The organism is Paenibacillus sp. PastF-3 (assembly GCF_029893135.1).
Lineage (GTDB): Bacteria > Bacillota > Bacilli > Paenibacillales > Paenibacillaceae > Paenibacillus_AQ > Paenibacillus_AQ nitricinens.
Genome location: NZ_JARXWM010000003.1, coordinates 346,029 through 403,699 on the forward strand (window position 1 = coordinate 346,029; position 57,671 = coordinate 403,699).

Sequence of the window (57,671 nt, forward strand, 5' to 3'; positions counted from 1 at the left end):
GATACCTGGGTGCCGATGCCGCTGGACCAGGTCTTGCCGTCCGTACTTTTCTTAGTGAAAATTTTGCAGTTCTGCGTTCCGCAGACTTCAAAAGCGACAATATACTGTCCGTTTGTCATCTTGCTCCAAACCGGCATACCTGGACGCGCTCCGGCGTTAGATGGGTCCCAGGCTACATAAATCTCATTCCCCCAGCTGGCTCCGCCATTGGTGGAAATTTTCTCGGAGAGGATCTGGCTGTAGGAAGGATTCTCAGTTACATGCTTCTCACTCGCATACATGACAGCTACCGAGCCGTCATTTAGTAGCTGCATATGCGGCTCATATACACCCTTATCCGGGTTTCCAAGAGAACCTGCGGTGCCGTTATTCTCGTCGATTGTACTCAAGAAGCTCCAATTCGCGCCTCCATTCACACTCTTATACACTCTGAGCTTATACGATTCCTGCCAGCGGACAGAACGCATCGCCAGCAGAAGGTCGCCATTTGCCAACTGTACAAACTGCCCGTTGTCCAGGTCACGCCCGTCCTCCCATAGAGTGGACATCAGCGACCAGGTGCGGCAGTTGTCTGTACTACGGAAGACCTGTAGCCGGGTGCCGCCCCAGGAGACTTTGGTGTAGCCGTTGTTGTCGTAAATGGCGGCCACCGCCAGCCAATCCCCGTTCGCCAGCTTAATCATCCGAGCATATTCAGCCCCGAAGGTTCCGGGTCTGAGCCCGCGGGCATCGGTGCCCGCATCCGTGAAGGTGTTAATATCGGTAATCGTGGATGATGTGCCCCACACTACCGGGCCATTCGCTGCAAAAGCCGGGATGGCTGTAAGGACCAGAAGCAGACACAGGGAAGCAGACAGCGAGGTGAATAATTTTTTCAACAAATAAGCCCCTCCTCTTGATCTTCAATTATGAAACCTATTGAATACACCCACATGTAAGTGCTTTCAAACAAGATTCTAATCTGCTTCACCTTGTCATTGAACCGATAATTGACCGTTTTTTAGGCAACAAAGTTATGATTATTCTGCTGCTGACAAATTGATCTTCCGGATCACTTCCAGAGGAATTTTCGGCGTCCGGTCCGCTGTTAGCAATCCGTTCACTTCCTGCTGGACATCCGTAATCTGCGTGTAGCAGTATCCGCAAATATAAGGCGTGTCCTTGATTGCCTGCGTAATCTTGCTGAACCGCCCGATGAACGCCTCCTCATTACTTACCTGCTCTCCGTAGCCCCAGCCTTCGTCGGAATTAAAAGCAATACCCCCGAATTCACTGACCATCACCGGCTGGCTGCGGTATTCATAGCCTTTTGCCATCACATATTTCCAGTTGTTGAAAGATAATCCGCCGCCTAGTACGCTGCCGGAGTCAGCATAACGCTCTAGCAAGGCATCTCCGCTCTGCTCATAATCATGCAGGGTGATGATGTCACTGATTGTATGCTCCCAGCCGTCATTCACAATGACCGGACGATTAGGATCAATAGCTTTGGTCAGATGATAAATGGCTTCCGTAAATTTCTGCTGCTGCTTATTCGTGTAGACTTGCGGAATACCCCAGGATTCGTTAAAAGGCACCCAGGTGATAATTGAAGGATGGTTATACTGCTGGCGCACAATCTCTGTCCATTCATTCGTAAAGCTCTCCACTGCCTCATCATTGAACTCGAAAGTCGCCGCCATCTCCGACCAAACCAACAGGCCTTTCACATCACACCAGTAGAGGAACCGGGCATCCTCGATCTTCATATGCTTACGCACGCCGTTATAACCCATAGCCAGAATTGCGTCGATATCGGCAATCAGCGCCTCTTCTGACGGCGGGGTCAAGTGGCTTTCCGGCCAATAGCCCTGATCCAGAATCAGCCGCTGATACATAGGCGTATTGTTAAGCAGCACCTTGCCTTGTTCGATGGAAATTTTGCGGAGGCCGAAGTAGGAATATACCCGGTCAATGACCAGATCATCTTTATATAAAATAAACTCCACTTCGTACAGCGCCGGCGCCGCAGGTGACCATGACTGCAGCTTCCACGGACCATTCGCTTCATGGGTCAGCTCCACATCCAGCTGCAGCCAGGCCCGGTCTACATGCAGCGAGACCTGCTTAAATGTCTTCTGCTGCGTGCTGATCCGGGTCTCCAGGCGGAGATTATCCTCCGCTGCCTGTGTCTGATATTCAAAACGTACTGAGCGGTTATCAAGATCCGGCGTGATTTTGACAGCCTTGAGATAGGAGGGCGATACATACTCTACCCACGCACTTTGCCAGATTCCCGTTGTCTGCACATAGAAGCACTCGAAGTTCTCATCCACCCAGCGCTGCTTGCCCCGCGGCTGTGTACAGCTCTGGCTGTCTTCCGCTTTGACTATCAGCCGGTTGCACACTCCTGCACCAGTGTTCACATAATCGGTAATATCCAGCGAAAAGGCCGCATAACCGCCTTGATGCCCACCGGCGAAGCAGCCATTAACCCATACCTTAGCGGTATAATCGACTGCCTGGAAATTGAGTATCACTCGCTTACCGTTCAAATCAGCAGGAAGCTTCAGTTCCCGCTCATACCATACATAAGGATGGAAGGCGGTCTCGCCGATTCCGCTGGCCTGCGTCTCATAAGTGAAAGGAACCTGTATCTTCAAATCCCCGTGCAGATGCTCATTCCATTTGTCCCGCTCGCCAATGTTGTCATCATCAAACCGGAAATCCCATTCCCCGTTAAGGCTCTGCCAGTCGTTACGGACGAACTGCGGCCGCGGATAATCCTTGATATAGTGCTGGGTTGCCATTAAACTGCACACGCTCCTTATGAACAATATTTTTGTTTTATTACAATAATTATGTATTAATTATTGCAGAATCTTCTGAAATGTCAATCGTAGTACAAAAAAAGAACCTTTGCCTAAGGCATCAGGTTCTTCACATGTTCATCACTTTGCTGTCAGCATCAGTTACTCCTGATTACTGTACGGTATAAAAAATCTTCATCACCAGATCCTGTTCATAATCGCCGAACTTTTTGCCGAACAGATTCATTCCGCCCTTGAATACCGCATTCTCCTTCACACCCACCCGCAGATCCACATGGTTCTGCTTAGTAAGCCTCAGTTGGCTTAGATTGACGGTTGATATCTCTTGGTGGTCAATGGTGCTGCGGGTGTTGTCTACACTCCAGGTCTTGAGCGAGCCGAATTGCGTTCCCGTATCGAGCCACCAGGAAGGATTCAGCTTCCCGCGTCTGCCGCCGAAATCACCGGGCGACGTCCAGGTACCAACCTCCACATTATTGATCCACAGCGTAATATCCGAAGGCCAGTCATTCTCATAATTCGGCGCCTCGGAACAGATTTCCATCGAGAACTGAATCAGGCGGATGGCAGCCCCTTGCGGAATTTCCAGCGGATAGCGGTACTCGAGATAGCCCTTGCGCAGCCAGAGTAGCTGGGCATGAACCTTGTCAGGATGGAAAAAGCCCGCCGGCGAGTCCTCCACAATAATCGGCCCTGTCTCACTAACCATGCCGCAGGTTGGCGCTGCTTCACAAGCTGTGAAGTTACCGATCGGCATCTCAATTTCGTAGCAATAATCGCCTTGATCCGCCTGCGCACGACGTTCCGGTACATTTATGACGATCTTGATATCATCATAGATGCGGCTACAGACCTTCATGGCTCCGCGCGAAGCAGGCAGCAGCTCGGTCTCAATCAGCTTGGCTTGTTCCAGCACCTTCACATTCGAAGCGGCGGTGGATACCGGTATCTCCAGCGCTTCAGCCAGCTCCACTACATTCATTCTTCGGATGTTCAACAACTCCAGCATTCTCAATCTAAGCTCCGTAGACAGCGCATGTGTCACTTTCACCAGATCATCAAGATGTTCCATGGATAATTCCAGAATATCGATCACTCCGCTTTGCTATCTATTTGAACTATAAGATTGAACTTTTGAACTCTTATTTCCCCTTTTTGGCAATGATGTAACTGCGATGGAACGGGAAGAAAGCAAATTCACTATTTCGATTTAAATTCCTGCACAAAATACAACATTCCCCTCATTAAATCGGCTTTAATCAGAAAATATCTGGTTTGAGCAGTGTAATCATAACACAGCGGTCACAATAACTATCACCTGCAGCAGCGTACCGCCTAATAATAAACGCCGGCCGAGCCATTGCTTTTCCCTTACCGATTCGACAAACACTGGCGTATTTCCTTTCGCTGCAGGGCAGGTTCGTAACTTGACGATTGTTATAGGTACATGGCTTAATGCCTTCTTGTCCAAGATATTCAAACAGATTGTTTTTTAGATGTTCTACAGTCTCGAATGAGTTGCTGTACCTCTTGAAGAAAAGCCGCACATGTTATTCGTAATCCTTGTTTGTTCGCTGGCTTCCTGTTCTTTCTTCCAGAACAAAAATGCGACAACGCTTCTGTCTATACCACTGCTTTGTTGTTCTTAATTTGTTTAATTCTAACCATAATAAAAACCCCCTTCTAGAACTTGTTATTATACAAGCACTGAAAAGGAGTATTATGACCTTGAGTCCTGTATACTCGAATGTTATTTCCAGACACACAGAACCCTAGCTTATTATAGAAGCTTTCCTTTAAGAAAAACAAAAAAACCTTGATTTCTCAAGGTTTTCACTGTGATGCCGAGGACGGGGGTCGAACCCGTACGGTACTCACGTACCGCAGGATTTTAAGTCCTGTGCGTCTGCCTGTTCCGCCACCCCGGCATATTATGTGTTGTTGCTCCATACGTTGTTTATGTATTAAGCGACAAGAAATATAATATCACGAATTTCGATAACGTGCAATACTTTTTCGAAAAAATATTTATGCCATAAAAATAACCCGTTCCAGCATATGCCGACACGGGTTATTAAGCATGTCGTTTATCTGCGTTCGTCACTTCTGCTTCTCATTCCGACAAGACCCAAGAGTCCAAACAATCCGAGCCAGCCCCAGTTAGATCCTCTGCTGGTAGTTCCAGTATTCGTAGTTGTGCTGGTTGCCCGATATTTACCGTCTGTTGTAGTGTTGGATAGTGGAGTTACCGTATTTCTGTTGTAGTTATCCCGGGTGTAGTTGTCATTGTAGTTAGTGGTGTTAGGTCTATAATTTTCCCCTGTGCGAATCTTATCTCTCATAATGCTCTCATGCTGATTCATCGTTCCCGTAGTACCGTTCATTAGATTGCCTTCCGTATTCATCATCCGAGTGTTATTCATGGTACCATCCATGCCCGTATTCGCGTTCGGGATACCGCCTAATGCGGCTGACCCGATTGGATTAGCGTAACTAGCTCCCATTATACTCAATGACAGTACAGTGCAGCATGCAAGGCTTGTTATTAGCTTATTCACAACGTTATGCCTCCCTTTATGGTTAGTTATCATTGATAACTTCCCCTTGGGTGGCACTGTCTATACATGATTAGCTTTACTCTTTTACTACGTTCACTGTCTTACTCGATGCGTCATACGTAACCTTTGCTCCAAGCGCCTCAGCTAGAGCACGTACGGGTACATACGTTATGCCGGTATCAAGAACACCATCCGTAAGTTTAGCACCGTTTAAGGTTATTGTTACTTTAACGTCTTTGTTCACCTGCTCATCCTCCCCAGTAATCCTTTTTAAAGCTTCATTGACCTGATCCGTCGTAGGACGTTTACCTGCCCGAAGTTGAGTCGTGGTTAAGCCGAAGGCCATTTGCAGATGTGAATAATCTTTAAAAGACGTCCAGTCTCCTCCCCACTCAAGCCCTAGCTGTTTTCCCACCTGTACAACCTCTTGCCAGTCCGCAATTTTATCTTTATCACCATCACGATTCATATCCCAGGAAAGACTTTTTCCATCCGGCAGCAAAAGCGCAAAGTCAAACGCAAGGCCATAATTATGATAGCTGGTTCCACCCTTGGCGTTGGTAACTATAGGTCCAGGCTTACTTCTCCCCTGCGCATACAAGGCATTTTGTTCAGCAATCGACCGTAACCCCTGAGTAATAACGATGGGCACTCCTCTGGCATAGCTTTGCTGAATCAAAGCCTTCGCCCCTGCTGCCAAAACAGGATGAAGCCCAACAAGCCTCGCCGCCGATTTGTCCCTCACTTGATCTAAAGTCAGCATAGAATCACCCCTTGGTATAATCAATGATCCCGCTCCCCCATTCGCTTGTACTAATACCCCTGCTTGCATCAGCAAAAAAGACCCCGGTATCCCCGAGATCTCCCCTGAAAAGCACCTATTCATAGCTTCTCCACCTTGGATCAATTCCACAAAAAAGGGCAAAATATTAGCGAAAGGTGGGAACACATATGGACATTCATAGCGATAGCTATAAAGTTGCTGCCCTGAGCGAGCAGGAAGAAGCACTCGAAATTATTCGAAATGCCGAAGCTTCCATTGCACATCTGACCGGCAACCCAACAGTGACCCTAATTGCTTATGAAAAAAGTGAAGTCAGCGGTTCTCAGCATTAGACGATGTAAACCTCCACGAGGTCATCTACATTGATCCACTTCCATTCCTCCGCCCACTGCAGCTTAAACTCACGCGAGTGGGTGTGAATGGAAGTCACAAAACCACTTATTGTCTTATTCTCAAAAGGATCAAACAGCACAGCAGTGACGCGCACATGACTCCGTAACGATAAGGCCAGTGTACATTCGATCTCCTCCAGCTTCTGCTCATCAAGAATAGGCTTGATGCGGCGCAGCGTCTCCCGTTCATCCCTAATAATTCTTACCTTGTGCTCCGGCAGCATCATGCGACTGCTTTCCCAGAGTCCGTTTTTCTCCAGCTTTTTGCCCATGGTATCCCCTCCCTAATTTCTATACTTATTCCGCTATGCACGAACGTATGTTTGTATTATATCCACACCCTCGCTGAATAATCAACAATCAGGAAAAAGATACCTCTTTTAAATCCTCCTCTTCATCTAAAAGTTGTATAATACTGTATATCTAATTGAGAGTGGCTTTCCACTTGAAAAAAAAACAATGCCCTGCTCATCCTAATTCCTGTATTATTCCTGTGTCTATACCCCCTCGTATATCGAAGCAGTACCCTCTCAGACCTCACAAAAGGAATCGTAGCTGGTTTATTTATAGGATTATCAGTGTTACCTCTACTCAAGCTCAACATCGCATCAAAAAGACGCTGACAGTTGAACTGTTCAGCGTCTAACTTCCGATCTATTCTTGAACTTTCTCTGATTCAGCGGTGGATTGACCATCAGCATCGATGAGTCCTGTTGCTTCTCTTGCTTCATTAAGCTTGGAAATGCCGTATAGCATCGCGACGTCAGCGTTCTGATTCAATTCCTCGAACTTCTCAGCAGTGACCTCTGCGGAATCAGCACCTTGAGAGGCCTGTTCTTTTAGAGAATAAGCACTTTGAAAAGCAATCTTAGACTCATCAAGCAGCTTACGAATGTCTTCGGGCAAGCTAGAGGAAATTTTCACTTTTTCAGCCTGATTGGATAGGTCTGTTGCGGTCTTCTGGAATTCGTTAATCTTCTTCTCCAGCTGCCTGTCCGAAAGGTCTCCTGCTGAATAAGCAGCAATAGCTTCGTTGAACTCCGCTAAAGATGATTTTCCTAATTCATCAAGTTTAGACATATCATTGTAGAAGTTTTGCACGGTTTCCTGCACTTCTTCTTCCGAGGCAGGTGCCGATGAAGTTGAATTATTATTGCTGCAGGCGCTAAGGATGACAGTCAGCATTAGCGTTCCTATTAGTAACACTTTTTTCATTATTTATCCCTCCACTTAACAGAATAATGTCGGTTTGTGTAAAGCGCAAATGAAATTTATGTAAAACGACTATTATGTTATAATTATTTTAATTGTAATCAGGGAAGGAGAGGTATTTATGCCTTATTGCACAACCTGCGGATCAGAATATAAGCAGGGCGCTAAATTTTGTGGAGAATGCGGAACTAGCATGGACGGCACCGCTCCAGTGACCGCCCGCCGTCCATCAGCAAATCCAAATGCTACTCAAGAAGTCGTTCTCTGGAAAGGCAAACCAGCCAGTATCTCTGATCGCCTCAAAGGAATCGTACGCCTAAACACGACTACGTACACCATTACAAGCCAGCGCATTATGGTTAAGACCGGACTTATCGGTAAAAATGTCGAAGAGATCGAATTACTGCGTGTACGCGATTTATCCGTAGCACAATCTATCATGGACCGGATGCTCGGCATCGGTACATTAACTGTATTTTCAGATGATGCCTCAGCGCCTCAGCTTCTTTTCCGAAAAATTCATGATGCTCAAACCGTCAAAGATGTTCTGCGCAAAGCTGTTCGTGACGAGAAGATCGCCAACAACATTAGCTACCGTGAACAAATCTGAGATTTTTTCACATTAAAAAAAGCCCCGGAATCCGGGGCTTTTTTGCTAATATTCGGATGCTCGAATCCGTTCGGATATCGCCTTAAGGAAGATAAAATGCTCCTGCTGGAATAACCCCTTTGGGTTGGCTAGGACTTTCCCACTGCAATACAATCCGCGCGTCTCCCACATTCTCATAGTACTCCACTTTTATTTCATGCAGCTTGCCTGCAATCAGATTCACACTGCCTTTTCGCTCTTGCCCACTCTGATTCACCCAACTGTCAATGATCAGCCCACCATCAATCCACACCCGCACCCCGTCATCAGAGGAGGTGTAAAGGGTATAGGTTTCACTATAGGCTGCAGTAAGCTTACCACTCCACCGTATTGAAAAAGCGTCGATGCGAATGGCTGGATCAGGCGAACCCTGTTTCCACGAAAATTGGATGTTAGCATCCGTTCGCGTCAGCGCAGGAGCGCCGCTAAGGGTCATATTATTGTAATATTGTCCCCATAGTCCACTCTGCAGCACACTATCTCCCATAGCTTCCACAATTGCCGCCTCAGCAGCATACTCTTCCCGTGTGAATACAAAGCTGTCGTTCATAAAGGCTCTAATTACCGCATCGGTATTCTTCTCATAAAGAAGCTTGCCCCAGGTCATCTGATAAGACCATTTGGGCTGTGATTTAGATAGTAGTGCAGGGGACGGTAGCTCTCCATTTTCTCCAATCGCGATCACTTTTCCACGACCCAGATCCCATAGACTATCATAGTGACTTCCCTTAAAATCCCCATCATAGATATCTAGTGCCAGCACATCTACTTTATCACCGCTTGGGTAGTATTCGGCAGGGTCATCACTCCACTGATTTTTGGCATTTGGGCTCCAGACCCACAATAAATTATGCAGCTTATGATAGCTGGTGAAACGGTCAAACATAAGGTTCCACAGTCCCACGTAGTTGCTCTTCTTCCCCCACCAGAACCATCCGCCATTCATTTCATGATACGGCCGCCAGAGCACAGGAACACCTGCATCATTTAGTTTTTTTAAAGAAAGAGCTATCTTATCCAGATCAGCGATCAGTGCATTATACTGAGTGGTACCCGGGGTTATATATTTGTCAAAATCAGCGTTGCTTATGCTCGTAGAAACATTAGTCCAAGCAGGAGCTGTCCCTGGCAACTGAGCGTGATAGCTTATCGTTACGATTCCACCGGAATTATACCAGCGAATAGCACTGCTAACGACCCAATCCCGCTGATTGTCTATTAGTGCTGCCGTCTGATTATTGATTGCGCCCAGCTCATAGCCGTGAAGGGCCGCATATTGCCCGCTAGTATTTTTCAGTTCCCCATTGAACTCATCCGCGCTTTCCAAATAATCATGTTGTCCACTAATCCATCCTTTTCCTTGCAGAAAATAAAGGGTATTCAACAATTTCTGTGCAGAAGGTACCGTTTCCGAATCCGCCGGAGCCATTTGCAATTTACGATACGCCATTTGCCACTGAACATCGCTCACAAACCTCGATGCCGAATCAACCATATTTCGAAGATTGCGCTGTTCCATCCACTCTCACATCCTTTTAACTTTTTTAAGTTATAGTATGGGGATACTAGTGACATGAACTCAGCGAATGGACATGAAGTTGTAAATTAATTTAGGACAGTGTAAGGAACTGCAGAATAAATTCACGGCTCCATAAAAAAAGGAGCCTAACGGCTCCCGAGCAAACTCTCCAATTTACCTCGTATATCTCAGCGGTAGTAATTCAGAAATATCATATTTAGCTAACCGGCCGTCCTCGGATACAATAACTTTGCAGTCCTTCCCGTAATCAGCAATTAACTCACGGCACATCCCGCAGGGAGAAACTACTTTAATTTCTCTTTCCTCGCTGTCCGGATCAGAATGCCTTACCGCAACAATCGCATCAAATTCCTTGTAGCCTTCGGATATCGCTTTTCCAATCACCATCGCTTCTGCACAGACTGTAATTCGTCCCATGCTAGCTTCTACATGTACCGCTGTAAAGATTTCCCCCGTCTTAGTACGGAGCGCCGCCCCTACATGGTGCCTTTCCCATTCATAGCGTCTAGTTATAATATCTTCAGCAGAGGCTATAAGCGTCTGATCTTCAATCGTAATCAAATACTCCATATCCAATACCGTCCTCCTCTTATTTTTCCTAAGTATATTAAATCGCACTGCATTATGATATAAGATATACTATTTTAAGTTCCAAAAAAGGAGGAGCAGATTTGAAAATACAGAAACTACTCACCAGTCTCATCATTGTTGTGTTACTTGCTTTGGGCGGTTATTGGTATGAACAAAACGGAGATCCGGCAGCCCCCTCGTCCACATCCGATTCAGAAGTTGTTCAGCTGATCTTCCCATCAGATCGTTATCCTGAAACCGCTAAGCACATTCAGGACGCGATTGCCAAAGGGGAGTCCGCGACGTGCACGATTAACCGTGAGCAGGCTGAAGACAACCGCAAAGAATCCTTAAAAGGGATCCCCACCAAAAAAGGCTACGACCGCGATGAATGGCCCATGGCCATGTGTAATGAAGGCGGAAAAGGGGCCGATATTGAATACATAACCCCAAAAGATAACCGCGGCGCAGGTAGCTGGGTTGGCAATCAGTTAGAAGATTATGCGGATGGAACCCGCGTAGAATTTATGTTTAAATAATGAGCTAACGAGAACAGCGCTTCAAAAAAAGTAGCCCCATCCGGTATACCGGATGGGGCTACAATGTGCATCAGCTAGCTTAGAATAAGCAAGCTTTAGTGATGATAACCAGCAAGATGAAGAGTACCAGAATAGCTCCTGTTGAAGTCCAAGGGCTACACACCGGACCTACTGCTGCTGGGCTTACTACCGGACCTACGTTACATCCACAACCATGTTCAAATCCCATTTTCAATTCCTCCTAATGATTAATGACTACAGCACAAGATATGTAAAAAGGAGATAAGCCGTTTGGGCGAATTGGCAAACAAATGCTATTCACCTAATGAATTAGGTAGGTGCAGTCGATAAACAGGATATACACAAAGGAGGTGCAATATGGATATAGCCGCGTTATCAGTAGCAATGAGCCAGGCATCCTTAGCTCAAAATGTAGGAATACAAGTCATGAATATTGCCAAAAATCAGGCTGAAACCCAGAGTCAGACGATGGTGGAAATGCTGGGCAAAAGCGTTGCTCCGAATTTAGGAAAAACACTTGATATTAGTGTTTAATTGCATTATGCTAAGGACACACAAGAACATTCGTTCTTATGTGTCCTTATATTTTTACCCTACATAGCCCCTTGGGCTTTTCTTTTGTCTTATTATACGAACATACGATCCTATAATCGATTCTGAATGAGGTGAACGATGTGAATAACATGAAATCCTATTATCAAATGACTGCGCTGGAGAAGTGGACGGAAGATTTATACAAGCGTCTGAACCTTACTCAGCCTTCGCAAATTTCGATTGCTTATATTGCAGAACGGCTTAATATTTGGGTTCATTATTTGGATGTAAGAAGCAAGAGCATCGAAGCATCAGCGGGGATGTACACCATGTTTATTGACAACCGGCTTCCAGCCAGTCTGCAGCGGCTAGAGTTTCTCCATGAGCTCTGTCACCTGCTCCGCCATGGTACGGATCAAATATTGATGCCAGAACATTTCACGCGGGCACAGGAGGATGAATCTGAGCGATTTATTCTTTATGCAGCTATGCCCTACTCCATGATCTCCCGCATGACGTTGCCTGAGCAACGGGAAGATGCAATCAGCTATCTTGCAGCAGAATTTCAAGTACCAAACGAGCTGGCTTTACAGCGGATTGATCAAATTCAAAGACGTGTTTTTCAGGGGCAATTATTGGCCGTGATGGGAAGAAACGAAGAACGATTAACACATATTCAATAATGACTGCGGAGATAATAAGGGAGTCGCAATGAAGGACCATTATTATGGTGGAATTTCTCGCAAGGGGGATCGATATGGAAGCCATTAAAGTAATTGAATTATTGATGACTCATCCAGATTATAACGTAGATGCAGTGCACCCCGAAATTCCGGATTTTGTTGGGATCGAGTCGATTGAAGTGGATCATGAAACGGGAACCTTCTCCATTTTATTGCAAGAACCCAAAGACGACTGAAGCTGATTTGTGTAAGTTCATAATAAAAAGGCAGCAAGTATAGTATACCCAGGCAATTCTTTACCTACGCGGGTTTAACTATCGGCGGGAAATTTGCTGCCTTATTTGTAATAAAACTCTGTTAGGCGGATACAAACTGAATCACACCAATAAGAGTTAGAATGAGGAACATACCCACAACTCCCCAAATAATAAACCATAAAATTCTGAGACCTGGTAGCTTGGGACTAGCATGATTCTCCAATACCTTAATTCGCCGCTCCAGCTCTTGTATTTTTTCTTCTTGTTGCATCATTTTCTTCCTCCCTTCTAATGTGTAAATTACAAGATACAATAGATATGACATACCAGTCACAATACATTATCTTATAATATATACATTTTAGCTAAATGGAGGGAATTAATGAAGAAAAGAACAAAAATAATTCTTATTACCTTCGTTATTGTATATGGAGTCGCTTCTTTAGCGCTTCAGGCCTTCCGAAATCATATGGACAATGAAGTGATTCATTATTTGGTAGCCACGAGAGATTATAAGAATGAAGATCTTTATAAAGTACATACCCAGATTAGTAAGGCTCCCGTCGTAAGTACAACGGTGATTTTTGCAGATGAACCTAACGCAAGATACTTTTATCGAAAAGAGAAGGATCGGATTTATCAATATAGCATGGCTCTTGTAAAAGGGTTTGATCCAAAATATACATATAAACATAGTGAGGAGACCCTCCCCTAAAGGGGAACTTCTATTATAAAGGTGCGATAGCCCCAGCAGTCATGATATGGCTGCTGGGGCTATCGCGCCTTTTTTTTGATTCTAACCCTTGATCTAGACGCTAACAAATTCTCTCAGGAACATAATGTGACCAAATGCCGTCCTAAATGGTGTTAAAGGTAAAGGGGGCATAGAATCATGCAACGATCCATGACCCGGCCGGGAAATCATGTGATAAAGAGTTACGAAATCTACGCAGATATGCTGTTCCGGATTGCTTTGGTCCATTTAGGCAGCCGCCAAGATGCCGAAGAAGCCACTCAGGATACCTTCATCAAACTGATAGAAAAAGCACCAAAGTTCAAAGACGCTGAACATCAGAAAGCATGGCTGATCCGGGTAATCACCAATCATTGTAAAACATTACTAGGCAGAGGCTGGCGCAAGCGCGAGGTCAAACTGGAAAATGCTGAGCCGATTTCGTTAGACACCCCCGAGGATTTGTCTCTGCTGCAGTTAGTTATGGCGATGCCTATGAAGTATAAAACCGTAATCCATCTTTATTATTACGAGGACTATCCCATCCAGGAAATCAGCAAAATTCTGCAGATTAGTCAGTCTGCCGTGAAGATGAGACTTCAGCGGGGACGGCAACTGTTAAAACTGGAGCTGGAAGGAGTGGAATCACAATGAAAGAAGATCAGTTTCGAACATTATACAAGAAAGCGGTGGATTCTATGAAACCAGGTGAAGAGATGAAAAAAGAATTGATCGACAAACTGGAGCAACAGCAGGAGCGGAAGCGTCCGCGCAAGACGGTTTATATCGCGGCAAGTATCATCCTCGCCGCCGGGATCGGCTTAGCTGCATCTAATATATGGCAGAAGTTAAATAACCAGAGTACTCAGGGGCAAATCGCTCAGGTAACTCCAGGTCCAAAGCAACCAGACAATTCTGGCACAAATGCGTCCGGAGGCATTGTCATTCCCAAGCTGGAACTTCCGGATACCAAATCTGGCGTTATGGCAGATATGATCGCTCTAGTCGTATATAAAGATAACATTTATACACAGTCTGCGACTCGAATCAACGCAGCTGATGCTACCGCTCTGCGCGGTGACAAGCTTGGTCGTACTACAGGTGGCATCGATGAATGGAGCGGTAAAGACAAATATATTGAGTTAGCTTCTAACATCGGAGAAACGGATATCTATTCCGTAAAGGGCTATGATTCCGATTTCTTGATTATGTCCTATTCGGAAATCAACGGCGAGGTATTCGCCGAACTGTATGAGCATACAAACGGGATCACTGTAAACAGCGGCGCTGATCTATTTGGCAAGCTAAATATTGAAGGCCGAATTACTTCCGCACAATGGGAAAGCTTCCACAGTTGGAACAACGGACAGCAGCAGTACACACCGCTCGCTGACGACGAGGCGCTTAATGGCTTCTTGAAGGCACTCCAAGCAGCCAAACCGCTGGCAGCAGAGCCTCTTATCGCGCAAGGCATCTACGACAGCGAAGACCGCAAGGTTCTCTATCTCCAGCTGGAAGACAATGCCCGGGTAGAACTGACGCTGTTTGGTCAAGGGCTAGTACATTACGGCCAGGCACCTGTATTCTTCGAAGTCGAGTCCGGGGCATTCCAGCAGCTATGGGATAGTATGAAACCATAAGGATGATGGTCGAAAACCGAGAGTACAGCGATTGCGACAACGATTTGTGACAACTTTTCGGACGCTATACCCATTAGAGAAGTCTAGCTGGATACAAAAAAAGAGACGCTGTTGCAAAACCATTTCATGGCTTTGCAGCAGCGCCTTTTTGTGTTAGCTGTATGGTTTGCATTGCACCATGCCAGAATATCAGGTTCTATATAAAAATCCATATATCGCCAAAAAATTTTGTGTAGTAGAATGATTTTGTCGATTATATATGTTTAAGAAGGAGTGATTAGATGGGTGCGAAAAATAAAGTGATAGCTGGTGACTATGAAGGTAAAGTAATAATGTCTACTCTTGGAATTGTAAATTTGCACACTGGTTTTTAAAAAACAATCACAATAGACAAAAACACTGTAGAGGATTATGAGATTATGGACGAAACTCATTCCAAAAGTGCTGTGAGTGCTGTGGGAAGAGGATTAGTGGGAGGATTTCTACTAGGACCTGTTGGTTTGCTCGCTGGCCTTTCAGTAAGAGCAAAGGCGTTCATATCATTGCAGTTCAGTTCAAGGATGGAAAGAAGAGTTTAATAGAGATAGACGAAAAAATTTACAAAGCTTTTTTGAAGAATTGTTTTTAGTGAAAGTACATAGTGTAAAGGGGCCGCCGTTGTAGGTTAATCCTATGATGGCTTTTTTACGGTAACTTACGGTCAGCTTCCAGGTAGTTTTTACTACGCCCATTATCATACGCATAATAGAGCTGGAGGACATTCTTTCTTTTAAGGAGATATAATGCTAAAACAATTAGATAAGAATTTCAAAGTATCTGGTCTACCATCAAAGTACACCTTAGACCAAGCAGGACAGTTACTTCAAAAAAATTACAATGCAATTGAACTAAGTAAAAATGATTTTAAAAATCTACAAAATGATCCAGACGCAAAGTACGACCACATTGCTAAGTGCTATAAAATAGTGGACACAACATTACTTTATTCAATTTACACCCAGGATGAGAAACAGGATTTGTCTGAAATGATCTTATATCTTAATAGTTTGGTTAACGATAATAGAGGATCGTCAGAAAATTCTGAAAGTGAACTTATGTGGAAAGATATACAAGAAGGAAGACGAATCAATATTGTACTAGAAAGTGTAGATAACAACTCTATATCTTCATTTACTATGCAAGGTCTGTCTCAAAAAATTCTGAATGATTTAATTATATTAAAGGGTATTCCAAATGAATATTGTGAACTGGGCAATCCTCATTATGAATATTACCTGAATGTACTGCATAATGAAGGGAAAATATAATGAACATTTCACTGAACTTAATTTCAGTACTAAATTAATCATATATAAAAGATCCCCCGTTAAGGTTGACGGGGATTTTTTATATACGATTATGCCAAACTTCTTTGAAGATTTTCTTCATTACAGTACTCCTATGTATTAAATTACCTGATCTCATTTTCTCCGCTTCATGTATTTCTGTATTGAAAATCTTCATTGTTCATCATTATAAAAACTCCTTGTACTCAGAACTATCTATTTCTTCGCACCCATCGTTTTTCAACTTTGAAGTCCTTCTTAATTACTTTATTGCTATTCATGTAATTATCCCATGACTCCAGTATAATCCTGGGCTCAGACTCAAGGATATCCTTTGCTTTATCAATCTGCCCTGACTTGAAAAAGTTTATAATTTCTATAAGGTCACTTCTACTATGTAATCTTACGGCGTTATAACTAGCAAGCTCTTCACACGCAGAGGTATATTGATTTGAGGATATTACCATGGACTTCTTTGCCTTGTAATATCTCATGGAACTATAGACCTCTTGAACAGTTCCTAACCCTACTGGATAGGAATAACGCTTTGCCTGAACGACATTTCGAACCCCCTCCCCGTCTGTAAACACTAAGTCAGATCCAAAATCTCTGCCTCTTCTCGTTTTATATGTATCACTATAACCCATGGCCAAAAATAAACGATACAGATATTCTATAAAGCCAGTTCCGTCTTCCATTTGGTCTATGTCCTGGATCGTAATCTTAAGTGGATCAATTACTATACTTTGGGAAGGACAGCTCTTCTTCCTTGATAAAACTTTGAATACAAAAACAGCAGTAATGATAGCAAGAATAACCAACAAAATTATCATTTTTGTCAACCAGCAACCCCCATTAATATAAGAACCTCGCCAATGCCGGCGAGGTTCTTCCAAATTGCAATGCCATTATTTCCAAACCCTATAACCTTAATATTAATTATTTGGAACATTATGTATATATGACTGATAAGAAAAAGTCTTAGACTACTGTTGGTTTATTGAACTAACATTTCCCGTTAGTTGAACGATCCGAACACCAAATGAATTTGAGCTTTTGTTGTTAACCAACTACAACATTGCCTGAAATTCCTGTAACCTACTAGAAATTGAGATACTATCAGGAAATATTGCAGAGGCACAATTCAGAATTTGGAAGGCATCTTCCTTATGGCCACCCCACGTTAATGCTTCAGTGATTCGTATAAATTCAAATTCCATTAAATAGTGTTTATCTTGTTCCATCCTCATGATGCGGTGATATTCTTCCATCGCGTTGTCTACTCCATTAGATACAGCTAAAGCTGCAACTTTTTGAGCAATAGATCGCTTGATGTGGGTAATGTTCGAACCAAGCAATAGATCAAGAATTGGATAGAGAGCGCTCCCCAGCCAAACATAGTCGCAATTGGTCATAATAGAAACCGCAATATTTTCATCGGGAAGAAGGAACAGATTGGTCAAAAAACCGGTATCCCATCCTGAATGCGAGATGATACGCAAACCCTTATATTCTCCCAGAAACCAGCCTAATCCAATCTGTGCATTTTCTTGACCGTAACTAGTTGTTGTATGTGGCTTCCACATTTCATCATAGCTGCTGGATTGTAATAATTGATAGCCATTTCCTGCAGTTCCGCGGTTTTGATGCATTAGCAGATATTGGCACATATCTTCAGCATTAGTATATAAGGTAGAACTGGGGCCATGTGCCCTGTTGTACGGAAACACATTGCTAACATAGCCACCATAACCATTGGAAGTACCCAAAACATGAGGTGCAGCTAGATGAGTTTCAATTTCCAGTTTCAGAAAGGAACTGGACCGCATTCCAATTGGTGTAAGAATGTTATTTTTCATATATTCCTCGAAGCTCATTCCGCTAACTTTTGCGATCATGTCTCCCAAAATTTCATATCCGATATTACTATAGGCAAAGTTATCGCCAGGCTCGCTAAGTAACTTATGACGATAAACACCTTTTACATATCTTTCAAGACTTTGCTCATCATATTCAGGACGGTCCCATCCGTAATCTTCTTCATCCGGCATCCCCGAGGTATGGCTCATAAGCTGCCTTATTGAAAGATTGCGAAATCGCTCGTCCTCCATCTTAAAATATGGTAGATAATGGGTGATTGGTGAATCTAGATCTACTTTGCCACGCTCAACTAATTGCATGATGGCAGTAGCAACGAAGGTTTTAGAAACTGAGGCTTGGTGAAATAAGGTACTCCTGATAAGGGGATCACCTGTCGATAGATTCGCTGTTCCATATTCACCAGTAAATAAAATCTGGTTGTCCCTCACTATTCCGACTGCTAAGCCTGGAAACTGTTCATTTTCCACGAAATCTGCTAGCATTTCATGTAACAAACTTCCTATATTCTGATCATTAATCAATTTAACCTCCCCCAAATATTCGGCATCAAACTGTTAAATTCCCTTTAGTAATAGGTTTATTTTACCATAATGCCAATGCTTTTTTTGGTAGAGAATGATTATACTTATTTATGTATCCTGCCCCTTAGCTTAGTGTCCTCGACAGTCTAGTACCTTTTTCCCTTGTTTATCAAGACCTAGATTTTAGGAAAGTCAGATATAATAAAGGGTTCCACATATTAGTCATGACTAATATGTGGAACCCTTTATGCTTAATTATCGTACTCCGTTAGAATTCCTGTGGAACGAATATTTTAAGTCACATTGTTACTCATGTGGCATCTTGTCCATATCCATATCCATATACAACACACTGTTCTAAATGGTGTAATAGATGTAAAGTCTTTGGGTGTTCCATTCTATATATTTACCTGACACTCCCATATCTTTTATGTTTTCAGTCATTTTTACTCCTCCTTAAATGCTGATACCTTCATTGTGTTGAATTCATCAACTCATAGTAATATTTAGAATCATTAGTCTTATTAAGGCTATACCAGGCGTCTAATGTTTTTGGAGAAAACACATCCAAAGCTTTCAAGATGTGTGCAGAAAATTCCAACGGAGCTATTCCAGATGCTGTGATCAGTTTTCCATCAGTTACAGCAGACTCCATTTTGTAATACTTTTCTCCTGTATAAGTGGGACAGATCATTTTAAGGTATTCCAGATCATTGCTTGTATGCCCACGTGAATTCAGCAATCCTGTCTGGGCAAGCCCCATTGTAGCACCACAAATCGCTGCAACCCATATACCTTCCCTTAAACACCTCTCAGCAATTTTTAAGAGGGGGTGGTGAATGGTTTCTGTCCATGTATCTCCACCGGGTAAAATCAATAGATCTGATCTTTCAATGCTGCACTCATCCAATTTGATGTCAGGCAGTATTGTAAGTCCGCCCATTGTAGTTACTGGAGTCTTATCAATTCCCACGGTAACTATTTTTGATGGGGCCAGCCCCTTTTTATAATATCTTCCCGAGTTCAGTTCGGCAGTTAAGTAGCCTATTTCCCAGTCTGCCATTGTGTCAAACACATAAAGATATACCTTATTATTCATTTGCAAGTTCTCCTTATTTTACAATTCATCAAGTGATACCAACCATCCATCGGTAATCAATGATTATCATCATTATAAAATAGCTTCACTGACATCCCCTGTCAGTGAAGCTATTAAAGTTGATAATATTCCATTAACTCCGACACAAGAACAACAAGTTTTTCCTTCAAACTCTGTGGTTCAATTACTTGAATGGATTTCCCGTAGGATAAGAGAAATGAAGGAACATAGGTATGAATTGATGTTACCTCAAGTAAAAAAATTGCTTGATTTGATGTACGCTCTTTCAGATGATGCCCCAAAAACCAATGCAGGCATAAGTCATCCAACGCCTCTGACCTACCTTCGATAATTAAAGCAATTAACCCGTCCTTGCCGACTAAATCAGGTAATAGATTTTGCAAAAAAAATTCCCGAGCCAAAAAAGCTTCGGAACGCTTAAATATGTATTGAGTACGCTTGATTTGTAAAATCCGTTCTATCCGAAAGCTGCGGATCTCATTTCTCAGGTGGCAGAATGCAACAATATACCATTTATTGTTCCAGTAAACCATTCCATAGGGATCTATCACCCTAGTCTTGTGTTGATCATCACGGCCTGTGCGATAATCAATTTCTACAGAGAATTCGTTTGCTACAGCTTGCTCCAATTCCACCAATACTGGCTGAATAGAAGGGTCTCCCATACGGTTTATAACTTCAAATCCGGCTAAATGACGGCTGAGAACACTTTCCTGTTCCTGATTCGAATACATTTTCAATTTGGATGTCGCATTACCTAATGCCTCACTCAAAGGGTATCCGGCTTCTTTTGCAAAAACAGCAGCATGAAGAAGTGCTTTTTTTTCTTCAATATCAAATAGCAGAGGTGCTCTGATAAAATTATTCAGCAAGCTATACCCGCCATTATGACCAGTGTCGGATATTATAGGCACTCCACTGGCACCTAGCGCATCAATATACCGATAGACTGTCCTTATATTTATTTCTAGCTTTTCGGATATTTGTTTTGCGGTCATTTTAACGCCCGAATTCAGCATCCATAGGATTGCCAGCATATTATCGTTTTTTGGCATCACATATACCTCATCTTTTATTAGGATCTCTCTAAATTATTAGCTTTGCGAATCGCTTGCATCCCTTTATTCATCAATCTTTCAGTCTTTCAATCCTCACGTAGCATTTAATGTGTGTCGACTCCCGTAACTTAAACAACAATCTGCAATTTTAACATTGCTGCTTTTACTCTCAACTCAACTTTCTGCTTACCACAACTTGTGATACAGTTCACCGAGTATGATCTTAAACTATGCTGCCAGTTAGCCAAAAAGTGAGACCGCTTGCTTGTTCGGCTAGATGTTTCCGGTTCATTACGACCACATAGATGATTTGCTTCACCGCATCCTTCCCTTTCAACTCCTTGCCTCGCAGCTGCAGCAGTCCACCTATCGAACACTCACGGTTGCAGTAACCATTATCCTAGAAAATATACTGCCAAACTCTCTCATGAGTTCCACGCGATTTCGAAAACTATCACGCCCGATCCATACCTCTCACCCCTTAATAGATTGGTATATTTACTACTGGAACTATAATTGGAACTAACCGTATTAAATGTAAAATTCTTTATGGAGGATGGTTATTATGAATCAAGAAAACTTAACTTGTAAAACTTGTGGAAGTACTACCTTTACTAAAGGTGAAGTGAACGCTGTAGATGCTAGAGTAATCCCGATCGGTAAAACTTTTTCTTTTGGCTCCCCGGTTATATATACATTTTGTAAAAAGTGCGGAGAAGTAGCCTCAATTAGAATTAAAAATCCCGATAAATTTTGAACCTTATAAACTGCCTCTTTAGCATCAAATCTCAGTCGAATGATTATTCCTCACAAACCTAAATATTGTAAATATTAACATTTAATCATAAAATCAAACAAAGGCGGTGTTAACAATGAACTTAGTACAATTTATGTTGTTTGGAATAGGAGCCATTTTCTATCTCTCATTAGGAATCATCATTGTCAAGATATTACTTACAAGAAAATTACCAAGTAATAATTACACTCCATTTGACTACATCACGGCCCATTCTCAATTTGAGTTTCACGATGAGAAAAAAGAAATAGAAGAGAATGCAGACCATGGTGATGATAAGGACAAAAACATCATTTCGTTATCAAAACGAACTTCGCTTCCCTAATGCGCAATATGCGTCGACGGCGTAGCAACTCAGTTTTAACCTCCTGCTAGTGAACCGACTGTACTTGTGCAAAAAGCAAGAGTCAAAAAAATTAGATTCCACCATCAGCGACAGCGACATACACATCCATTATTCTAGTTGGCGATCGGAATAAATCCAAAAGTAGCTGCGGAACGACTGGCGACTGGGTATGACTCCAGCGATGTTCAACGAACGATATTCACACCTTCTCCCGATCATGCAAGAAGAAGCCGTTGACAAATAGAAGCGGAACTGCAAAAATATGCTGAAAAACAACTCGAACCTGTGGATAAATCATTCTCGTTAGCAAATTCGTTAGCAAACTTAAAATCCCGGCCTTTCCCCATCCTATTTTCTTTATATCACTAATCCTACAGACAGCAAAAAAACCTTACAAAGTAAGGGTTTTTGATAAGTGGGCCATGAGGGACTCGAACACCCGACCAATCGGTTATGAGCCGACCGATCTAACCAACTGATATAGAGGAAAGGCATAAATGCCTTAAACTCTATTCAAAAACTCTTGTTTTTATTGGGATTAGCTAATATCGATTAAACTTAATTAAAATGAGTTTGTGACCAAATTTGTGACCACTGTGCCCTGGAGAAATCCGGGGTTTCTTTTATGGATTTTTATATACAGACACAATTTAAGTAGTGATGATAAAAAATGCTACCCTGCAGATCATTGCGATCCGCAGGGCATTATTTGTAGTGTCCTTCGATTTTTATGTTGACTGTCAACTGTGTAATTAGACAACTACGATAGTTACTGTATAGATGCTACTTATATTTCATTGTCACAGATAAAAATGAATGTTCCCTTTAATTATACAGAACATTCGTTCTTACATAAAAGGGGGGAGCCAACATTTTATTAATAATTTACACTAAGGAAATTTTACCGCTTTTTAGATTATGAATGGATCGATGGTTTCTGACATCCTTCGTGCGCTCAAGCTCCGTCTCCCCGTACCTACCTCCAAATCAGATCCGGTAGTGTTAGAATCAACGTTGATGTGGTTGTTGTATCTTCCAGGTAAGAGGATATTGTACATTAAGATTTCTATCGCATTACTTTAATAAGGGCTCCGAGTTCCTCATGTCCGTAGCCAGCATCCAAAGCCTTCTTGAAAAGCCCTTGGGCAAATGCCGGAAATGCATTGTTAATGCCAGCTTCTTGAGCTTGTTCCAAGAGGAGCTCCACTGTCGTCATACACATATTTACAGAACTCTGTGGATTGTCGTATGTTTCTGTTTGAATCACTTCACTCTCATACTTGATGACATCACCGACAACCTGCGAGACATGAGCGATCATGGACCCGAAAGCATCCACGCGAAGGCCATCCGATTCAAGGATACGTGCCGCATGAAAAAAGCCGAGGTACGAACCAAATAGGTATGAAAGAAACGCTAATTCTGTCGAAGATGCTGCGCTAACCTGTTCACCAAGATAAGGCACATTTCCGGCCAGGCATTTAAGAAACGGCTCACTCTGTTGAAAAGCAGTTATGGAGCCTGATGTGAAGATTGTAGCGTCCGGTTTGCCCATCTGTGGCGGTGAAGCTGCTATGGCTCCGTCGAGATATTCCGCATCGTGTTCTCGAGCCCATGCTTCATTGTCACGTGCTTGCTGGGGGCTGCCTGTGCTCAACTGGACAAGAATGCGACCTGCGAGGGCCGGTTTGACCTCCTCTGTATCCAAAATACCGTATGAAGTCTTATAGTCAGAAACACAGATGATCGACACATGGCTTGCACTTATAGCAGATGCCGCACTGGGTGCAAGGATAGCTCCTTCCTTGACGAGCGGCTCCGCCTTTGCGCTCGACCGATTCCATACTGTTACTCGATAGCCATTTTGAAGCAACACTCGTGCAATTGCTGCGCCCATTGATCCCAAACCGATTACTGATACATTACTCATATTGTTTCCTCCATGTCATAAAATTCTTAATTTTAAAACGATTGTAGCGTTTTTTTGTTTATAAACAATCGTTCTCACGAGGGCTCTGAGGTAGCGGTTACGTAGAAATCCGTTGTCGCCATCTCTTTTCCATTTATTATTACGGATAGCCGATGTCTACCTGGATAATGCTTGCGGGTCGTCAAGTCCTTGAAATGATGGGCTCGCACGTATTTCCGCTCCACATTATCGTAGTTGTGTTCTGTTATCTTGAATAGCTTTCTCGATGTCGTACCGTTCGATTTGACAAAATCAATCCCATATTCGACCCGAAGCAGTTGGGCTACAGATGAGTTGGTTCGGATCGAAAATGAAAAGTTAAGACATTGGCCGATCGCCAGCATCTCTTCGTCAAGCGTCAAACCGCGTATCGTCACATCAGGCGAAGTCGTAAAACCAAACAAAGAAAGTACGTCTGGATCTCCTTTTCGAAGTAAACCACGACATCCGTGTTTGACAATCCAATCGGTCTGGAGGTTCTCTCCATACCAAACGCGGGCAAGTTGTTTAATCCGTTCGGGATGATCCTTGGATATATCGTTCAGATTATTAGCAACGCTTTTCTGCACATAGATGGATGAATCTCGCTTGAGTTGTTCCAATATGGGTATAATTGGCGACGGATCAACTTTAAATATGTCCAAGGCCATCGCCCAGGGTAATCGGGGACGGCAGCCCTCGCTGGCTAGCCGTCTGATGTGATGATCAGGATGGATCGCCCACTGAAGCATCTGGTCCATCATTCTAACGGGATCTTGCACAATAAAAGGACGAACGGCTAACTCCGAACTAGAAAAGAGTGTGAACAACTCCAGTGCTGGAATGGAATCCGTCCAATCGTCAAGTCCGTACACTTCTACAAAATCTGGAAATAACAAGTATTCGACTCCTATACATTGAGGAGCGATTTGGATCAAAACCGATAATGCTTCGCTATAGGACGTTGGCAGGGTCAGCCGCAAAGAAGCGCTTATATGCCGGATACGCTGTTTCAATTGTTTTTGTTCCCAGCTAGCATCGTAGATCAAGTTCAAAAACTTCGTTGAATCAAATGCCGGATACTTGAGTTTGACGATGGCTGTAAATTTGTCGAAAAAATCCAGATTATATTTACCCGCAAATGTATCACCCATATTCCATCTCCTTTCTTGGATTATCATCTAAATGTAAATTGAGCATAGGACTGGCCAACTTCCCAAAGTCCCTACATGTTCAAATTAGTCGGGATCAAATGCCGTTGCGTGATTTCCCTCGAATCAATCATTGAGACAAAATTTTGGAAAGCTGGTTCAGACTTGAGTTGCACCATTGCAGCTAATGCCATATCCATATCCGTCCAGTAAATAATGTCCGTCCATTGGATTTCATTTGGTGTATGTAGCAATGTACGTCCTTTAAACCCAGATACTCCAGTTTCCAATACCTCACTTAATGCAGCGGCTGCCTCGCAAAAGCGAAGTTTGTCCGTACCTTCCTTCAACTCGAACAAAACAATTTCCATCACGTATTGTTGATTTTTCTGCTCCATCTTTTTAATCTCACTCCGTCCTCATATTTGAAGATGTTATCGTCACACCTATTGGTCATAGTCAGTACTCGCCACTTGACCCTTACTCACGGAAGGATCAAGAACGGATTCACAGCGACATCCAGGTTATGCTAGCATAAGAGTAGTTATACTTTAGTCTGAATTGCATATCCGAATCCTCCTAGGTGTGTAAACATTGACTTCGAGATTAAGCATACGGAATAATAGTGCCAGGTAATGGCACTATTAAAAAAGTTTTAAATATATGGAGGGAACGGTCCATGAACAAAGCTCAGCGACTCATTCAACTTATCATGCTGGTCAATGAACGGAAGCAGTTTACAATACAGGAGATGGCCGACGAATGTGGCGTTTCACGTCGGACGATGATTCGCGATTTAATGGAGCTGAGTGAACTGGGTGTGCCACTTTATTCCCAAGCAGGTCCCGGGGGCGGTTATCGCGTTCTACGGGAGAAGGTGCTTCCTCCCATTAGCTTTACTGAACATGAGGCAATCGCATTGTTTTTTGCCTGTCAATCGTTACACAATTACAAGTCTCTTCCTTTCAAAAATGAAGTGGATGCCGCATTGCACAAGTTTTTTCACTTCCTGTCAAGTGAGCTAAAGCAAAAGATAGAACGCATGCAACAACGGCTTGTATTCTGGATACCTCCACATGAGATGGAAGTTCTTTTCTTGAAGGAACTGCTCGAGGCTGCATTGGAGCAGTGCGTCGTCACTATCATATACGAAGCTTCTTCGCGCCGAGAAAGGAAGATTCAGCCACTCGGGTTATATACGATGAACGGGTTATGGTACTGCCAAGCTTACTGCTTCTTGGCAGGGGATTATAGGGTGTTTCGAGTAGATCGAGTTAAGGGTTTTTCACACGAGGCCGACCAAAGCATGAGAATGAATATGACAGAGGAGCACATTCAAACTTGGATCATGCGAATGGATGAGAGCGATACGTTGGAGCTTGAGGTGGATTTGACTCCGGAGGGTGTGAGACGATGCCGATCAGACTTATGGTTAACCCAGGGGATTGAGCTGCGTGAGGACGGCTCAGGCACGATTCGCACAATGATGAGCGCATCGTATACACCATGGACGGTACATTTTTTCCTCGGCTTTGGCATGGAGGCGAACGTGAAGCGTCCTCAAGTGGTGCGCGAACAAATACAAAGCAAGCTCCGGGAGCTAACCAGACAATACGAACTTTAGAGGAAGTGCACTCGAGACAAAAAAATATCGGTGCTATCAATAATTTTGTGTAATCTGATTTAGACGGAGCCCCATAAGGGGAACGCCTCCGTCAAGGCAAGTGTAGTCTAATGCGTTCTAGGAAAAAAGATGGACAACTGGAGGCGCATTTGGACCCGGTTATGGAAACGTTTATTAGCGCTATAGCAACTATCTTCATTATTTTTATAAGGTAGAATGACCCTGAAGGACTTTTGGATTTATATTGAAGAAAGCATAGATTTGTTGGGAGAGTTAGTGTAATTTGTAGCAGATGCACTTTCAGTAGAATAAAAAAAGCCTCTATCATCCTGGTAGAGGCTTTTACTGAAACAATGATACATATGTAGTTTTTCTAATAATATTTATGCAAGACAAAAACACCCCTTTACGGGGCATTAAGTATTAAAAATTTCAAAACGTCTTTTTAAAATCCAATTGTATCCTAAATTCAAATTCACTTCTTATATAATAAGAATCTGCAACCTTAACGCTGACTAGGCTCCATTTCTGGACTGGACCCTCACAATCAATTATGCAGCCAGCTAGATCACCACGGCGTTCAAGTATATATCTAAATACCTGTCCCTCATTTTCTTCTCTTTATATATTTCTTAATGAAATAAAACAAAACCAATCCCAGTAACACCAAGCCAAGTATAGCAATCAATAGAATTGCTGGATTCCCCACAGAAAAGTATGTATTTCTATACTGAAAGTTTTCATTATTCATAAGTATAGATTAATTAATTTGGAACATTATGTATATGTACTCTATATCACTGGTAATGAAAATTTTCCTGAACGCAACAAAATCCCGCCTACCACTTAAGGTTGACAGCGTACGTCTTTGAGACTATGTATGATGAAAAAAATCCGCCAGCTTGAGTACTGGCGGATTTAATAAGGTGCAGCCATATTGGGAGGTTTGAAACTTAAATCAAGAAAGTCTTAGAAATAATCACTAACAGGATAAAGAGAACCAGAATAGCTGCAGTAGAAGTAAAGCCTCCACCAAAGCCTTCAGCAAATCCACCCATCATAATTCCTCCTTTGTAATTGAACCCATTTTAGAAAAGACAGGCTTTTGTAATGATGACCAAAAGGATAAAGAGCACTAAGATTGCACCTGTGGATGTAAAGGCTCCACCAACAAAACGTTCAGGTTCACGTTCACCAACGCCGCAACAACGTTCTCCACGTACTTCGCCCATTTGTCAATTCCTCCTTTTTAATTGGATACAAAACTAAGATATGCGGGATTTGTATCGGCGCTTGGGTAAAGAAGAAACGAAAACAGTGAGCCTGTTGCGGAATCCGGCATTTCGTAAAAAACAAAAAAATACCCACCAGCCGAAGCCAGTGGGCAATAATTTTACTCTATTGTACGCCAGTTCAAATAGTCCCGTTGCTGATAGTCCGGCCAAGGCTCCAGACCACAACCGTAGAGTTATATCTAAGTCGGTGAAAGGATATGCTACAATCCCTATTAATAAACCTATAACAAAGCCAATCAAGGGCAACATATTTTTAGGCACATTAACTGAGACCTTCACGAACTGTATTCCTGCCAACACAAAAACGGTGATCACCGAGGCTAACGCCAATACATTAGTTAGGTTTTGATTGTCCATTGATTATTTAACCCCTCTCTTAAACAGACCAAGATTAAAAAACATCTGAATGATATTAAGCTCTAGCTTTGACTTGTCTGCTGATGTGGTTATCGCACCAGCTGCTTTAGCGGCTGTAATAGCCTCTGTATAATTGATGGCATATGTTTCCCTACCCGAGACGTTTAATCGCTTCTCTATTGTCGTTATGCGCTCATCCTGCTTCACTACGATTGCCTCTAACTCCTCAATTAACTAAATCTCAGACCTGCTACTAGCGATGTAGGTGCTGGGCTAAGAGCAACCGTATATGCGGTGCCTGTACCCGCCGTACTTTTTTTTAGAAAGGAGTTTCTATGCAAACCCTTGGCGGAAGAATTAAGAACCTTAGAGAAAAAAAGAACATCAAGCAAAAAGACTTGGCAGAGCTTAGCGGACTCACAATCGTTCAGTTATCACGATATGAAACTGATGATAGAAAGCCAGATCCGGAAGCATTAAAAAATATTGCCGATGCTCTTGATACATCAGTAGATTATCTTCTTGGAAGAACTAACGATCCGTCACCTGTTCGCAAAGAAACTAACATGTCTTTTTATGGTGGTCCGGATAAATATACTCCAGACGAAATAGAAGAAATGGAAGCAGCTCTCTTACGCTATAGAGAGATGAAGAAACGCGCAGCTGAACAATCCAATCAAAAATTATAAGCAAATCCTCCAACCGATGGGGAGTATTCCAGGTGATCATGTGCAAAATGAAGTTAGACGAGGAGTTAATCAAGCAAAGCAAAGCGAAGAAGGTGCAAATTGGTTTTTTGCAGAAATATTCATTATTTCAGTGGTTACTGGCTTCTACTTCTCTTCATGGTGGGTTTTTGGTGGAATATTAATAGGCTCAATCCTACTTGCCGTTAATAAAAAAACTAGACTTGCTTTATTGATTTTATTAACTTTTGGCTGTGGCGCTGTAGGTTGGATCATAGGGTCGTGGTTTGATAGTTCGGGTCTGGAGGCTATCACATCTGGGCCAATCGTTGGATGGAGGATAATTAATCATCTAGTTAAAATTAAACAAAGCCAGCAATGGCTTTTCTTTTCACCACAAAACAGAACATATGTACGTAAATAAGGGGCTAATATATGAATTATTCCAACTATTTCAAAACCCCTCTGGAACAATGGATTGAAGAACAATACCGATCAAACGGTGTTTTTACCCCTAATGATCTTGATATAGACAAGATCGCACTGAGCTTCAAGGTAGATATTGTTTATTACGACAAAACAACTTTTAGCGAGAATGAAGAAAGAGTCATTTTTATAGACAACCGCAATGATCGCACAGAACAGCGCAAGGTTTTTTTTCATGAACTTTGTCATGTAATACGTCACTCTGGCGATCAACGCTGGATGCCAGACTTGTTTCGTGAAGCACAAGAGAATGATGCTGACCGCTTCACGAATCCCCTGTTTCAGGTCTTGACTACCTTCAACAACCCCGTATTCATTCATTGTATGGTCTAGAAGACTTCTCTCACCCCCGAGCCTTAGTCATTGAGCAGCGTCAGGGCTTCAATTGGAACAAGCCACTGAACCTTAATATCGAGCGAAACTATAAACTACATAGTTCGTCATTCCATCGTTCTCGACATGATGCTACCGTTTTGCCTGGAGACCTCTCCCTGCTTCCGAATCGTAAAGGATATGTGACCATCAACTTATCTCGAGTGGCCTGGCGTCATGGCCAGAGCGTAACACGGTTGATTCTGCCTATGGATGCAATTGATGATGCTATAAATTTCTGAAGTAAGGATTTGAAGGGAGTGATGTAATACAGGATGGAATAACAAATCCCATGAAGGAGGACCTCATGAAAGGGAAAGTTTTTAAAAGAGGAAAGACCTGGACTTATGTTGTTGATCTCCCGCCAGATCCAGCAACAGGCCAAAGAAACCAAAAAAAGAAGGGAGGATTCCCTTCACAAAAAGAAGCAGATCGTGCATTGGTTGCACTTCTCGCCAGCGTGCACAAAGGCGACTACGTTCCAGAAAACAATCTGACTATCACAGCCTTTTTCGAGATATGGCTAAAAGAATACGCCCTGCAGAAGTATAAAGCCACGGTTTTCGATGTTGAAGAATCGATTATTAATAGCCGGATTATTCCGGTTATCGGAAGACAAAAGTTGCAGCAAATCAAACCTCTGACCATCAACAGGTTTTATAATGGGCTACTTGAAAAGTATTCCCCTGATTATGTCCGACATATCCATGCTATCCTGCGTAAAGCATTCAGACAGGCTGTGAAGTGGGAGATGATTGCTTCGAACCCCATGGAAAAGGTAGAGGCTCCTAAGCTGCGGCGAAAGGAGATGAAGACCTGGAGTATGGAACAGTGCCTCCACTTTCTTGATACCGCTGAAGGTCATGTTCATTATATTGTTTTTTCCCTGGCCATCCATACTGGCATGCGTAAAGGAGAAGTTCTTGGCCTCCGATGGGGAGACATCGATTGGGAAGGCAAGAGCTTGAAGATTCAGCAAACTGTAAACTGGACACCATCTAAAGGAATTATCTTTCAAGATACCAAAACATCAAGCTCAGCACGAAGAATACCGATAGGTGATATGCTGATTAGTGATCTAAAAGAGCGACTGCAAATTATAGAAAATGAAAAGCAAGAAATCCGGGTTGAGAATTAAAAAGACCATGACCTGGTTTGCTGCTATGGTAACGGAGAGCCGATCAAACCACGGCGGGTCACGGAGACCTTTGCTTTCTTGACAGAAAAATCGGAACTACCAAAAATCAGGTTTCACGATCTCAGACATTCACACGCATCAATGCTACTGAATAACGGTATCAATGCGAAAATCGGAGCAGAACGTCTTGGGCATAGCAGTGTTCAGATCTATCTTGATCGTTATTCCCACCTACTCCCCGATATGCAAAGAGATGCTGCAGACCTGATAGATACGAAGATGAAAATGAGCAAGAAACCAGAGGATCAAACAGCGCCGTGACCAAAATGTGACCATTTCCAATTTTTTCGCTTTTCCAACTCTTCCACTACTACTTACAAGGGAACCTACAGACAGCAAAAAACCCTTACAAAGTAAGGGTTTTTGATAAGTGGGCCCTGAGGGACTCGAACCCCCGACCAATCGGTTATGAGCCGACCGCTCTAACCAACTGAGCTAAGGGCCCGGATCTAAAAATATCCGAATGTACAATTGCTGTTGTAAATAAATTGGTTGCGGGGGCAGGATTTGAACCTGCGGCCTTCGGGTTATGAGCCCGACGAGCTACCGGGCTGCTCCACCCCGCGTCAGAAAAAATATTCAAACAGCGACAATAAATAATATACAGTACAAATTGGGTCTACGTCAAGGAAGAATTTATAAAAGTTCTCAAGGCAGAAATCTAACTCCGTATCTTCCCTTACGGGAACGATAAATTTCTACAAAACGTGGGTCATGATAGCCATAAATCCAGCCATCCTGCTCCAGCCTTTTAGCTAAACAGCCTGCTTGAAATCTCGTCCTGAACAGTTTCGCGAAGTATATCCAATTCATGATGCCCTCTTCTCCTTTTCGCAAATTAATGACGCACCGCTCTGAACTTATCATGCCCAAGTTCCACAAAATAAGCCACCAGAATACTGGTGGCTAAGTGCATATTCCATAGTCAATCACCGAGCGAGTCGAAATATACCGTGGGATCTTTTTCAAGTGTATCCAGCATAGTATTCCCTTGCTTCTCCCAAGCTTTGAGTGCATTCTCAACGGTTTTCTTCCCCTGATAAACTTCAATGAATAATTGACGTCCAACATCGCTAATCCGGCTAATCCCAGGCTTCTGCATCTGTAAATTGATCAATAAAGGATCCGTTGCAGGTAAAGGCTTAAGCGTATAAAAAGCTTCCAAATTTACAGAAGGGGTTTGAGTGGTAATATAATCCTTACGGGAAGTCAGTTCACTCTTGTTATGGGCTTTAATTTTCGCAACCTCATTACTGTTGACGAACTTAATCAAATCCCAAGCATCTTCCTTATTAGTAGCCATAGAATTAATAGCCATCATATTGCCAAGCCATGTTCCAATAGCAACATCCGGTTTTTCCTGAAAGGTAGGTACAGTAATCACGCCCCAATTGATGGGACTGTAATTTTTGATCTTAGCAGCATTACGGGCCACTCCCGCCAGTTCATTGAGATAACCATATTCTCCCACGACCATTGCTGCTTTTCCTGTGAGGAACAGATCGCCTTGGATTGGACTGTAGGCATTCCCTTCTGTTCCTGCAAAATCCAACCCATTGAACTCAGGTACAATTTGTTTCTTAACCAACTGGCTGTAAGTAGTCCAAGCCTGATTCCACTGTGTAGTATTTACAGTCATGTGCTGACCCTTATTATCGTACATCGTAAGTTCCAACGGTGCGACATAGCTCTGCATATCCCAAAATGGATCACTTAAGTAACGGTTCATTGAGAACCCGTATATCCGAGTTTCTTTATTAGATGACTTCTTCGTAACCTTATCTGCCAGCGTAAACAATTCATTCCAAGTCATCTTGTCCGTTGGATAGCCCACACCAGCAGCATCAAAGATTCCCTTGTTATAAAAAAGTGCACTAGACGAGAAGATCGGCGCCAACGCAACAAGACTTCCTCTACCCAGCTCACGAACTCCATTCAGCATTGTAGGCGCCATATTGCTTAAATCATACTGATCACGCGCTATAAGCGGCTCCAGCGATTGGAGAAGATTATGATCCACCAAACTCTTCACTAATGCGCTATCACCGACGATCACATCAACAGGCTTATCCCCGCCCATAATCGCTCGGATATTTTCCAAATTGTCAGAGCTTACGTCTGAGGAGCTGTTATTGTATCGAAGGTCATTCGTATCTATAGCCGGAATAATCTCCAATTTGATTTCTGGATGCTGCAACTCATACATATCCGTAAACTGCTGACGAAAAAACGTATCGTCCTCCCCAGACCATAGACTCCCAATACGCAATACACGCTGCTCCACTGAAGACTTAGAAGGCTCAGCCCAAGCCGTATTCCACCCATCAGAGATTAGTGGTAGTATCAGCGCAGCGCATACCCCAAAACATAACCAGCGGCGCCACAGCCGTTTATTGTTGTTTATATGATTCATTATTATTTCCTCCCATAAAATACTTGATTCTTCTACATCGAATGGATAAATAATCCATATTTCTAGTAACAGTATAATGCTTTAATCAAGAAGGGAAGTTACAGGACGTTTAAAGTTATACTACGATTTCTTCATATTATTCTCATAAAAATGTTACTAGGAGCTTTTGCAGATACTTATCTCAACTTTACCACTCCTTACTACCTTTCCTATGAGCGAACATTCCTACCCTTTACGACTGGATAATTGCACAAAGTGCAACTATAGTGCCAATTCCTCTAAGAAAAGTTAGTTTAAATGTACGAAATACAACTATTCGTGTCTTGGATGGCAGTTGAGTATGTTGTGTCTCTCTTTTTAATCCCACTCTATGCAATAAAGAAATAAAAGCCCCTCACTGAAAAGTGAGAGGCTCGCCCAAACCAGGCTCATTTATTTAAGCTTAAACACCAAATGATGACGGATCTTTTCTCCAAGACTTCAGTGCTTCTACGTCCGTCAAATCAATTTTGCCTTGTGCAAGAGCCACATCAATCAATGTGCTGTAGTTGGACAAGCTTTGTAATGGCATTTCAGCTGCAGCAAAAGCATTCACTGCACGGTCCAGCTCATAGCTGAAGATTGCGAGTACAGCCAGCACTTCTGCGCCAGCTTCTTGCACGGCCTGAGCCGCTTTGATGGAGCTTCCACCTGTGGAGATCAAATCTTCAATAACAACAACCTTTTGTCCCGGCTTAATCAGACCTTCGATCTGATTCTGCTTGCCGTGGCCTTTAGCTTTATCACGGATATAAGCCATAGGCAGATTGAGCTTATCTGCTACCCAAGCCGCGTGTGGAATACCCGCGGTTGCTGTACCTGCAATCACTTCAGCGTCCGGATACTCGCTCTTAATAAGCTGGGCGAAGGCATCTGCGATATAGTTACGAACTTCCGGGTAAGCCATAGTCAGACGGTTGTCGCAATAGATCGGCGATTTGATACCAGAGGTCCATGTAAAAGGCTCCTGGGGACGCAGTGCTACTGCTCCAATCTCCAGCAGATAACTTGCTACTTGTTCACTTCTATTTAATGAGCTCATGCTAGGGTCATCTCCTCAATAATGTTTAGTGCTGCTTGACGTGGATCTGGTGAAGCTGTAATCGGCCGTCCTACTACAAGGTAGTGACTACCCTGACGAATGGCTTTTCCAGGTGTCATAACCCGGGACTGATCGTCCAAGGAAGCACCTGCTGGCCGGATACCCGGTGTAACCGTGCAAAATGCCGGGCCGCAAGCTTCTGCGATAGCTGCAGACTCTTGTGGCGATGCTACTACGCCATCTAGACCCGCATCGGCAGCCAGCTTGGCGTATCTTACCACTGTAGCTGCTACCTCTCCAGCGATCCCAATTTCGTTATTCATCACTTCTTGACTCGTACTGGTTAGCTGGGTAACTGCAATAATCAAAGGCATCTTCAGGGCTGCATTAGTACTAACTGCTGAAGCCGCTCCTTCGCGCGCTGCCGCCATCATAGCTGTTCCCCCTGCCGCATGTACGTTAAACATATCAGCGCCAAGATTCGTAAGACTTTGAGCGCCACCTTTTACCGTGTTAGGGATATCATGCATCTTCACGTCAACGAACACAGAGTAGCCACGAGATTTCAGCTCTTGAATAAAGTCTGGTCCTGCCGCATAGAACAGCTGCATACCTACCTTCATGTAGCAAGGAATTCCTTCCAGCTTATCGATTAAGGCTCTTGCTCCAGTCACATCAGGATAATCCAAAGCGATCATCAGACGATTCGCCATTGCTTTCCACTCTACTTCTTCAACTCCCATAACCATGCTCCTATCCAGTGCAGACTACATCCACACTGTTTATTTATTTGACCCTAGGCATAGCGGAACGGTCTGCGTAAACGCAAACCGCCCTATGCATCTTTATGAGATTAGTTCAATTGTCCTACAAAAGCAGGCATGGACTGTGACGAGAAGTTAATCGTCTGCAGCATTCTGAGAAGTGCCGCCACTGTATCCAGTGAAGTCATACATACGACGCCATTCTCAACCGCTTCGCGGCGGATACGGAATCCGTCACGTTCTGGCGTTTTACCTTTAGTCAGGGTATTAAAGACGAAGTTAGCTTGCCCACCACGAATCAAGTCGAGAATGTTTGGCGCACCTTCATCCAGCTTATTCACATTCATTACGTTAAGGCCTGCATCTTCAAGCGCTTGTGCCGTGCCTCCAGTAGCAATGATTTTGTAACCCATGGAATGGAAGCCCTTCATAAGTTCTACAGCTTCTGCTTTATCTTTATCTGCCACCGTAACAATGATAGCGCCTGTAGCTGGAATTTTCATTCCTGCTCCTACCAGACCTTTGTATAAAGCTTTTGCGTACAATTTATCACGGCCCATAACTTCACCGGTTGATTTCATTTCAGGTCCAAGCGTAGGTTCTACTCTGCGCAGTTTGGCAAAAGAGAACACTGGCACTTTAACCGATACATAATCGCTTTCCGGCCACAAACCTTCTGTATAACCGTCATCCTTCAGCTTGCTGCCGAGAATGATTTTGGTTGCCAAATGCGCCATTGGAATTCCAGTCACTTTACTCAGGAAAGGAACTGTACGCGAGGAGCGTGGATTTACTTCGATTACGTATACTTCGTTCTGATAGATAACAAACTGGATGTTGACCAGTCCAATCGTCTTCAGTTCCTTAGCGATCTTGATAGTGATTTCAGCGATTTTTGCTTTTAGACCTTCATCCAGATATTGCGGAGGATATACAGCGATAGAGTCACCGGAGTGAACACCTGCGCGCTCAACATGCTCCATGATGCCCGGAATAACTACCGTCTCACCGTCACAAATCGCATCTACCTCAACCTCTTTACCTAACATGTAACGGTCAATCAATACCGGATGCTCTGGATTCACTTTAACCGCTTCTACCATGTAGCTAAGCAGTTCAGTATCGTTATATACAATTTCCATTGCGCGTCCGCCTAGTACATAGGAAGGACGAACCAGTACCGGATATCCAAGGGATTGTGCAGTTTCTACGGCTTGATCCACATCGGTAACTGTCTTACCTTTTGGTTGAGCGATATCAAGACGACCCAGCAAAGCTTCGAATTTCTTACGGTTCTCAGCTTCATCAATGCTATCGAGGCTAGTTCCGAGAATCTTCACACCAGCAGCACTTAGGGGTGCCGCAAGGTTAATCGCGGTCTGACCACCGAATTGAACGATAACCCCAATCGGATTCTCTTGTGCGATTACGTTCATAACATCTTCAAAGAATAGAGGTTCAAAATACAACCGGTCCGAAGTATTGAAGTCTGTAGATACAGTCTCAGGGTTATTATTGATGATAACCGCTTCGTATCCAGCCTTTTGAATCGCCCATACCGCATGCACTGTGGAATAATCGAACTCAATCCCTTGACCGATCCGAATTGGACCAGATCCCAGCACGATAACTTTTTGCTTATCAGAATGAATGACCTCATTCTCAGTCTCATAAGTCGAGTAATAGTAAGGTGTAGAAGCTTCAAACTCAGCCGCACAGGTATCTACCATCTTGAACACAGGTGTTAATCCTTGCTCCAAACGTAGCGCGCGCACATCTGCTTCTTTAGTATACTTGCCGTCCGCTTGTCCTTCTGCACGAATCTCAGCAATCGCACGGTCTGTAAAGCCTTTGCGTTTCGCTTGGTATAGTGTTTCCGCTGACAAGGTTTCTTCTCCGCGAATCACATCTTCAAAGTTAATCAAACCTTCAATTTTGGAGAGGAACCACCAGTCCACGTTCGTAATATCCTGAATTTCTTGCAGCTCATAGCCACGACGGAAAGCTTCAGCAACCAGGAACAGACGCTCGTCATCAGGCTTCGCAAGACGTTCACGCAGCACATTCTCTTCCAATGCTTCTGCACCTGGCAGACGGAAACGATGAACACCAATCTCCAAGGAACGAATTGCTTTATGAATGGACTCTTCAAAAGTACGGCCGATTGCCATTACTTCACCAGTTGCCTTCATCTGCGTACCAAGCTTACGGTTCGCATGAATGAACTTATCGAAAGGCCAACGTGGAATTTTACTTACGATATAGTCAAGTGTAGGTTCGAAGCATGCATAAGTCTGTCCGGTAACCGGATTGACGATTTCATCCAGCGTGTAGCCCATTGCGATTTTAGCAGCCATTTTGGCAATTGGATATCCAGTTGCTTTGGAAGCCAAAGCCGAGGAACGGCTGACACGCGGGTTTACTTCGATTACATAGTACTGATAACTTTGTGGATCAAGTGCGAATTGTACGTTACATCCACCCTCAATATTCAGGGCGCGAATGATTTTGAGCGAAGCTGTACGCAGCATTTGGTATTCGCGATCTGACAGCGTTTGGCTAGGTGCCACAACAATACTGTCACCTGTATGTACGCCTACAGGATCAAAGTTTTCCATGTTGCAGACAACGATACAGTTGTCATTAGCATCCCGCATAACCTCGTATTCAACTTCCTTCATGCCGGCAATACTTTTCTCCACTAGACATTGTCCGATCGGGCTATAACGAATACCTGCTTTAACGGTTTCACGCAGTTCTTCTGCGTTATCGCAGATCCCGCCGCCTGTGCCGCCAAGTGTATAAGCTGGACGTACAATCAGAGGGAAACCAATCTCTTCAGCGAAATTCATTGCTTCATCTACAGTAGTGATGATGGTGCTATCCGGTACAGGTTGTTCCAATTCACGCATTAGGTCACGGAACAAATCGCGATCCTCTGCTTTCTCAATGGAATCAAGCTGTGTACCGAGAAGCTTAACATTCTCTTGCTCAAGGACACCTGCACGAGCCAATTCTACAGCCATATTTAGGCCGGTTTGACCACCTAGCGTTGGAAGCAATCCATCGGGACGCTCTTGGCGAATAATCGCAGTTACGAATTCAAGCGTAATAGGCTCGATGTACACTTTATCAGCAATATTTGTATCAGTCATAATTGTTGCTGGATTGCTGTTAATCAGTACGACTTCCACGCCTTCTTCTTTAAGGGCTTGGCAAGCCTGAGTTCCTGCGTAGTCAAACTCCGCTGCTTGACCGATGACGATCGGTCCGGAACCGATCACTAGTATTTTTTTAAGCTTATCGTTCTTTGGCATGTTATAGAGCTCCTTTCACGGCTTCAAGCTGTAAGTTAGTTTTTGGCGCCGTGATTCTGGCGTTTGCCGCAAGTTGTGCCTGACGTGAAATAACAGGTGTCTTTGCTTTATGATCTGCAATCAATTGAAGGAAGCGATCGAATAAGTAGCTGCTGTCATGTGGTCCTGGCGCTGCTTCTGGATGATATTGCACCGAAAATGCTGGGTAACGAGTATGTTTAATTCCTTCAACCGTCTTATCATTATTATTAATGTGAGTAACTTCTAGTTCAGTGTTCTTCACAGATTCCTCATTTACGGTATAACCATGGTTCTGAGAAGTGATGAAGCAGCGTCCGCTTTCCAGTTCCTTCACAGGGTGATTGCCACCGCGGTGACCGAATTTCAGCTTCTCTGTGTCCGCTCCACAAGCCAGTGCAAACAACTGATGACCTAAGCAGATGCCGAAGATCGGATATTCGCCAAGCAATTCAGAAATGGTCTTAACAGCGTGAGGCACATCTTTCGGGTCCCCAGGGCCATTGGACAGCAGGATACCATCCGGGTTCAGACGGCGAACTTCTTCCGCTTTTACATCATGTGGCACTACAACAACATCACAACCACGTTCGTTAAGCTCACGCAGGATACCAGCCTTCGCACCGTAATCCACAAGTACAATTCTTTCTTTGTTGCCTGGGCTGCTGTACGAACTTGCAGTTGATGTACGAGCTACCTGATTGCGCAATTCCTCAATCGTAGTATTTCCCATCATTTCCATCAGTTCCTCTACACGTTTGTTAGAGGTGGTTAGGATGGCTTTCATTGTTCCGTAGTGGCGAATAATCCGAGTCAACATCCGAGTATCAATCTCGCTGATCCCTGGAATATCGTATTCCTTTAGCAGATCGTCCACACTATATTCAGCACGCCAGTTACTAGGTACTTCTTCATGACGACGCACTACAAAGCCGTGTACGAAAGGTCGAACAGATTCAAAATCATCCCGAGTAATCCCGTAGTTCCCGATCAATGGGTAAGTCATTGTAACGATTTGTCCGCAATATGAAGGGTCAGACAGCACCTCTTGATATCCTGTAATTCCTGTATTAAAAACAACCTCGCCTGTCTTTTCGCCCTCAGCGCCAAATGCGGTACCTGTAAATAAAGTTCCGTCTTGCAGCAGCAATCTCGCCTGCATTCCATTCCACTCCTTCTTGTTTCTGTAGTCTAATGCTTATGCCTTACAAGCCTTCCGGAGTGAACGTGTACACAATCACTGCTCCGTAAAGATCAGCAACTCCGCCCCACCAGTCCGCTAGTTTTTCTCAGTCCATACGGCTTTGCCGTCTACCCATGTCATTACTGGCCAGCCCTTAAGCTTCCAGCCACCAAAAGGAGTATTCCGTCCTTTACTTGCGAAAGATCCTGGGTCTACTTCTTTCTCCTGCTCCAAATCAATCAGTGTCAAATCTGCAGGAGCTCCGATATCCATCACACCGGTGTTCAGTCTGAATACCCGTGCAGGATCAGCTGTCATTCTTTGTACCAGTAAGGATAAATCCCATTTCCCCGTTGCTACAAACGCTGTGTATAGTAGTGGGAAGGCTGTTTCGAATCCAACGATACCAAAAGGTGCAAGCTGCATGCCTTTAGCCTTCTCTTCTTCACTATGCGGCGCATGGTCAGTAACAATCATATCTAGTGTGCCGTCTAGCAAACCTTCGATACATGCCTCAACATCGCGGCGGGAGCGAAGCGGCGGGTTCATTTTCCAATTGGCATCAAGGCCTGGAATATCTTCTTCAGACAGCAGCAAGTGATGCGGACACACCTCAGCAGTCACTTTAATGCCGATTTCTTTCGCTTGGCGTATCAGGCGTACCGATTGTTCAGTACTTACATGGCATACATGGTAATGAACGCCTGTTGCTTCAGCCAGCAAAATATCGCGTCCAACATGGATCGCTTCCGACTCATTTGGAATTCCTTTCAGGCCATGCTTTCTTGCGAACTCACCCTCGGCTACACAGCAGCCTTCAACCAGTGAATTATCCTCACAGTGAGCAATGACAGGCATATCCAATGCTGCGGCGATGTTCATAGCATCTTTCATCATTTGAGCACTTTGCACGCCCACGCCGTCGTCGGTATAACCAATCGCTCCAGCTTCTTTAAGCGCTGCAAAATCAGTCAGCTCACGTCCAAGCTCATTTTTCGTAATGGCTGCATAAGGAAGTACTTTTACGAGTCCTGCTTCACGCGCTTTGTCTTTCACAAATTGTACGATTTCCGGGGTATCTGTTACTGGACGGGTATTAGGCATACAAGCGATGGTTGTAAATCCGCCTTTGGCAGCCGAACGACTTCCGGTTTCCACGGTTTCCTTGTGTTCAAATCCCGGTTCGCGTAAGTGCACATGCATATCAATGAGTCCTGGAATGAGCAGTTTGCCTTCAGCATCAATGATCTCTCCAGCTTCTGGAGCAGCTTCATTTCCATCGATGAAGGCCGAGATAACACCTTCTTCAAGTACAATATGTTTCCGCTCTAACAAGCCTTCCTTATTCAATACGCTGGCGTTTCTAATAATCATTGTCATGATTCTACCTTTACCCACAGTTCCCGGCTGTGAGCCCTCTCATTATTATATAATAAAAATTCATGTTTGTGTATATTTATTAGTCCTTATTCATCATCATTCTTTGATCTTTATAGTAAAGCTCTTTCGAGAACCGCCATCCGAACCGGAACTCCATTAGACATTTGCGGAAAAATCCTTGATTGACTGCACTCTACAACTGCATCATCAATCTCGACATTCCGGTTAACCGGAGCTGGGTGCATAATGATTGTATCTTTTGCGAGCTTAGCTGCGCGTTCTTCCGTTAAACCGTACTGTCTGCGGTAATCTTCCGCGGAAAGTATGATGCCAGAAGAATGGCGTTCCAGCTGCACACGAAGCATCATGACCACGTCTGCTTTAAGAGCTTCCTCTATGGTTACATAAGGTGCGTATTCCATAAGCTCAGGAGCCTTCATATTCTCCGGTGCGCAGAATTGCACTTTAGCTCCTAGCTTTGTAAGTCCCCATAGATTGGAACGTGCTACCCGGCTATGCATGATGTCCCCGATAATTGAAACCGTGAGGCCCTTTAAATCTCCAAACGTTTTGGTCATGGTGTAAAGATCAAGCAGCGCTTGTGTTGGATGTTCATTGTTGCCGTCACCCGCGTTAATAAGCGGTATGGACACCTTCTCAGCTAACTGCTGCAGCACACCTGCAGGCTTCAAACGCACAACTCCGGCATCGATCCCCATCGATTCCAGTGTGCGTACTGTATCATAGATCGACTCCCCTTTTTCTACACTAGAAGCTGCAGCCGTAAAATTCAGTACTTGTGCACCCAGTCGTTTCTCTGCCATTTCAAAGGAGAAACGTGTGCGTGTGCTGTTCTCAAAGAACATGTTAGAAATAAAATGCGAGTTCAAAATGGGGGTTAGCTTTGCACTTTGATTGTCCCAATAAGCTGTTCTGTCCAGCAGCCCAGTAATTTCCGACCGGTCAAGCTCTTTAATTCCCAGCAGACTACGTTCCATTACCTTGGTAAGTGTCATGATGTTATCGTTCCTCCCGGTTTGAAATAATGTAGACCTCGTCTTTGCCGTCGTATTCCTTCAGCGCCACTTCAATCTGCTCATGCTTTGAGGTAGGTACATTCTTACCGATGTAGTCTGGTCTGATCGGCAGCTCGCGGTGTCCACGGTCGGCAAGTACTGCCAGTTGAATCATTCGTGGGCGTCCACAATCCATCAAAGCGTCCATCGCTGCGCGGATGGTGCGTCCGGTGTAAAGCACATCGTCGAACAAAATGACCTTCTTATCATGGATGCCATCACTGCCGGAAGTAATAATGACGTTACTCTTCACTACCGCTTCACTGCCTCCTACTTCGCGGTCATCCCGATAATGCGTGATGTCGAGCTCGCCGTAAGGAATCTCGACGCCTTCAATTTCCTTGATCCGCTCAGCGATGCGCTGTGCCAGGTATACGCCTCGTGTCCGGATACCGACCAGCAGACAATTCTCAATCCCTTTGTTCTTCTCCAAAATCTCATGAGCAATACGCGATAATGCCCGGCGGATCGCCGTTTCGTCCATAATTACATTTTTCTCAGTAACCATAATCTTGTCACCCTCCACTTGTTTCGCCTGTTCAAATTCCTGGAAATCAAAAAACTCCTTGCCTATAACAGGCAAGGAGTGAAATCCGCAGATGAAGAAGATGGTGGCCGCGCGCATAAAAAGACAGTCCGGTGTATACACACGGGTACCTTTCTAAGAGTCGCGAACCTCGATTCACGTTACCTTGCCAGCCTCACAGGACTGAATTAAAGGCGCTATTCATTTAATGAGAATTATGACAGAACAAACACGGCATGTCAACTTTATCTGCCTAAACTACAACACTTTCCAAGCCTGCTTCTATTAACAACAAAAGGAAGGCGGTATTATAGGGAAAACCTCCCTATAATTAGGCAACAATAGTCATTATGATCAGGTTATGCGGAATTCCTCCCTATAAATTGAAGTATTTCCTTGAATACAACCAAATATGCTGAAATAGAGGGGGGAATTCCCTATATTCTAGCGGATTGAAGCTAAAACACAAAATTAGAGGGAAGAATTCCCTATCTTACAGTAGCTCTATTCTACAGTAGCTCTATTCTACAGTAGTCTAATCCACAGTAGACTAGCCACTACATAAAGAAAAGCCACCCAAGGTTTCCCCTAGGCGGCTTCAATGTCTAACTAATGTTTAAAATTCAAACTCAACATCGCTTAAGCGTCTTTGGATTTCAGAGATGACACGTCTTTCTTCCTCTTCCCCTTTAGCAATAAAGGTAACAGAGAAACGTACAAACGGACCTGCATCATCCCAAGGCACGGTGGAAATTAGCTTCTCACGGATCAGGAATTGCGAGAAATCCTCACCGGATTCGAAACGGCGACCACCTTTGACACCCTTAGGTGCTGCAACATAAAGGAAGAAGGAGCCCTTTGGTTTCTCAGCTTGGAAGCCCAGGCTGTTCAGTGCATCTACCAACAGGTTGTGACGACGAGAATACTTGGCAGCAATCGCTTCAGTAATCTCTGGATGAGCAAGACCGTAAGCCGCAGCTTTTTGAATTGCGATAAATTGACCAGAATCGTTATTGTCCTTCACATCACTGAAGGCTTTAACAACTAAAGGATTCCCTGCAACAAAGCCGATTCTCCAGCCCGTCATATTGTAGGACTTGGACAAGGAATGCAGCTCCACGCCAACATCCTTAGCACCTGGCACAGAGAGGAAGCTAAGCGGCTTCAACCCGTCATAGGTCAAGGCAGCATATGGTGCATCGTGGATAACAACTACATCATATTTCTTAGCCCATGCAACTACCTTAGCAAAAAACTCAGGCGTCGCACTAGCGCCCGTCGGATTGTTTGGATAGTTCAAGTAAAGAAGCTTAGCTTTATGAGCAACTTCTTCTGGAATTTCGTTCAGATCTGGAAGGAAGTTATTCTCCTTCTTCAGCTCTACTGTAAACACTTGTCCACCCAAGTATTTAGTGTGTGTACCCAGCACTGGATAACCCGGCACCGTCATGATCGTAATATCTCCTGGGTTAATGAAGCAAGAAGGCAACATCGCCAGTGCAGGCTTAGAACCGATAGAGTGAACTACCTCCGTAACGGGATCAATGCCTTCAACACGGAATACTTCCCGCAAATAATCAGCAGCAGCTGTCTTAAACTCAGCAATTCCATTGTCCGCATAACCACGGTTCTCTTCCTTAGCTGCTTCTTCAGCAAGCTTAGCCACGATACCTGCATCAGCCATCTCATCTGGCTCGCCTACGCCCATATCAATCAATTCAATATTAGGAAAATCCTGTTTTGCGGATGCTTTAGCACGTTTGATTTTCTCGAATTTATAAATCGAAGTGTCCTTGCCGTAGTTCGCACCGCCGATGCGGTCTGCAAAATTAGTCTGAATGAAGCTGTCTTGGTATTGTTCAATACTCATACTTTCATCTCATCTCCTGGCTATCTATTCTAATTTTAGAAGAAACGGCTTCGCCGTCCCTTGGATGGCTTATGTTTCTAGAGATCCGTTTCTGTGATAAAAAATAAGGATAAAGAATAAGGCATAACCTTCTCTTTATCCTTATGTTATTAAATATGATGGAAAGCAGAGTTCAATACCATAGACTAATTATCACTTCATTTGTACTTATCTGCTGCGCAATGTGAACAGAACTTCTTCCATGTCTTCCGGAATAGGTCTGCTGAATTCTTTATATTCACCTGATGTAGGATGAATAAATCCAAGTACCGCTGCATGTAACGCCTGTCCATTCATAGCTGTTCCTTTGCTGCGTCCATAAACCGGATCACCCACAAGCGGATGACCAATGAATTTCATATGCACCCTGATCTGATGCGTGCGGCCAGTCTCCAGTTGCAGCTCCAGTAGAGTACATTCACCAAAGCGCTCCATCACCGTAAAATGGGTCACAGATTTCTTACTGTTCTTTTCCGTTACAGTGTATAGCTTGCGATCATGTGGATCTCTACCGATCGGAGCATCAACCGTACCTTTGTCATGCGACAAGTTGCCGTGTACAACAGCTATATAGCGGCGTGTTACACTGTGCTCTTTAAGCTGTGCTGCGAGCGACGCGTGACTGGCATCATTTTTAGCCACCATAATAAGACCAGAGGTATCCTTATCAATACGGTGTACAATACCTGGACGAATCTCACCATTAATACCGGATAGATCCTTACAATGATACATCAGTGCATTTACCAAGGTGCCAGACGGATGCCCGGCAGCCGGATGCACAACCATACCACGCGGCTTATTTACAACAATGACATCGCTGTCCTCGTAGACAACATCAAGGGGGATATTCTCCGGAATCAAATCGGTCACTTCTGCTTCAGGAACGATGATGGAAACTACATCGCCTTCTGAGAGCTTATAATTAGCTTTCACGGGTGCTCCATTAACCGTAACATGGCCACCACTGATCCACAGCTGCACCTGAGAACGAGAAACATCCTCTTCCCAAGATTCCGTAATATATTTATCGATACGCTCCTTCGCGTTCTCCGCCGAAACAGTCCACTCCGTGACGTCCCTCTCTTCTTCGCTCGTAGTTGCCGCTTGGTGATTGACGTCTTTATTCAAATCATTCATTCCCTTCCCTTACTTCCTTTGCTTCTTTTACTTCTTTGATTTCCGTAATTTCTTCACCGTTCTTAAGATCGCGGAAGGAGTCCAAAAGAATTAAACCAACCCCAATGACGATACACGAATCTGCAACGTTAAAAATCGGGAAGCTATAGCTTCCAAAATTAAACAGAAGGAAATCGACAACCTCACCACTAATCATCCGGTCGAGGAAGTTACCTATCGCTCCACCCAGAACAAGTCCAAGGGCAACCGACAGCATCTTCCGCGAATGTCTAGTTTTGTTCAAGTACCAAACGATACCTGCAACCACTACAACCGTAACTAAAAAGAAGAACCATTGCTGACCTTGTAGGATCCCAAAAGCAGCTCCGCGATTACGATGTGAGGTAATTAGGAAAAAATTCCCGATGACCGGAATCTGTTCCCCGAGCTCCAGACGTGTGGCAATGAGATACTTCGTTCCCTGATCCACCAAAAATACAATAAGAGCAATCAAATAGTACACCACAGAAGTTGTCACTCCGTTCTTATTTTTCCCGCCAAATGCGGTACAAATACTGTTATAAGACTTGTATATTGTAGCACAGCCCTTAGAAGATCGTCTATTGCGTGACACCTCTCGGGCGCTTAATCTTGGGGACTATTTTCCATCGCTAAAATAACGCCTCTCAGGTCAACCTAACAAAGAACCATCCGGTGCAAATCGGTTAGTCGGAAGGATTCTTAGAAAAAGTACAGAAAGGAGCTTACTCATCATGACGCACCTGACAGTACAGCAGCTCTCAGAGCTGCGCGCCCGATTAGAAAAAGACCGTGATACTATTCAGCACAGGCTTCAGAATAATGAAAATTACGGCTTACAGGAATCCATGCGGGATGGCACCGGAGAACTTTCCGAGAATGACAACCATCCAGGAGATGCAGCCACCGATTTGTATAACCGCTCCATGGATATTTCACTGCTAGAGCGGGACGAGCATGAGCTGGATGATATTGAAGCTGCTCTCAACGCTATGGATGAAGGCACCTATGGGATATGTAAGGCTAGCGGTCAACCGATCCCTTTTGAGCGTCTATCCGCCATTCCCTCCACACTTTATTCTAAAGAGCACGCCCCACGTCAAAATGCACCCTTTACTCGGCCCATTGAAGAAGAATTTTTATCTCCTCCATTTGGGCGGACTAGTCTCGATGAGCGAGAGGATCAAAATGGCTTTGATGGTGAGGATGCCTGGCAGATTGTAGAAAGCTATGGCAGCTCCAATTCCCCCGCTATGGCGGAGGGCAATAATATTGACTCCTATAATGATATGGAAATTGAAGCGGATGAGCTGGAAGGCTGTGTGGAGCCTTGGGAGAACTTTATCGCTACCGATATTACAGGTAATCATTTAATGGTAGTGCCGGGACGTAGCTACGAGCGTTATAAGGATAGCGACGAGGGAAGTTTCATGCTTGATCCACTCGAAGGCGAGGAGTAAAAGCATTGTCGCTACAAGAAAATGAACAGCGCGCGGTTCCAGTATCATGATGGAATGGTCCGCTGTTTTTTTATTTTTTCTGCTCTATGTCATTTTGTTAAGAAAATGTTCAGATTCAGCTGGTAAACTGATCTAACGGATGCTGAAATCGACATACAAGGAGTGTAACGTAAGTGAATCAGGAGTATTTTAAAAATGTACAGAAACTCAGTCATGAAGATGATAGACGATATTTATTATTAATGAGAGGTTTGCGTATCATACACAAGAAAAAAAAGCAGTGCAGCCCTCTCCAAAGATTAAAGAACGAAAGATACGGACTGAGGAGAAACGTAGAAGCCCAAGGCTGGGTAAATCCACCTAAGAAAATAGACCGAACCCTAATCACCCTACAACCGGAGTAAAGACCACTTTAAAAGCTATTTGAATTCCAGCTGACGCTGTACAATTCGTACAATATCCGCAATATAATCTCCGATGATCGGCAGATTCAAGGCTCCAAGCCCCTGAAGGACATAAATGATCGTTGCTGCAAAAAAAGTAAAGCCTAGCGCGATCCCAACGCCACGAGCCGTTCCATATAAGATATTTTTCCAAATTAAAGTCCAAGGTGAATGTAACAGCTCTGTATATTGATAAATTCGTGATTTCTCCAATATATTAGCCCATTCAAAGGTTAATCGATACATTGTATTCATTTTTTCTTCCAGTGGAATATCTTCTGGATTACGATGATCTGCTGTTAAACGCTCAGGGTTTTCCTCAGGAATAACCTTTTTCTCCGCTCCCTTATCTGGGCTGTTCTTGTTGTCGGATGTCTTGACGGAGATTCTGTTCTTCTGATCCTCCACAGCCACAGCTCCTCTCATACGTCTATATTCGCCACAAAGTAAACGAGCCCGGTCAAAGAGAATGAATCTCCTTGAGCACGGGGCTCGTTATTTTTGCGGGCGAAATATAAAGACTATATTTCCCGCATAAACAGAAGTTCTCTGTTTACACTTGTGCCGCTAGTATATGCTGTTTTGGGACAGGTAATGCAGATTTACGCTCCAATATGAATACCGATGGATTTACCACCGACATCTACCGATTCAAAAGCATGTTCTCCGCCAAAATCAACCGTAGTTACAAGTACATTGTCTCGCAATACATTCTCAAAGGCTGTAACTGCTGCTTTAAGCTCATCGTCTACATTCAGCGTGAGTGCGATCCGTTTCTCGATCGGCAGATCCAAACGTTTACGGTAATCTTGAACCGCACGAATGATCTCACGAACCCAGCCTTCTTGTTCAAGCTCAGGTGTGATTTCAGTATTGAGCGCAACCGTAATTCCATATCCGGAAGCTGCAGCGAAACCTGCTTTAGCTTCTTTTTCAACGAGTAGCTCATCAGAAGTGATCACCAACTCTTCTCCCTCTGGTGTCGCAATCGCGATTGAGCCGTCTTGCACCGCTTTGCGGGTGGAGTCACTATCCAAAGCTTTCAGGAAGCCTTGCAGGAAGCCGACGTTTTTACCGTATTTTTTACCCGCAACTTTAAGATTCAGCTTGAGTGTGAAGTCAACAAATCCACTGTCGCTAGTCTCTAGCACGATGTTCTTGATGTTGATCTCGTCTTTAATGATCTCTTCATACTCAGCCAAATGAAAGTCGCGGTTCATCGAAACGATCAGCTCAGACAGCGGTTGACGATTCTTAATGCCTGTTTCGTTACGCACATTACGCGCCAGCTCAACAATTTGTCTCGCACTTTCCATATCCTCTTCCAGCTCTTTATCGATCAAGCTTTCATCAGCAACCGGATAATCTGCTAAATGCACACTTTCTCCGCCGCCAAGGTTCGTGAAGATATCTTCAGACAACATCGGTGTAAATGGAGCCATCAAAGACGCTGTCTTTAAAAGCACATGAGTCAGTGTACGGTAAGCATCCAGCTTATCTTCACCTAGACCACTACCCCAGAAACGGTCACGGGAACGACGGATATACCAGTTGCTCAGCTCATCTATAAAGTTCTCAATACCTTTGGATGTATTCACGAAGTCATTTACTGCAAGTCCTTTGTCTACCAAAAGAATCAAGCTGTTCAGACGGGACAAAATCCAGCGGTCCAGCTTATGTTCCGATACTTTAAAAGGATGATCGGCAGGATCATAACCATCGATGCCTGCATAAAGCGTCAAGAACGCATGCGTATTCACCAGTGTATCTACAACTTTGGATTTGGTTTCCCCTACAAGACCACGAGAGAAACGTTTGTTATTCCACGGTGCACTATCGGACAGAATTGCCCAACGGAAAGCATCCGTGCCGTAATCGTTCATGATATCCCAAGGATCAATAACATTGCCTTTTGATTTGGACATTTTTTGACCATTCTCATCAAGGATATGACCGTGAGCAATAACAGCTTTATATGGAGCTTTACCTTTAAACAAGGTAGATACAGCTAGTAAGCTATAGAACCATCCACGTGTCTGATCGATCCCTTCACAGATCATATCTGCTGGATATTGATCATTCAGCTTATCCTCGTTCTCAAATGGATAATGACTTTGCGCAAATGGCATCGAACCACTATCGAACCAAACATCGATAACCTCCGGTGTGCGAACCATCTCTGCACCTTCGCTGAAAGGACTGCGCAGCTTGATCTTATCTACAAAAGGCTTATGCAGCTCGATATCCTCAGGTACATCGCCAATCGCCATCGCTCTCAGTTCTTCAATGCTGTGTGGAGCGAACTCTTTGCCCGTTTCTTGACATACCCAAACATTAAGCGGTGTGCCCCAGTAACGATTACGGCTGATATTCCAGTCCACCAGTTCATCCAGGAACTTCCCGAAACGGCCTTCACGTACATGCTCAGGATACCAATCTACGCTGTTGTTGTTAGCAATCAGCTGATCTTTGATCGCTGTAGTGTTGATGAACCAGCTGTCTGTTGCGTAGTACAAGAGTGGTGTATCACAACGCCAGCAGAACGGATAGCTGTGCTCGTATTTTTCTTTGCCGTAAAGCAGTCCTTTTTCAGACAAAGCTTTAACGATATCCAAATCGCAATCTTTCACGAAGCGTCCAGCAAAATCAGACACTACATCCGTATACTTACCGGAGTTATCAACCACGTTCACGAAGCTGATGCCGTTCTCGCGGCAAGTCTTGTAGTCATCTTCGCCATGCGCTGGTGCCATGTGTACGATCCCTGTACCACTGGAATCTGTAACGAAGGAAGCACCTACGATGACATTGCTTTTCTCTGCCTTGATGTATCCGAATGGAGGAGCGTAAGTTTTGCCGATAAACTCGGAACCTTTATGTGTAGAAAGGACTGTGTGCTCGCCTTTCATTACTTCCTCCACCAAATTTTTGGCAACAATGTAGATACCATCTTCTTGTTGTACACGTACATAATCCATGTCAGGGTTCATGGCTAACGCCATATGTGCTGGCAGCGTCCATGGTGTAGTCGTCCAAGCTAGTACATAGTCTCCACTGTCATCCAGTTTGAACTTTGCAGTCGCACTCAGATCCTTGACCGTCTTGTAGCCTTGGGCTACTTCATGGGAGCTTAGGGTAGTCTGACAGCTTGGGCAGTAAGGACTAACGCGGTGTCCGCGGTAGAGCAATCCTTTGTCATGCACAGTAGCCAAGATGTTCCACACGCTCTCAATATACGTGTTATCCAAAGTTACGTAAGGATTATCCAGATCCGTCCAGTATCCGATACCCTCAGTAAACTCGCGCCATTGCTTCTCATAACCAAAGACGCTGTCTTTACATTCCTGAATGAATTTTTCTACACCATATTCCTCGATCTCTTGTTTGCCGGAGATGCCAAGCTTCTTTTGTACACCTAGTTCTACTGGCAGACCATGTGTATCCCAGCCGGCTTTACGAACCACGCGGTAGCCTTTCATCGTTTGGTAACGACCGATGAAATCCTTGATTACACGGCCCAGCACGTGCCCGATATGCGGAGCACCATTGGCTGTAGGAGGACCTTCGTAAAATACATAGTTCGGACGTCCTTCACGATTCTCCATGGATTTACGGAACGTATTTTCGTCGCTCCATTTCTTCAGTATGCGGACATCTCTTGCCCGCGCTTTTTCTTTGACATCTACTTTTTGCATGTGATGGTCAATCCTTTCATGGTTTAGTCTGTAAAGCCGTAAGCGGCACGCTTTATCTCAGGCATCCGAGCCGCGATCCCGTAGGGCAGCACTGGCTCGGGGTGCCACATGGAGCGGCGAGTGAAACGCCGGTCTGCTCTAGCAGTGAAGGCCCCGCAGGCTAACCTGCCAGGGGAGCCTAAGAAGGGCCGCTCCTTCAGCCACATGAGTCCGTTCGCTTCCACCACCGTACCTATATGCACGAGGCTTTACATTGCCGGTGTCCAGAGGGCGGCAGCCCTTGGGGTCCCCCTTAGAAAGGGGGATTTAGGGGGATGGCCACCCCGGAACAACAAAATAAGCGTCATCCCACCCCCAAAGGGGCGAGACAACGCTCGCGATACCACCCTAATTCTGCGCATGAGCACATCCTTAAGGGGAATGTATTCAGCACAATCTCAGTCCTGTGCGTAAATCTCATGCACAGGTCCGGTGTAACGTCCGGCAGACGGCTAAGCTTACGCACGATCAACGCTTCAGCTTAACTTCTAGGGGAAGATCTTCCGGCAGGGTTCGAACAATCGGCTCTCAGCAATCGCCGACTCTCTGGAGAACGTTACCTTGTCGTACTTGTCCCGTCATCGAATACATATAAACATTATACAGATATGTTCTATTTATAGACTTTTTAAGTCTAAATGTCAACAACCGCTAGCGAAATCCGCAATTAGGAGTATACCAGTGTAGGCTGAATACTTTATTATGATCGATTTTAGCGGAAAATAAAAATAGAGGGAATAACTCCCTCTATTTAGCCGATTTAGCATGAAATTATAAATTAGAGGGAATTCCCTCTAATCTGATCGAAGACCATTAAGCCCCAGATCTGGCCTAATCACACACCAAATCAGCATTCAATCGTCATAATGCATCAGATACGATGTAGAACGTCATCCTTAAAAGTTACGCTCTCGCTTGCCTCACGACTCTCCAAGGCATTCCAGTCATCCTGAGACAACAGCTCAAGCTGTGCTTCCACCAATGTGCGAAAACGAGTGCGATAGATCGAAGCTTGCTTGCGCAATTCTTCAGTCTCAATAGCAACCTTACGGGATTTGGATAACGCTTCGTTAATAATCCGATCCGCGTTCTTTTCCGCTTCCTTGATAATGAGCTGCGATTCCTTCTTGGAGTTGTTCTTCACATCATCCGCCGCTTCCTGAGCGACTAAGATCGTTTTCGATAAACTCTCTTCAATATTCACAAAATGATCTAAACGCTCTTGAATGGACAAAAGCTGATTCTGCAGCTCTTTGTTCTCACGGATGACACTTTCGTAATCCTTAATGACTTGATCCAGAAATTCGTTGACCTCGTCCTCATCATAACCGCGAAGTCTCCGAGAGAACTCCTTGTTATGTATATCGAGCGGTGTTAATGGCATGCTGTGCACCTCCTAGAAATTTCGGACCTTCTAAGTCTCTGAACCAACCCTGCGCAGCAGACAAAGAAGCAAGACTGTACTTCAAGTAAAGGCAGAGGATTATATCAACGCTCCAACTGCCATTCATGGTTCGCCTCTTCTATAAAATATCGGCGTCCTGCTTTAAAAATGTTTGATTCCCTCGAAATAATCAATTTCGACAAGTAAAGCCGGATTCCTGCAAGGGATTCACACAAATTTACCAACCTGAACACGGTATCGGCCCTTTTTCGTCAAACTACCGACCTCTAGAACCTTGAATCGACCAAATCCTTGAATAGATACCATGTCACCATCTTTAAGTCCGCAGGAAGGGTCTTCTTCCACTTTCCAATTTACCCGAACGCGTCCAGCCTTGATGGGAGCAAGAATTTTGCTTCGGCTAAGCCGTGTTACATCTGCGGCAATGCCATCCAATCGTAGGGACGCTACAGTCAAATCCATCATTTCCAGCTTCACCTCACTATTACGCAAGGCAGAAAGTGGCAATACCTCCGTGCTCACCTGTATTCGATGAACTCCAGTTAAATTCATGGCTAAATAATCTGCAATATCAGCAGCTACTACCACATGACAACCATCGTCCAGAACATGAATATCACCGATTTTGCCACGTTTTACTCCAACACCCAGAATAGAGCCCATGTAGTCCCCATGCTCTAGCGCCAGAAACTTTTGCTCCCCAGAGGTTATCGCAAGAACCTTCAGCTCCATGTCCTCATGTTCCAGATCACGATAATCAGGCGCAATGAGTGCTCGCTTCCGCTCTGCCTCAGGGTGGCCGCCTTCCCATCTGACGACAACATCTGTATGCCGATTGACGAGACTTTGCAGAATAAATCCTTGGCGCGGATCTAGAAATTCGGTCAGTTTCGTCTCATGATATTCTCCAGCATGGGTAACCCATTCCCAAGCCTTGTCCACAAATTGTCTTTCATCGGGATGAAAATGCCCGTAAACTTCTGTCTTCATCACTTCTGCCTAAAAAATTAAGTGCAAAATGGATTTTAGTCCACCTGCCGCAAATTCCAAGACAAGCAGTGCTATGATCGGGGAAATATCAAGCGTACCAAAGAGTGGCGGAATAAACCGACGAAATGGTGTCAAATACGGCTCAACAAGCTTGCTCAGCAGTTCTCCGATAAAGTTCTCACGAACATTTGGTAACCACGACATCAGTACGTAGAAAATAATCATGTAAAAATAAATATTAAACAGCATATCAATAATGTAATCAATTTGGAGCAAAGCTCATTCACCTCATTCTGTTATAGTCTGGATCGTCACCTAGGATTTCTGTAATGGCACCTTGAATTTCAACGGTATCTGGCGTGCACATAAATATATTGCCCCCAATTTTAGAGATTCCTCCCCCAAGGGCATAAACGGTTCCGCTAAGAAAATCAATAATTCTCATCGCCTGATCATTACGGACACGCTGAAGATTAATCACTACCGTCCGGTGAGAACGGAGATGGTCCGCAATTTCCTGTGCCTCATCGTACGAACGCGGCTCATAAAGTACAACTTTTACATTCTTCTGCGAATGGATACTGACAACGTTGCCCCTTTGATTTTTGCGGGTTTCGACAGGGGCTGGTTCATATTCATCCTCATCTTGGGAAATACGCTCCCGCTCCACAATTTCCTCTTCCTCCTGCAAGCCCAAAAAACTCATAAATCGGTTCATAACGCTCATCACGATCCCTCCTAATGGCCTACTAACACCGTACCTAGGCGTACCCAGGTGGCTCCTTCCTGTATCGCCACTTCAAAATCATTCGACATTCCCATGGATAACTCCGTAATCGGCTCAGGTGTCAAAGCAAGTTGATTGAGCTCATCGCGCAGCTCACGAAGTCCGCGAAATACAGGGCGGGTAAGCTCCGGATCACCTTCTAAAGGTGCCATCGTCATTAGTCCAATTACTTTTACACGGTCGAGACTAGCAATTTCACGCAAAAATCCAGGTACCGCCTCAGGCGACAGACCAAATTTCGTATCTTCTCCAGAGATGTTTACTTGAAGAAAGACATTCACTTCTTGATCTGCGGCAATCGCCTTTTTGTGTAATTCTTGCGCCAGGGATATCCGGTCTAAAGAGTGTATATATTGAAACTTGCCAATAACGTCTTTAACCTTATTGGTCTGCAAATGCCCGATAAAATGCCATGTCCCTTGGTCCCCTAAAACCTTCCATTTGTGCTCAGCATCCTGCCAGCGACTCTCGGCAATATGCTCTAGGCCTGCCTCCAATACGGAGGACACCATTTCCAGAGAAACATATTTCGTCACTGCAATTACCTTGACGTCATTTCGATCCCGGCCGCTTGCCGTGCAGGCACGTGCTACACGTTCCTCTACTTCAGCAATTCTCTCCTGCAGTGTTAAAGCCAACTTTCAACTCTCCTTTATTCCGATCCAGCTCGTCATCCTGCCTGTAACCCCATTTTCTTTACGATAAGAAAAGAACAAATCTTGATTACAGCTTGTACACCAAGAAGTACATTCGATATGAGTCGGCAATATTCCTGCTTTAATCATAATGCGTCGATTCATTTCTTTCAAGTTTAGCATGTATTTGTTCTCATCTGTGTCAGATATTCTGTATAGCCCTACAGAATCGGCTGTTTCTGTCGGCTTGCTCAAATCACCCTCCAATTGACGGACATGCTTCATCACATAATCGTCCACCTCATAACAACAGTCCCCAATGGAGGGTCCGATCGCTGCAATGATATCCTGCGGATGGCTGCCGTAAACGGTCTCCATTTTACTCACCATCGCGGCTGCAATCTGGGCCACAGTTCCCTTCCAGCCAGCATGCGCAAGACCGACGACTCGGTGCACTGGATCATAAAAGTAAAGAGGCACGCAATCCGCATAAAAAGAAGTAAGCAATACACCCGGCACATCTGTAAGCAAGCCATCGGTTGTCTGAAATGCCGAGGCTCTATCCTTTTGGCCCCGACCACGATCGGCTTCCCTTACCACTGCTATTTCTGCTCCATGGGTTTGTTCCCCACAAGTCCAAGCTTCCGGCTTGAAATCAAGAGCTTCCGCAAGCGTCCTACGATTCGTTAAGACATCTTCCGGAGCATCCCCAACATGAAATGCACAATTCAGGCTGTCATAAGGCTTTTTGCTAGCCCCTCCCTGTCTACCTGTAAACCCTGCTGTAATTTCTTTATGCTCCACACACCAAGGCTCCAGATGGAGCAGCATAAGTGTTTCCTTCCCCTGCACAAACGGTTCCATATCCTCACCTCCGCCTAAGTGTACCACATGTAAATACCCCCACAAAATGCCGCTTAAGCTTAAAACCTCAAATTAACAGCTTTTTATGCGATGCACTCCAATTCTTTTATAAAAAACAAAAAACGCACCTAATTAATAAGTGCGCCGTTCGCCTCGGTCCCCTCGTTCCAGATACATCGTTTCTCGTTCATCCTGCCCTTGAGGCATTCTTGATTCTTCAATCTTCACAAGCACTACATCAGACCCGATTTTGACAATATTTCGCCATGGAATAATCAGATCCGTTCCTCCTCCGAACAAACCCATAAACCGTGTGTAGCCGGGAATTACAATGGCATCGATGACACCTCGGCGTAAATCAAGCTCTAAGTCACTGATTTGGCCTAGTCGTTTGCCATCCACAATATTAATAACATCCTTAGTCTGAAAATCAGAGATTTTCATCTTTTTAGCTGATCCTAAATAATCCTCGTTCATTTCACCACCCCTGTACAATCAGACCTATAGTCCAATATATGTTATGAAAGCTTGGCCACATGCCTGAAATATCCCTGCAAAGTGAGGCTAAGCTTAAACAATAAAAAGAGGAGATCATCCAAAATCCTTATCACGGATTCTGGATATCTCCTCATTCAGACAATTTAAGACTTCACATGTTTTTGCATTTGCTGAATCGCAGATTTCTCTAGACGTGAGACCTGTGCCTGTGAGATACCAATCTCATCTGCGACCTCCATCTGTGTTTTCCCTTCGAAAAACCGCATGGATAAAATTCGTTTCTCCCTTTGACCTAACTTACGCATCGCTTCACGTAAGGCGATTTCTTCGATCCACGACACATCCTTATTCTTATCATCGCTAATCTGGTCCATTACATAAATAGGATCGCCACCGTCATGATAGATCGGTTCGAATAAGGACACTGGATCCTGTATAGCATCAAGGGCAAACACTACATCTTCCTTCGGTACACCAAGTGCTTCAGAGATTTCGAATATCGTCGGTTCCCGCGAATTCTGATTAGTCAGACTATCGCGTACCTGAAGCGCCTTGTAAGCAATGTCTCGGAGTGAACGCGATACTCGAATCGGGTTGTTATCACGCAAGTAACGGCGGATCTCACCAATAATCATCGGAACCGCATATGTGGAGAACTTAACGTTTTGTGATAAATCGAAATTATCGATGGCTTTCATCAGACCGATGCAGCCTACCTGGAACAAATCGTCAACAAATTCCCCCCTATTATTGAACCTCTGGATAACACTTAGAACAAGCCTAAGATTACCATTTACCAATTTCTCTCTGGCGGATCGCTCGCCCTGCTGCTGCAGCGAAGTGAACAGTTGCCGCATTTCCACATTCGTTAGAACAGGCAGCTTAGCAGTATCCACACCGCAAATCTCGACTTTATTACGGGTCATGATGATTTACCTCCCAAG

At 44.1% G+C, this 57,671-nt stretch carries 60 protein-coding genes, 3 tRNA genes, 2 pseudogenes and 1 other annotated feature (1 of these 66 only partly in view); of the genes and pseudogenes, 18 read left to right on the forward strand and 47 right to left on the reverse strand.

What is annotated here, in order from left to right:
• The 6 genes from M2444_RS08665 to M2444_RS08690 form a co-directional block, all read right to left on the reverse strand.
• Positions 1–548: the start of a 3-keto-alpha-glucoside-1,2-lyase-like domain-containing protein gene (locus M2444_RS08665; protein WP_280786740.1), read on the reverse strand. The gene continues 763 nt to the left of window position 1, outside the view; the window shows 548 of its 1,311 coding nt (coding positions 1–548); it begins with the start codon at positions 546–548; its stop codon lies beyond the left edge, outside the window.
• Between the two features lie 471 nt (positions 549–1,019).
• A complete protein-coding gene (locus tag M2444_RS08670) occupies positions 1,020–2,789 on the reverse strand; it encodes a glycoside hydrolase family 2 protein (RefSeq protein WP_280786741.1) in 1,770 nt (589 codons plus the stop codon).
• Positions 2,790–2,961: 172 nt separating this feature from the next.
• On the reverse strand, positions 2,962–3,906 hold the full coding sequence (locus M2444_RS08675) for an ArsR/SmtB family transcription factor (protein WP_306440475.1): 945 nt from the start codon (positions 3,904–3,906) through the stop codon (positions 2,962–2,964).
• A gap of 746 nt (positions 3,907–4,652) precedes the next feature.
• Positions 4,653–4,738 (reverse strand) — tRNA-Leu (locus M2444_RS08680).
• A 159-nt stretch (positions 4,739–4,897) separates the two neighbouring features.
• Complete coding sequence (locus M2444_RS08685) at positions 4,898–5,368, reverse strand: hypothetical protein (RefSeq protein WP_094869517.1); 471 nt, start codon at positions 5,366–5,368, stop codon at positions 4,898–4,900.
• Between the two features lie 76 nt (positions 5,369–5,444).
• Positions 5,445–6,254, reverse strand: a complete 810-nt coding sequence (locus M2444_RS08690; protein WP_481857483.1) for a M15 family metallopeptidase — start codon at positions 6,252–6,254, stop codon at positions 5,445–5,447.
• Positions 6,255–6,319: 65 nt separating this feature from the next.
• On the opposite strand from M2444_RS08690, the gene M2444_RS08695 reads away from it, so the two are divergent.
• Positions 6,320–6,484 (forward strand): hypothetical protein, encoded by a 165-nt coding sequence (locus M2444_RS08695; protein WP_179085776.1) that lies wholly within the window; start codon positions 6,320–6,322, stop codon positions 6,482–6,484.
• Here the strand turns inward: M2444_RS08695 and M2444_RS08700 are convergent.
• Together M2444_RS08700 and M2444_RS08705 are read right to left on the reverse strand one after the other, a co-directional pair.
• A complete protein-coding gene (locus M2444_RS08700) occupies positions 6,481–6,816 on the reverse strand; it encodes a YolD-like family protein (RefSeq protein WP_094869518.1) in 336 nt (111 codons plus the stop codon). The two genes, M2444_RS08695 and M2444_RS08700, sit on opposite strands and share 4 nt — an antisense overlap.
• A gap of 382 nt (positions 6,817–7,198) precedes the next feature.
• A complete protein-coding gene (locus M2444_RS08705; RefSeq protein ID WP_280786742.1) occupies positions 7,199–7,759 on the reverse strand; it encodes a hypothetical protein in 561 nt (186 codons plus the stop codon).
• Between the two features lie 118 nt (positions 7,760–7,877).
• Here M2444_RS08705 and M2444_RS08710 point away from each other — a divergent pair, with 118 nt between their 5' ends.
• Positions 7,878–8,366: a PH domain-containing protein gene (locus M2444_RS08710; RefSeq protein WP_094869520.1), complete on the forward strand. Its 489-nt coding sequence runs from the start codon at positions 7,878–7,880 to the stop codon at positions 8,364–8,366.
• 82 nt (positions 8,367–8,448) lie between these two features.
• On the opposite strand, the gene M2444_RS08715 is transcribed toward M2444_RS08710, so the two are convergent.
• A complete protein-coding gene (locus M2444_RS08715; RefSeq protein ID WP_280786743.1) occupies positions 8,449–9,924 on the reverse strand; it encodes a glycosyl hydrolase in 1,476 nt (491 codons plus the stop codon).
• 174 nt (positions 9,925–10,098) lie between these two features.
• Positions 10,099–10,515, reverse strand: a complete 417-nt coding sequence (locus M2444_RS08720; RefSeq protein WP_280786818.1) for a cytidine deaminase — start codon at positions 10,513–10,515, stop codon at positions 10,099–10,101.
• Between the two features lie 107 nt (positions 10,516–10,622).
• Here M2444_RS08720 and M2444_RS08725 point away from each other — a divergent pair, with 107 nt between their 5' ends.
• Positions 10,623–11,054, forward strand: a complete 432-nt coding sequence (locus tag M2444_RS08725; protein WP_042194351.1) for a NucA/NucB deoxyribonuclease domain-containing protein — start codon at positions 10,623–10,625, stop codon at positions 11,052–11,054.
• Between the two features lie 79 nt (positions 11,055–11,133).
• Here M2444_RS08725 and M2444_RS08730 read toward each other — a convergent pair whose 3' ends face one another.
• On the reverse strand, positions 11,134–11,283 hold the full coding sequence (locus M2444_RS08730; protein ID WP_179281775.1) for a hypothetical protein: 150 nt from the start codon (positions 11,281–11,283) through the stop codon (positions 11,134–11,136).
• A 149-nt stretch (positions 11,284–11,432) separates the two neighbouring features.
• Between M2444_RS08730 and M2444_RS08735 the strand changes: the two genes are divergently transcribed.
• From M2444_RS08735 to M2444_RS08745, 3 genes are all read left to right on the forward strand, one after another.
• Entirely contained in the window at positions 11,433–11,609 is a 177-nt protein-coding gene (locus tag M2444_RS08735; protein ID WP_094874632.1) for a YjfB family protein, read from the forward strand.
• Between the two features lie 149 nt (positions 11,610–11,758).
• On the forward strand, positions 11,759–12,292 hold the full coding sequence (locus M2444_RS08740) for an ImmA/IrrE family metallo-endopeptidase (RefSeq protein WP_094874642.1): 534 nt from the start codon (positions 11,759–11,761) through the stop codon (positions 12,290–12,292).
• A 74-nt stretch (positions 12,293–12,366) separates the two neighbouring features.
• Positions 12,367–12,528, forward strand: a complete 162-nt coding sequence (locus tag M2444_RS08745; protein WP_170880221.1) for a hypothetical protein — start codon at positions 12,367–12,369, stop codon at positions 12,526–12,528.
• Positions 12,529–12,649: 121 nt separating this feature from the next.
• Here the strand turns inward: M2444_RS08745 and M2444_RS08750 are convergent, their stop codons facing one another.
• Positions 12,650–12,823, reverse strand: a complete 174-nt coding sequence (locus M2444_RS08750) for a hypothetical protein (protein ID WP_280786744.1) — start codon at positions 12,821–12,823, stop codon at positions 12,650–12,652.
• 108 nt (positions 12,824–12,931) lie between these two features.
• Here M2444_RS08750 and M2444_RS08755 point away from each other — a divergent pair, with 108 nt between their 5' ends.
• The 4 genes from M2444_RS08755 (at position 12,932) to M2444_RS08770 (ending at position 16,229) form a co-directional block, all read left to right on the forward strand.
• A complete protein-coding gene (locus tag M2444_RS08755; protein ID WP_280786745.1) occupies positions 12,932–13,264 on the forward strand; it encodes a DUF3139 domain-containing protein in 333 nt (110 codons plus the stop codon).
• A 177-nt stretch (positions 13,265–13,441) separates the two neighbouring features.
• On the forward strand, positions 13,442–13,936 hold the full coding sequence (locus M2444_RS08760) for an RNA polymerase sigma factor (RefSeq protein WP_094874634.1): 495 nt from the start codon (positions 13,442–13,444) through the stop codon (positions 13,934–13,936).
• A complete protein-coding gene (locus tag M2444_RS08765) occupies positions 13,933–14,922 on the forward strand; it encodes a hypothetical protein (protein WP_280786746.1) in 990 nt (329 codons plus the stop codon). The genes M2444_RS08760 and M2444_RS08765 overlap by 4 nt, the downstream gene beginning before the upstream one ends.
• 782 nt (positions 14,923–15,704) lie before the next feature.
• Positions 15,705–16,229 carry a hypothetical protein gene (locus tag M2444_RS08770; RefSeq protein ID WP_280786747.1) on the forward strand — a complete coding sequence of 175 codons (525 nt, stop codon included), beginning with the start codon at positions 15,705–15,707 and terminating at the stop codon, positions 16,227–16,229.
• Positions 16,230–16,459: 230 nt separating this feature from the next.
• Here the strand turns inward: M2444_RS08770 and M2444_RS08775 are convergent, their stop codons facing one another.
• The 4 genes from M2444_RS08775 to M2444_RS08790 all read right to left on the reverse strand — a co-directional run bounded on the left by M2444_RS08775 (position 16,460) and on the right by M2444_RS08790 (position 20,824).
• Positions 16,460–17,080, reverse strand: a complete 621-nt coding sequence (locus M2444_RS08775) for a restriction endonuclease (protein WP_280786819.1) — start codon at positions 17,078–17,080, stop codon at positions 16,460–16,462.
• Positions 17,081–17,317: 237 nt separating this feature from the next.
• Complete coding sequence (locus M2444_RS08780; RefSeq protein ID WP_280786748.1) at positions 17,318–18,649, reverse strand: serine hydrolase domain-containing protein; 1,332 nt, start codon at positions 18,647–18,649, stop codon at positions 17,318–17,320.
• 472 nt (positions 18,650–19,121) lie between these two features.
• Entirely contained in the window at positions 19,122–19,748 is a 627-nt protein-coding gene (locus tag M2444_RS08785) for a type 1 glutamine amidotransferase family protein (protein WP_094878801.1), read from the reverse strand.
• A 113-nt stretch (positions 19,749–19,861) separates the two neighbouring features.
• Positions 19,862–20,824, reverse strand: a complete 963-nt coding sequence (locus M2444_RS08790) for a helix-turn-helix transcriptional regulator (RefSeq protein WP_280786749.1) — start codon at positions 20,822–20,824, stop codon at positions 19,862–19,864.
• Positions 20,825–21,392: 568 nt separating this feature from the next.
• Here M2444_RS08790 and M2444_RS08795 point away from each other — a divergent pair.
• Together M2444_RS08795 and M2444_RS08800 are read left to right on the forward strand one after the other, a co-directional pair.
• Positions 21,393–21,584 (forward strand): hypothetical protein, encoded by a 192-nt coding sequence (locus M2444_RS08795; protein ID WP_094874641.1) that lies wholly within the window; start codon positions 21,393–21,395, stop codon positions 21,582–21,584.
• 115 nt (positions 21,585–21,699) lie between these two features.
• Positions 21,700–21,948 (forward strand): DUF3951 domain-containing protein, encoded by a 249-nt coding sequence (locus M2444_RS08800; RefSeq protein ID WP_179281776.1) that lies wholly within the window; start codon positions 21,700–21,702, stop codon positions 21,946–21,948.
• 1,087 nt (positions 21,949–23,035) lie between these two features.
• Here M2444_RS08800 and M2444_RS08805 read toward each other — a convergent pair.
• The 3 genes from M2444_RS08805 to M2444_RS08815 form a co-directional block, all read right to left on the reverse strand.
• The gene (locus M2444_RS08805; RefSeq protein ID WP_094878899.1) at positions 23,036–23,899 is read right to left on the reverse strand and encodes an NAD(P)-dependent oxidoreductase; all 864 of its coding nucleotides are present in this window, start codon (positions 23,897–23,899) and stop codon (positions 23,036–23,038) included.
• A gap of 74 nt (positions 23,900–23,973) precedes the next feature.
• Positions 23,974–25,071 carry a DNA alkylation repair protein gene (locus M2444_RS08810; protein WP_094878898.1) on the reverse strand — a complete coding sequence of 366 codons (1,098 nt, stop codon included), beginning with the start codon at positions 25,069–25,071 and terminating at the stop codon, positions 23,974–23,976.
• A 71-nt stretch (positions 25,072–25,142) separates the two neighbouring features.
• Positions 25,143–25,466: a hypothetical protein gene (locus M2444_RS08815; RefSeq protein WP_094878897.1), complete on the reverse strand. Its 324-nt coding sequence runs from the start codon at positions 25,464–25,466 to the stop codon at positions 25,143–25,145.
• A gap of 281 nt (positions 25,467–25,747) precedes the next feature.
• On the opposite strand from M2444_RS08815, the gene M2444_RS08820 reads away from it, so the two are divergent.
• Entirely contained in the window at positions 25,748–26,692 is a 945-nt protein-coding gene (locus M2444_RS08820) for a helix-turn-helix transcriptional regulator (RefSeq protein WP_094878896.1), read from the forward strand.
• 953 nt (positions 26,693–27,645) lie between these two features.
• On the opposite strand, the gene M2444_RS08825 is transcribed toward M2444_RS08820, so the two are convergent.
• From M2444_RS08825 to M2444_RS08840, 4 genes and pseudogenes are all read right to left on the reverse strand, one after another.
• Positions 27,646–27,753 carry a YjcZ family sporulation protein gene (locus tag M2444_RS08825; RefSeq protein WP_373455856.1) on the reverse strand — a complete coding sequence of 36 codons (108 nt, stop codon included), beginning with the start codon at positions 27,751–27,753 and terminating at the stop codon, positions 27,646–27,648.
• Between the two features lie 27 nt (positions 27,754–27,780).
• A complete protein-coding gene (locus M2444_RS08830) occupies positions 27,781–27,924 on the reverse strand; it encodes a hypothetical protein (protein WP_179283803.1) in 144 nt (47 codons plus the stop codon).
• A gap of 165 nt (positions 27,925–28,089) precedes the next feature.
• A pseudogene (locus M2444_RS08835) lies at positions 28,090–28,344 on the reverse strand (holin); the annotation flags it as partial.
• A 3-nt stretch (positions 28,345–28,347) separates the two neighbouring features.
• A complete protein-coding gene (locus tag M2444_RS08840) occupies positions 28,348–28,551 on the reverse strand; it encodes a hypothetical protein (RefSeq protein ID WP_094878894.1) in 204 nt (67 codons plus the stop codon).
• Positions 28,552–28,679: 128 nt separating this feature from the next.
• Here M2444_RS08840 and M2444_RS08845 point away from each other — a divergent pair, with 128 nt between their 5' ends.
• The 4 genes and pseudogenes from M2444_RS08845 (at position 28,680) to M2444_RS08860 (ending at position 31,347) form a co-directional block, all read left to right on the forward strand.
• Complete coding sequence (locus tag M2444_RS08845; protein ID WP_280786750.1) at positions 28,680–29,033, forward strand: helix-turn-helix domain-containing protein; 354 nt, start codon at positions 28,680–28,682, stop codon at positions 29,031–29,033.
• Positions 29,034–29,073: 40 nt separating this feature from the next.
• Positions 29,074–29,454: a hypothetical protein gene (locus M2444_RS08850; protein ID WP_094878892.1), complete on the forward strand. Its 381-nt coding sequence runs from the start codon at positions 29,074–29,076 to the stop codon at positions 29,452–29,454.
• An 11-nt stretch (positions 29,455–29,465) separates the two neighbouring features.
• Entirely contained in the window at positions 29,466–29,849 is a 384-nt protein-coding gene (locus M2444_RS08855) for an ImmA/IrrE family metallo-endopeptidase (RefSeq protein WP_280786751.1), read from the forward strand.
• Between the two features lie 346 nt (positions 29,850–30,195).
• A pseudogene (locus tag M2444_RS08860) lies at positions 30,196–31,347 on the forward strand (tyrosine-type recombinase/integrase).
• Positions 31,348–31,457: 110 nt separating this feature from the next.
• Here the strand turns inward: M2444_RS08860 and M2444_RS08865 are convergent.
• From M2444_RS08865 to lspA, 14 genes are all read right to left on the reverse strand, one after another.
• A tRNA-Ile gene (locus M2444_RS08865) sits at positions 31,458–31,531 on the reverse strand.
• Between the two features lie 44 nt (positions 31,532–31,575).
• Positions 31,576–31,652 (reverse strand) — tRNA-Met (locus M2444_RS08870).
• 82 nt (positions 31,653–31,734) lie between these two features.
• Positions 31,735–31,899, reverse strand: coding sequence for a hypothetical protein (locus tag M2444_RS08875; protein ID WP_019909365.1), 165 nt, complete (start codon positions 31,897–31,899; stop codon positions 31,735–31,737).
• Positions 31,900–32,011: 112 nt separating this feature from the next.
• Positions 32,012–33,499 carry an ABC transporter substrate-binding protein gene (locus M2444_RS08880; RefSeq protein WP_280786752.1) on the reverse strand — a complete coding sequence of 496 codons (1,488 nt, stop codon included), beginning with the start codon at positions 33,497–33,499 and terminating at the stop codon, positions 32,012–32,014.
• 442 nt (positions 33,500–33,941) lie between these two features.
• The gene (gene pyrE, locus M2444_RS08885; RefSeq protein WP_280786753.1) at positions 33,942–34,580 is read right to left on the reverse strand and encodes an orotate phosphoribosyltransferase; all 639 of its coding nucleotides are present in this window, start codon (positions 34,578–34,580) and stop codon (positions 33,942–33,944) included.
• Positions 34,577–35,323: an orotidine-5'-phosphate decarboxylase gene (gene pyrF / locus M2444_RS08890; protein ID WP_094873047.1), complete on the reverse strand. Its 747-nt coding sequence runs from the start codon at positions 35,321–35,323 to the stop codon at positions 34,577–34,579. The genes pyrE and pyrF overlap by 4 nt, the downstream gene beginning before the upstream one ends.
• A gap of 110 nt (positions 35,324–35,433) precedes the next feature.
• Positions 35,434–38,661, reverse strand: a complete 3,228-nt coding sequence (gene carB / locus M2444_RS08895) for a carbamoyl-phosphate synthase large subunit (RefSeq protein ID WP_094873049.1) — start codon at positions 38,659–38,661, stop codon at positions 35,434–35,436.
• A gap of 1 nt (position 38,662) precedes the next feature.
• Positions 38,663–39,841: a glutamine-hydrolyzing carbamoyl-phosphate synthase small subunit gene (gene carA / locus M2444_RS08900; RefSeq protein ID WP_094873050.1), complete on the reverse strand. Its 1,179-nt coding sequence runs from the start codon at positions 39,839–39,841 to the stop codon at positions 38,663–38,665.
• Positions 39,842–39,958: 117 nt separating this feature from the next.
• Complete coding sequence (locus tag M2444_RS08905; protein WP_280786754.1) at positions 39,959–41,242, reverse strand: dihydroorotase; 1,284 nt, start codon at positions 41,240–41,242, stop codon at positions 39,959–39,961.
• Between the two features lie 110 nt (positions 41,243–41,352).
• A complete protein-coding gene (locus tag M2444_RS08910) occupies positions 41,353–42,258 on the reverse strand; it encodes an aspartate carbamoyltransferase catalytic subunit (protein WP_280786755.1) in 906 nt (301 codons plus the stop codon).
• A gap of 4 nt (positions 42,259–42,262) precedes the next feature.
• Complete coding sequence (pyrR, locus tag M2444_RS08915; protein WP_042130202.1) at positions 42,263–42,826, reverse strand: bifunctional pyr operon transcriptional regulator/uracil phosphoribosyltransferase PyrR; 564 nt, start codon at positions 42,824–42,826, stop codon at positions 42,263–42,265.
• 634 nt (positions 42,827–43,460) lie between these two features.
• Positions 43,461–44,714 carry an LL-diaminopimelate aminotransferase gene (locus M2444_RS08920; protein ID WP_280786756.1) on the reverse strand — a complete coding sequence of 418 codons (1,254 nt, stop codon included), beginning with the start codon at positions 44,712–44,714 and terminating at the stop codon, positions 43,461–43,463.
• A gap of 207 nt (positions 44,715–44,921) precedes the next feature.
• Positions 44,922–45,893 carry an RluA family pseudouridine synthase gene (locus tag M2444_RS08925; RefSeq protein WP_280786757.1) on the reverse strand — a complete coding sequence of 324 codons (972 nt, stop codon included), beginning with the start codon at positions 45,891–45,893 and terminating at the stop codon, positions 44,922–44,924.
• On the reverse strand, positions 45,886–46,398 hold the full coding sequence (lspA, locus tag M2444_RS08930) for a signal peptidase II (protein WP_094873056.1): 513 nt from the start codon (positions 46,396–46,398) through the stop codon (positions 45,886–45,888). The genes M2444_RS08925 and lspA overlap by 8 nt, the downstream gene beginning before the upstream one ends.
• A 247-nt stretch (positions 46,399–46,645) precedes the next feature.
• Between lspA and M2444_RS08935 the strand changes: the two genes are divergently transcribed.
• The gene (locus M2444_RS08935) at positions 46,646–47,371 is read left to right on the forward strand and encodes a TraR/DksA C4-type zinc finger protein (protein ID WP_094873058.1); all 726 of its coding nucleotides are present in this window, start codon (positions 46,646–46,648) and stop codon (positions 47,369–47,371) included.
• Positions 47,372–47,790: 419 nt separating this feature from the next.
• Here M2444_RS08935 and M2444_RS08940 read toward each other — a convergent pair whose 3' ends face one another.
• The 10 genes from M2444_RS08940 to sigG form a co-directional block, all read right to left on the reverse strand.
• Positions 47,791–48,081 carry a DUF5665 domain-containing protein gene (locus M2444_RS08940; protein ID WP_373455841.1) on the reverse strand — a complete coding sequence of 97 codons (291 nt, stop codon included), beginning with the start codon at positions 48,079–48,081 and terminating at the stop codon, positions 47,791–47,793.
• Between the two features lie 335 nt (positions 48,082–48,416).
• Complete coding sequence (gene ileS / locus M2444_RS08945) at positions 48,417–51,509, reverse strand: isoleucine--tRNA ligase (RefSeq protein WP_094877673.1); 3,093 nt, start codon at positions 51,507–51,509, stop codon at positions 48,417–48,419.
• A gap of 355 nt (positions 51,510–51,864) precedes the next feature.
• Positions 51,865–52,139 (reverse strand) — a binding site (T-box leader).
• A 280-nt stretch (positions 52,140–52,419) separates the two neighbouring features.
• A complete protein-coding gene (locus tag M2444_RS08950) occupies positions 52,420–52,932 on the reverse strand; it encodes a DivIVA domain-containing protein (RefSeq protein ID WP_076299650.1) in 513 nt (170 codons plus the stop codon).
• A gap of 228 nt (positions 52,933–53,160) precedes the next feature.
• Entirely contained in the window at positions 53,161–53,943 is a 783-nt protein-coding gene (locus tag M2444_RS08955) for a YlmH family RNA-binding protein (RefSeq protein ID WP_280786758.1), read from the reverse strand.
• A gap of 9 nt (positions 53,944–53,952) precedes the next feature.
• On the reverse strand, positions 53,953–54,192 hold the full coding sequence (locus tag M2444_RS08960) for a YggT family protein (protein WP_060622150.1): 240 nt from the start codon (positions 54,190–54,192) through the stop codon (positions 53,953–53,955).
• A gap of 34 nt (positions 54,193–54,226) precedes the next feature.
• Positions 54,227–54,670 (reverse strand): cell division protein SepF, encoded by a 444-nt coding sequence (locus tag M2444_RS08965; protein ID WP_094873064.1) that lies wholly within the window; start codon positions 54,668–54,670, stop codon positions 54,227–54,229.
• An 11-nt stretch (positions 54,671–54,681) separates the two neighbouring features.
• Positions 54,682–55,368 (reverse strand): YggS family pyridoxal phosphate-dependent enzyme, encoded by a 687-nt coding sequence (locus tag M2444_RS08970; protein ID WP_280786759.1) that lies wholly within the window; start codon positions 55,366–55,368, stop codon positions 54,682–54,684.
• Between the two features lie 3 nt (positions 55,369–55,371).
• The gene (gene pgeF / locus M2444_RS08975) at positions 55,372–56,229 is read right to left on the reverse strand and encodes a peptidoglycan editing factor PgeF (RefSeq protein ID WP_280786760.1); all 858 of its coding nucleotides are present in this window, start codon (positions 56,227–56,229) and stop codon (positions 55,372–55,374) included.
• 132 nt (positions 56,230–56,361) lie between these two features.
• A complete protein-coding gene (locus tag M2444_RS08980; RefSeq protein ID WP_076284758.1) occupies positions 56,362–56,706 on the reverse strand; it encodes a YlmC/YmxH family sporulation protein in 345 nt (114 codons plus the stop codon).
• 164 nt (positions 56,707–56,870) lie between these two features.
• Positions 56,871–57,653 (reverse strand): RNA polymerase sporulation sigma factor SigG, encoded by a 783-nt coding sequence (gene sigG / locus M2444_RS08985; protein WP_036683631.1) that lies wholly within the window; start codon positions 57,651–57,653, stop codon positions 56,871–56,873.
• Positions 57,654–57,671: the final 18 nt, after the last annotated feature.

Coding starts and splice junctions, on each gene's coding strand:
- M2444_RS08670 (WP_280786741.1), bottom strand. CDS start 2,789: ATGGCAACCCAGCACTATATCAAGGATTATCCGCGGCCGCAGTTCGTC.
- M2444_RS08690 (WP_481857483.1), bottom strand. CDS start 6,254: ATGAATAGGTGCTTTTCAGGGGAGATCTCGGGGATACCGGGGTCTTTT.
- M2444_RS08695 (WP_179085776.1), top strand. CDS start 6,320: ATGGACATTCATAGCGATAGCTATAAAGTTGCTGCCCTGAGCGAGCAG.
- M2444_RS08700 (WP_094869518.1), bottom strand. CDS start 6,816: ATGGGCAAAAAGCTGGAGAAAAACGGACTCTGGGAAAGCAGTCGCATG.
- M2444_RS08705 (WP_280786742.1), bottom strand. CDS start 7,759: ATGAAAAAAGTGTTACTAATAGGAACGCTAATGCTGACTGTCATCCTT.
- M2444_RS08710 (WP_094869520.1), top strand. CDS start 7,878: ATGCCTTATTGCACAACCTGCGGATCAGAATATAAGCAGGGCGCTAAA.
- M2444_RS08715 (WP_280786743.1), bottom strand. CDS start 9,924: ATGGAACAGCGCAATCTTCGAAATATGGTTGATTCGGCATCGAGGTTT.
- M2444_RS08720 (WP_280786818.1), bottom strand. CDS start 10,515: ATGGAGTATTTGATTACGATTGAAGATCAGACGCTTATAGCCTCTGCT.
- M2444_RS08730 (WP_179281775.1), bottom strand. CDS start 11,283: ATGGGATTTGAACATGGTTGTGGATGTAACGTAGGTCCGGTAGTAAGC.
- M2444_RS08735 (WP_094874632.1), top strand. CDS start 11,433: ATGGATATAGCCGCGTTATCAGTAGCAATGAGCCAGGCATCCTTAGCT.
- M2444_RS08740 (WP_094874642.1), top strand. CDS start 11,759: ATGAAATCCTATTATCAAATGACTGCGCTGGAGAAGTGGACGGAAGAT.
- M2444_RS08745 (WP_170880221.1), top strand. CDS start 12,367: ATGGAAGCCATTAAAGTAATTGAATTATTGATGACTCATCCAGATTAT.
- M2444_RS08750 (WP_280786744.1), bottom strand. CDS start 12,823: ATGATGCAACAAGAAGAAAAAATACAAGAGCTGGAGCGGCGAATTAAG.
- M2444_RS08755 (WP_280786745.1), top strand. CDS start 12,932: ATGAAGAAAAGAACAAAAATAATTCTTATTACCTTCGTTATTGTATAT.
- M2444_RS08760 (WP_094874634.1), top strand. CDS start 13,442: ATGCAACGATCCATGACCCGGCCGGGAAATCATGTGATAAAGAGTTAC.
- M2444_RS08765 (WP_280786746.1), top strand. CDS start 13,933: ATGAAAGAAGATCAGTTTCGAACATTATACAAGAAAGCGGTGGATTCT.
- M2444_RS08770 (WP_280786747.1), top strand. CDS start 15,705: ATGCTAAAACAATTAGATAAGAATTTCAAAGTATCTGGTCTACCATCA.
- M2444_RS08775 (WP_280786819.1), bottom strand. CDS start 17,080: ATGATAATTTTGTTGGTTATTCTTGCTATCATTACTGCTGTTTTTGTA.
- M2444_RS08785 (WP_094878801.1), bottom strand. CDS start 19,748: ATGAATAATAAGGTATATCTTTATGTGTTTGACACAATGGCAGACTGG.
- M2444_RS08790 (WP_280786749.1), bottom strand. CDS start 20,824: ATGCCAAAAAACGATAATATGCTGGCAATCCTATGGATGCTGAATTCG.
- M2444_RS08795 (WP_094874641.1), top strand. CDS start 21,393: ATGAATCAAGAAAACTTAACTTGTAAAACTTGTGGAAGTACTACCTTT.
- M2444_RS08800 (WP_179281776.1), top strand. CDS start 21,700: ATGAACTTAGTACAATTTATGTTGTTTGGAATAGGAGCCATTTTCTAT.
- M2444_RS08805 (WP_094878899.1), bottom strand. CDS start 23,899: ATGAGTAATGTATCAGTAATCGGTTTGGGATCAATGGGCGCAGCAATT.
- M2444_RS08810 (WP_094878898.1), bottom strand. CDS start 25,071: ATGGGTGATACATTTGCGGGTAAATATAATCTGGATTTTTTCGACAAA.
- M2444_RS08815 (WP_094878897.1), bottom strand. CDS start 25,466: ATGGAGCAGAAAAATCAACAATACGTGATGGAAATTGTTTTGTTCGAG.
- M2444_RS08820 (WP_094878896.1), top strand. CDS start 25,748: ATGAACAAAGCTCAGCGACTCATTCAACTTATCATGCTGGTCAATGAA.
- M2444_RS08825 (WP_373455856.1), bottom strand. CDS start 27,753: ATGATGGGTGGATTTGCTGAAGGCTTTGGTGGAGGCTTTACTTCTACT.
- M2444_RS08830 (WP_179283803.1), bottom strand. CDS start 27,924: ATGGGCGAAGTACGTGGAGAACGTTGTTGCGGCGTTGGTGAACGTGAA.
- M2444_RS08845 (WP_280786750.1), top strand. CDS start 28,680: ATGCAAACCCTTGGCGGAAGAATTAAGAACCTTAGAGAAAAAAAGAAC.
- M2444_RS08855 (WP_280786751.1), top strand. CDS start 29,466: ATGAATTATTCCAACTATTTCAAAACCCCTCTGGAACAATGGATTGAA.
- M2444_RS08875 (WP_019909365.1), bottom strand. CDS start 31,899: ATGAATTGGATATACTTCGCGAAACTGTTCAGGACGAGATTTCAAGCA.
- M2444_RS08880 (WP_280786752.1), bottom strand. CDS start 33,499: ATGAATCATATAAACAACAATAAACGGCTGTGGCGCCGCTGGTTATGT.
- pyrE (WP_280786753.1), bottom strand. CDS start 34,580: ATGAGCTCATTAAATAGAAGTGAACAAGTAGCAAGTTATCTGCTGGAG.
- pyrF (WP_094873047.1), bottom strand. CDS start 35,323: ATGGGAGTTGAAGAAGTAGAGTGGAAAGCAATGGCGAATCGTCTGATG.
- carB (WP_094873049.1), bottom strand. CDS start 38,661: ATGCCAAAGAACGATAAGCTTAAAAAAATACTAGTGATCGGTTCCGGA.
- carA (WP_094873050.1), bottom strand. CDS start 39,841: ATGCAGGCGAGATTGCTGCTGCAAGACGGAACTTTATTTACAGGTACC.
- M2444_RS08905 (WP_280786754.1), bottom strand. CDS start 41,242: ATGACAATGATTATTAGAAACGCCAGCGTATTGAATAAGGAAGGCTTG.
- M2444_RS08910 (WP_280786755.1), bottom strand. CDS start 42,258: ATGACACTTACCAAGGTAATGGAACGTAGTCTGCTGGGAATTAAAGAG.
- pyrR (WP_042130202.1), bottom strand. CDS start 42,826: ATGGTTACTGAGAAAAATGTAATTATGGACGAAACGGCGATCCGCCGG.
- M2444_RS08920 (WP_280786756.1), bottom strand. CDS start 44,714: ATGAGTATTGAACAATACCAAGACAGCTTCATTCAGACTAATTTTGCA.
- M2444_RS08925 (WP_280786757.1), bottom strand. CDS start 45,893: ATGAATGATTTGAATAAAGACGTCAATCACCAAGCGGCAACTACGAGC.
- M2444_RS08935 (WP_094873058.1), top strand. CDS start 46,646: ATGACGCACCTGACAGTACAGCAGCTCTCAGAGCTGCGCGCCCGATTA.
- ileS (WP_094877673.1), bottom strand. CDS start 51,509: ATGCAAAAAGTAGATGTCAAAGAAAAAGCGCGGGCAAGAGATGTCCGC.
- M2444_RS08950 (WP_076299650.1), bottom strand. CDS start 52,932: ATGCCATTAACACCGCTCGATATACATAACAAGGAGTTCTCTCGGAGA.
- M2444_RS08955 (WP_280786758.1), bottom strand. CDS start 53,943: ATGAAGACAGAAGTTTACGGGCATTTTCATCCCGATGAAAGACAATTT.
- M2444_RS08960 (WP_060622150.1), bottom strand. CDS start 54,192: ATGCTGTTTAATATTTATTTTTACATGATTATTTTCTACGTACTGATG.
- M2444_RS08965 (WP_094873064.1), bottom strand. CDS start 54,670: ATGAGCGTTATGAACCGATTTATGAGTTTTTTGGGCTTGCAGGAGGAA.
- pgeF (WP_280786760.1), bottom strand. CDS start 56,229: ATGGAACCGTTTGTGCAGGGGAAGGAAACACTTATGCTGCTCCATCTG.
- M2444_RS08980 (WP_076284758.1), bottom strand. CDS start 56,706: ATGAACGAGGATTATTTAGGATCAGCTAAAAAGATGAAAATCTCTGAT.
- sigG (WP_036683631.1), bottom strand. CDS start 57,653: ATGACCCGTAATAAAGTCGAGATTTGCGGTGTGGATACTGCTAAGCTG.